Source organism: Ruminiclostridium herbifermentans (genome assembly GCF_005473905.2).
Classification (GTDB): Bacteria; Bacillota; Clostridia; order Acetivibrionales; family DSM-1351; genus Ruminiclostridium; species Ruminiclostridium herbifermentans.
The window spans coordinates 3214968-3272638 of the sequence record NZ_CP061336.1 but is presented as its reverse complement, the minus strand read 5'-3'; the positions used below and the strand labels follow the sequence as shown (position 1 = coordinate 3272638).

The window sequence follows — 57671 nt, the reverse complement described above, 5'->3', positions numbered from 1 at the left end:
CAAGATGATGCTCATATATTTATGACACCTGAGCAAATTAAAGATGAGGTAACAGGTGTAATTAACTTAATTGATGATTTCTATAAGGTGTTTGGATTTAAATATAATGTTGAACTTTCAACTAGACCAGAGAAATCAATTGGTTCAGATGAAATGTGGGAATTATCTACAACTGGACTTAAAGAAGCGTTAGAAGCTAAAGGTATAAACTATAAAATAAATGAAGGTGACGGTGCCTTCTATGGACCTAAGATAGACTTCCACCTTGAAGATTCTATAGGACGTACATGGCAGTGCGGAACTATACAGTTAGATATGAATTTGCCAGAGAGATTTGATTTGACCTATGTTGGTGCTGATGGAGAAAAGCATAGACCAGTAATGATTCATAGAGTTGTATTTGGAAGTATTGAAAGGTTTATTGCTATTTTGACAGAGCACTTTGCAGGTGCCTTCCCAGTATGGCTTTCACCAGTTCAGGTTAAAATATTGCCACTAGTTGACAAGCATCATGACTATGCATATGAGGTCAAAAAGATACTTGAACAGTATGATATTAGAGTTGAAGTTGACACAAGAAATGAAAAAATAGGCTATAAGATTAGAGAGGCTCAGATGGAAAAAACACCTTATATGCTAGTAATTGGTGATAAGGAGATGGAAAACAATGCTGTAGCTGTAAGGTCCAGAAAAGAAGGAGATCTTGGAGCACTATCAGTTCAGGATTTTGTAAATAAAATAGTTGAAGAAATAAAAACTAAGGCAAAATAAGCATTAAAATATGAAGATGCTGCAAGCTGCTAAATGAAAGTTGAGCATGTTAATAATATTAGTAATAATGTGGTGTTACTCAATTAACAAACGGAGTGGATTTTGGATTGATATGTTTGATATATCAGTCAGCCATATTGATAATATTATAATATTAAAAACAAGGCAATCAAGCTGCTGATAGCATCCGCTTGCAATTCAATGTTTAATTAGTTTATAAGGTGGAATCTGAGAGGATTTCACCTTTAGTACTTTTGAGAGGATGTATTATTTTTTAATTATATTGATAATAATTAAAATGAGTTGATTATTCAATTTATTTATACAAATTAGAATGACTAGTATGTTATAATGTGTTTTGTGAAAAACTCAACTAATTATACTTATAGAAAATGTAAAAACTGCTATGAACAGTAGCCTTAAACAGTCCTTGGAGAGGGACTATAAACACTACTACTTTATAATACGAGTGAGGATAATTTAAATGCATCAAAAACTGCTGTCAATAATAGTTCCTGTTTACAATGAGCAGGAAGTTATAGATGAAACATTTAGAAGATTATCTGAAGTATTCAAGGACTATTTTATGAAAGTTGAATACATTTTTATAAATGATGGAAGTAAAGATAACACATACTTCAAACTTGGGCAAATTGCGAAGAATAACCCAGAGGTTCGTATTATAAATTTTGCAAGAAATTTCGGCCATCAAATAGCCATTACCGCTGGTATGGATTATGCAAAGGGTGATGCTGTTGTAATAATTGATGCTGATTTGCAGGATCCTCCTGAGGTTATTCTGCAAATGGTTGAAAAGTGGCAAGAGGGCTATGAGGTAGTATATGGAAAAAGATTACAAAGAGAAGGTGAAACCTTTTTTAAGAAGTTTACTGCAAAAATGTTTTATAGATTTCTTGATCGTATGACGGATGTAAAGCTTCCAGTTGATGTTGGTGATTTTAGGTTAATAGACAGAAAAGTATGTGATGCAATGAAGGGTTTGCCTGAACGTTCAAGATATGTTAGAGGATTGGTGAGTTGGGTTGGTTTTAAGCAGACAAGTGTGGAATATAAACGAGAAAAGAGGTTTGCTGGAGAAACAAAATATCCTCTCAAGAAAATGATAAAACTTGCGGGAGACGGCATTTTTTCTTTTTCATATAAACCATTAAAGCTGGCAACCTTTACTGGCATGATTATTTCAGCCTTTAGCTTTATCTATCTTATAGTGGTTTTAGTACAGAAGTTTATAAAAAATGATGTTGCATCTGGATGGGCATCTTCAATGGCAGTATCTTTGTTTTTTAATGGTGTTATGCTCATTGTTTTAGGTATTATGGGAGAATATGTGGGAAGAATATATGAGGAAGTGAAGGCTAGGCCGCTATATATAATTGGCGAGTTAATAGGCTTTCCTGATAATAATGATGAAGAGAAGGATAATAAGAATAAGAAGGTTAATTGAGACAGATAAAGATGTATATTTATATTGAGGCGAGAAAATGTCACTACTATTATAAATGTTGAGTAGCATTTGGTTTTAAGGTTTTGAAAATATCTCCTGCTTAAGTTATATGTACCTCGCTTTTATAAAGGACAGATATTGCTTTGGTTTTTTATCTGCGGACGCCACTTTGGTTTATATGCGCTGAGAATATTTCATGCCTTGCTTACATACCGCTGATTAAAGAATAATTTATATAAAAGAATAATTTATGAATCAGAAAGCTTCATTTTAATCAGGTGTGAAAAATTTACTGGAGGTGCTGAGTTCATATCATTTCTTTATATTGCTATGTGAAGAGTGATATGGATAGAGGAATGGCGAATTATTTTAGAACTGTTGATAATACAAAATTTGGAGCCATTCTTAACAAGATAATTATTTCAATATTAGCCGTTTTTTCATTATATTTAATTTATCTCAATTTTTATTATTATCTAATAGACGGCAATAAGAGATATACTATTTGTACTTTATTGGCTTTAAGTGTATTTGTATTAATACACTTTTTATCCTGCTATATAAAAATTTCACATAGAGCTTTTGCTATAGTAATTTTTCTTATGGTCATTTTGTCAAAGGGCATATTAATTTTTTTCACAGACACAAAGCCAGTTTCCGATTTTGCAGTTTTTTATCAGTATGCTGCTAAACTATTAAATGGTGAAAAGTCCTTTCAAGATATATTGTATTTTAAGACTTGGGCATATCAAACAGGACCGGTTATATATTATGCAGCTTTAATGAAGCTGTTTGGAACGGGATTATTTCCGTTAAAGATGGCGAACTGCTTCTTTATGGCTGGTACAAATGCGCTTATATACCTTATAGCTCATAAAATATCAAATGATTTTACTGCAAGAGTGGTATCAATTTTATATCTTTTATATCCCGCTCCATATTTTTTGACAACAGTATTAACAAATCAGCACTTCGCAGCGTGTATGTTTCTGCTATCTATTTATATACTGCTTTTGAAAGGACAAAATTGGGGTGTTAAAAGCATTGCTGCAGGAGCAGTAATTGCTTTAGGAAATGCAGTTAGACCTATAGGTATTATTATTTTAGCTGCTTTAATATTGTGTGGGATTATAGAGAAAATTGCAAATGGTAAATGGCTCATGCTGGGGAGTACTATATTGGTACTTATTTCTTGTTTACTGGTAAGCTATGGCTGCTCAGCTTTGGTAAAATATACTGGTATTAATTCAGAAGGATTGGCAAATAACTTTCCTCTTTGGAAATTTGTAGTTGGCCTAAACTATGAGACTAAGGGACAATTTTCCTTTGATGATGAAAACAATATCTTTAACATACAGGATTTTAATGAGAGGGATAATGCAGCAAAACAGGTTATTAAGCAGCGCATGTCTGCAGGAATCAGAAAACTTGCTGTATTGATAAATGAAAAGCAAAAAATAATGTGGGCTGGAACAGATTCCTTAAGTTGGGGATTTTATCAAAAAATAGACGGACAACTTGTGCCTTCAAACCAAGTAAAAAAGATTGAACCTTTTGTACTGAAATATGAAAAAATATATTATATATTTATTTTTTTACTTATGTTTATAGGTCTTTTCAGAATTCTTGTGAATAATAAAATAAATCAAGGCATTTTACTGCTTTCATTGATACTTTTATGCTATTTCGGCATACACTTTTTTATTGAAATACAAGTGAGATACAGGTATTTTGCAGTTATTATAGTATTTATTATGGCGGCTAAGGGAAGTGAAATGCTGCTTTGCAGATGCAGAGGATATAGAAAAAATATTAAATATATTAAAGAGGATAATTGCGAATAATAACAATTTTAATATAAAAATATTTTATAATTCTAGTATTCGACAGTTCGATGGATTTGTTATAATATAAAATTTGTGAAATAATATCAAAGTAACAAAATTATTTTTATAAGCTACTGAACTGATTTGAACTGATAAGAAAACTGTTTATATAAATGTTATTTTTGAACATAAAAGCTTACAATCGTTAATGAACTATTAGGAGGAAGAGCATAATGAAACAATACCTTGATTTATGCAGGCATATTTTAGAAAATGGAGTAAAAAAAGAAGATAGAACTGGTACTGGCACAATTAGTACATTTGGTAATCAGATGAGATTTGACCTGCAAGCTGGGTTTCCTGTGGTTACTACTAAAAAGCTGCATCTTAAATCCATAATTTATGAACTTTTATGGTTTTTAAACGGAGATACAAATGTTAAATACTTAAGAGACAATGGAGTGACTATATGGGACGAATGGGCTGATGAAAATGGCGATTTAGGCCCTATATACGGTCATCAGTGGAGGTCTTGGCCTACTTCTGATGGAAGAACCATTGACCAACTAAAAGATGTTATTAATCAAATAAAAAATAATCCTGATTCAAGAAGATTGATTGTTAGTGCGTGGAATGTTGGAGAGATAGAAAAAATGGCTTTACCTCCTTGTCATTGTTTTTATCAGTTTTATGTTGTAAATGGTACACTATCATGTATGCTTTATCAAAGAAGTGCTGATGTATTTCTTGGAGTTCCTTTTAATATAGCATCTTATGCACTTCTTACAATGATGGTTGCACAAGTGTGTGATTTAAAGCCTGGAGAGTTTGTGCATACTTTAGGTGATACGCATATATATTTAAATCACATTGAGCAGGTAAAACTACAGCTTACGCGTGAACCCAGAAAACTCCCTAAAATGAACATTAATCCTAATGTAAAAGATATATTTAGCTTCAAATATGAGGACTTTACATTAACAGACTACGACCCTCATCCTCATATAAAGGGGGCCGTTTCAGTATGATCTCATTAATATTTGCGATGGGAAAGGATAATTCAATTGGTTACAAAAATAAATTGCCATGGCGCTTACCAGCAGATTTAGCCTACTTCAAAAAGGTTACAATGGGGAAGCCTGTTATTATGGGCAGAAAGACTTTTGAATCTTTAGGAAGACCATTGCCAGGGAGAACAAATGTTGTAATTACCAGAAATAGAAATTTTATGCATGAGGGATGTATAATAGTTGAATCAGTGGAGAAGGCTAAAGAATTAACTAAGGATAAGGAATGCTTTATAATAGGCGGTGCAGAAATATATGATGCTTTTATGCCTATTGCAGATAAAATGTATATAACTGAAATAGATAGTTCCTTTGAAGCAGACACTTTTTTTCCCCAGATTGATTATGCTAAGTGGAAGCTTATATCTAGCGAGCCAGGGGTGAAAAACGAAGATAACCCATATGACTACAAGCACTTGGTTTATGAGAAAAAAACTTAAAAGTTTTTTTAAAAAAGTTTAGCAAAAAAATTGACAAAAATAAAATCATCTGATATCATAGATATGCAAAACAAGAAGAAGTTTTCCACTTCTCACCTAGTGAACATTTGATTTACAAGGTTAATATCAATTCCTTACGTTAAATACGTTCAAGACTTAGATATTATTGTGGATATTTCTTCTATCCACTTTTTTTATTGTATTTTATAATTATCGGGACTTGGAAAGTAACTCTTCCAGCCTATTAAATTTCGGAGGTGTCAGTTATTAGCAAAAATGAATTAATGATCAATGAGGAAATTCGAGATAAAGAGGTCAGACTTATAGATGCTGATGGTACTATGCTTGGTATTGTGGCAATTAAGGAAGCCCAGATGCTTGCAAATAATAAAAATCTTGACTTAGTGAAGATTGCGCCGCAAGCTGTGCCGCCTGTTTGTAAGATAATGGACTATGGTAAATATATGTTCGAACTTGCCAAGAAAGAGAAAGAAGCAAGAAAAAATCAGAAGATCATAAATATTAAAGAAGTTAGATTCTCACCTTCAATTGAAGACCATGACTTTGAATTCAAGGTTAAGAACGCTTATAAATTCTTGCAAAATGGAGACAAGGTTAAGGTATCAATCAAATTTAGAGGAAGAGAAATGCACTACACCTCAATGGGCAATGAGATACTTGATAGGTTTGCAGAAGCAGTAAAGGATGTTGGAATAGTTGAAAAAAAACCAAAACTTGAAGGCAAAAGTATGATAATGATACTTAATCCAAAGCAGTAGACAGGAGGAGAAAATTATGCCAAAGTTAAAAACGCACAGTGCTTCAAAGAAAAGATTTAGAGTTACAGCTAATGGTAAGATAAAGTTTGGACATGCTTGGAGAAGCCACAGACTTGTTTCTAAGTCTACAAAGGCTAAGAAGCATCATAGATTGGGTGCTTACGTTTCAGACGCAAATTTAGCTACAGTAAAGAAACTTATTCCATATAAATAAGAAGGAGGGCATAGGGTTATGGCAAGAGTAAAGGGTGCGATGAGAACTCGTGCAAGACGTAGAAAAGTGCTAAAACTCGCAAAGGGATATTTCGGAGCAAAGAGTAAACTCTTTAGAATGGCTAAACAAGCCGTTATGAAATCCGGAAATTATGCATATAATGATAGAAGATTAAAAAAGAGAGATTTCAGACAGCTTTGGATAGCAAGAATAAATGCTGCTGCAAGAATAAATGGTTTATCATATAGCAAATTTATTGGTGGTTTGAAAAAAGCAGGAATTGAACTTAACAGAAAAGTTCTTGCTGATATGGCGGTAAATGATGCTGATGCATTTGCTCAACTTGCTGAGATGGCAAAGAGTGCTAAATAATTAAAATGATAAATATAGGGAGTCCTTAATAGGACTCCCTTTTTGAATAGTTTAGTTTTTATATAAGTTTAATTAATTAGAATACAAAGGTAATTGTGTTATACGTTTCATATCGTTTGAAATTAATTGAGGTTTAGATAATTATCTAAACTTCAATGGCATTTTATTTTTTAGCATAACCCTCTGCTGGGCAAATATGAATTTTGTCAATACTTCTAAGTCGCGAGAATGGATTTTTATGAAGTGCATACCTACCATATATTTGTTGCCATCTTTACGCAGAGAACGTTTTACTTGAGCAAGAACTCTGATTTTTGAGTTTTTATCCAAATTTACTATAATATATAAAATGGTACCGGCTTCAAGAGGTGCGTCAAGATGCAGAGAAATACCATTACTACTTATATTTGTAGTTGAAGTATCCCAAAAAACTGCATTGTTTATATCAGGGAAATTAGGACTATCAGAATTGATCAATTCTGAATCCACTATAGCGTATTTACAGATGAGTGCTGTTTCTAGCCTATATGCTTCTCTTCTTTGTACCTTCTTGATTTCACTGACTATAGTTATATCAAATGCTTCAACAGGGCCATTTTTTCTATGTCCCTTTACTATAGCACTAAAGAATAAAAAATCCTTATTCTCATCTAAAAAATATACAAACAAATCTAAACCTATGTTAAGGTATTTAAATGTTCCATCACTAATTGGAGCAGCAATACTAACTGTTTTATTATCAATAATGTCAATCAACTGACTGGAGTAAGTGTCTGAGGAATCGCTGCTGGTAGTGTGAGGTATTTTTATTTCTAATTTAGTACCTACTTCTAATTTGTTAGTATCCATTTATATATATCCATTAATATATTTGTGCCTTGAATTATGGATAAAATTCCTATTATAATATTGGCACATGCATGAGTTTTATCATTTTATTTAGTATTTTAACCTGTTTCCACGACAGAATTGAGGCACAAAAATGATATGACGTGGAGCAAACTAGATTCAAGAATTATTGTTGATATACTTAAATATTTTTTGGCTAAAATACTATATAATTTTAAGTTAGTATGTTTTAAAAAAGTCTATTGCTAATAAATTATTACTAATTACATTATATGTCACAAACAAATATTTTTCACTATTTTTTTTATTATAAAATTTTAAATTTAAAGTAATAATTAAATTTGCTTGATATTTTTTTGTGACTCAACTTTCCAAGTTAAGTTGTTTGTATGTATTTTCAGATGCATAAAATTATCAATGAAAGTATGATAGCAAAAACTTGGGCGTTTGCTCTAGCTGTGATAATGGCTTAAACTTATAAATGGAAAGTTTGTTAGTAACAAAGAGGATACGTATTGATGTGAACATACAACCTTGACTGTTTTTGAAAAAACTGTTATTGTATTTCTATGAAGAGAGATTGATTGAATATTTAAGTGAATATTTAATTGAAGTATTTAATTGATTTATTTAAAAGTCAATTACACTTTATTCTATCAGTCTTTGTACGTTTTATCGTAAAATTGGCTTGGAGTTAGCTTTAAGGGATTTGCGTTTTTATTGTTAGGAGATTTATTGATTATGAATTCCAAAATAAAGGATGAACATACAGATAGCCTTTTTGACGCTATCTTACTATTAGAAAATAGAGAAGAATGCTATAAATTTTTTGAGGATATTTCCACAATATCTGAGATTAAAGCACTAGCTCAAAGGCTTGAAGTAGCCAAGATGCTTCGAAATAAGAGAACCTATACTGAAATAAGTGAGCAGACTGGTGCTAGTACAGCAACAATTAGCAGAGTAAATAGATGCTTAGTTTATGGTGCTGATGGGTATAATCTTGTTTTAGACAGACTAGAGGAAAAGGATAAGGATAAGTAGCATACATGATGTTAAGAAAAATATTTTTAAGCATAATAATATTGTCTGCTTTTGCTTCCGAAAGTGGGGTATCTTATTCTGAGGAATTAATTAACTTCTACTTGGTTAATCTTACCTATTTTGATATAAAGCAGGATGACCTAAACGCTGTCTCTGATTATACTATAAATAAGACGGATGCAGTAGAAAAAAAGGGTACTCCAGCAGCTTTTTACAAACTGATTTCTCAGGAATCTATTGATGCAAAGACTCCAAATATAAATAATGGCTCAGTGCCTTTATGGATATTGACAACAGCTATTTGCTTAGTTGTGTTCAGTGTTGTATTTATTTACTTAAATAAAAAAATATTCATTTTTACAAGGCTTGATTTATTGTGTCTTGCAGATTCTTCGCCACCAGCTTTTTGCTGATTTCTTTTTTTTCGATTATCATACAATTTTATATGGAATGTTTTTTGAGAAATAAGCTTGGTATTGCTGATGTGGCTTGCTAAGTAAACTTCTTGTATTTAATATTTTTTATAGCTTAATGATGAATAGAATAATATAAACAGCTTTCAAAATAGCTAGTATGCTGTATTGTGATATACAGTTATAAGTTGCTGGAGTTGTAAAAGTAGCTATAGCAAGCTGGCAGTCTTAATACTTGCTAAGCAACTGCTATTATTTAATGAGAGTTGATGTGTTAATAAAAAATAAACAAATCAATGTATTTGTGAATGGAGAGTATAATTATGGGAATTAAAAGTATAGTTGAAAAAATAATAGGAACATATAGTGACAGAGAATTAAAAAGAATTTATCCAATTGTTGACCAAATAGATGCATTAGAACCTTCAATTCAAAAACTTACTGACGCTGAGTTAAAGGCTAAAACACCTGAATTTAAAGAACGTCTTGCTAATGGCGAAACTCTTGATGATATATTGCCTGAGGCTTTTGCTGTAGTTCGTGAGGCTTCAAGAAGAGTGTTGGGAATGAGACATTTCCGAGTTCAGCTCATTGGTGGTATTGTTCTCCATCAAGGAAGAATATCCGAAATGAAAACTGGTGAAGGTAAAACTCTTGTTGCTACATTACCTGTATACCTTAATGCTCTTGCCGGCAAGGGCGTTCATGTTGTAACTGTAAATGATTATCTTGCTAGACGTGACAGTGAATGGATGGGCAAGGTATATAGCTTTTTAGGCTTAACAGTTGGTCTAATAGTACATGACATGGAAAATGATGCGAGGCGTGCTGCATATAACTGTGATATTACCTATGGAACAAACAACGAGTTGGGCTTTGACTACCTTAGAGACAACATGGTTATTTATAAGCAGGATATGGTTCAAAGAGAATTGCACTATGCTATAGTGGATGAAGTTGACTCAATCCTCATAGATGAAGCTAGAACACCACTTATAATTTCAGGTCAAGGAGATAAATCCACTGATATGTATAAGCGGGCTAATTCCTTTGCACTTACATTAAAGGCAAGGGTTATTAAGCAAATGGATGATAAAGTTGATAACGATGAAATGTTTGATGAGGACTATATTGTTGATGAAAAGGCGCATACAACAGTACTTACTGCAAATGGTGTTAAGAAGGCAGAAAAATATTTTGGTATAGAAAATTTATCAGATCCTGAGAATATGACTATATCCCACCATATTAATCAAGCAATTAGAGCACATGGCTTAATGAAAAATGAAAAGGATTATGTCGTTAAAGATGGAGAAGTAATTATTGTTGATGAATTTACTGGAAGATTGATGTACGGAAGAAGATATAGTGATGGTCTGCATCAAGCCATTGAAGCAAAAGAAGGTGTTAAAGTTGAGAGAGAGAGTAAAACTCTTGCAACAATAACATTCCAAAACTACTTTAGAATGTACACAAAGCTTGCAGGTATGACAGGTACAGCTCAAACAGAGGAAGATGAATTTAACACAATATATAAATTGGATGTAATAGTTATACCTACAAATAAACCGCTGGCAAGAAAAGACCTTCCAGATGTTGTTTATAAAAATGAAAAAGGTAAATTAGATGCAGTTATTGAAGATATTGTAGAGTGCCACAAAAAGGGTCAGCCTGTGCTGATTGGTACTATTTCTATTGAAAAATCGGAATTACTTAGCACAATGCTCAAGAGAAGGGGAATTCCTCATCAGGTATTAAATGCAAAATATCACGAAAAAGAAGCAGAAATCATTGCTCAGGCTGGAAAGCTTGGTGCTGTTACTATTGCTACTAATATGGCAGGTAGAGGAACAGATATTGTTCTTGGTGGTAATGCTGAATTTATGGCTAAGCAGGAAATGAGAAAAATGGGCTATCCTGAAGAATTGATTAGTGCTTCTACCAGCTATAATGACACAGATGATGAACTTATTTTAGAGGCTAGAGAAAGATTTAGAACTCTTAATGAAAAATATAAGGAAATTACCAATGCAGAACGTGAGAAGGTTTATGCAGCAGGTGGACTTCATATTATAGGTACTGAGAGACATGAATCAAGGCGTATTGATAATCAGCTGCGCGGACGTGCTGGACGTCAAGGTGACCCTGGTTCTTCAAGATTCTATATATCCTTGCAGGATGATCTCATGAGGCTGTTTGGTTCAGAAAGATTGACAAAGATTGTTGAGACTTTAGGTCTTGAAGAGGATCAGCCAATAGAACATAATATGCTGACAAATGCTATTGAAGGTGCACAAAAGAAGGTTGAAGGAAGAAACTTTGATATTAGAAAGAGAGTTCTCCAATATGACGATGTAATGAATACTCAAAGAGGAGTTATTTATGAGCAGAGAAAAACTGTTCTTAATGGAGACAATCTTAGAGATTCATTTATTAAAATGTTTGAAAGTATCATAGACAATGTTATTGCTACCTACTGTGCTGAAAGCGAGTATGCTGATATGTGGGACTGGGAAGCAATGATTGCATATCTTGAAAGTGTATTCTTACCTCAAGGTGCTTTAACTTTAAGTAATGAAGAACGTAGCTCCTTTGACAAGATAGACTTGAAAGAAAAGCTTATGGAAATTGTTGAAAAAATATATGAGTTCAAAGAGGCCGATATTGGAGTTGAACTCATGAGAGAATTGGAAAGAGTAGTTCTGTTAAGAGTAGTTGACCAAAAATGGATGGATCACATAGATGCAATGGATCAATTAAAAAATGGAATTGGTCTCAGAGCATACGGGCAGAGAGATCCTGTTGTTGAGTATAAATTTGAAGGCTATCAGATGTTTGAAGAAATGATAAAGAGTATACAAGAGGATGCGATTAAATTACTTGTAAGATCAAGAATTGACAGAGAGCATGCTCCACAGCGTGAAAAGGTTGCAGAACCAGTAAATGCTAGTCATGGAGATGAACCTAAAAAGCCTGTTACAAATAACAATAAAGTTGGAAGAAACGATTTATGCCCTTGCGGAAGCGGCAAAAAGTATAAAAAATGCTGCGGAATAAATGAGTAGCAGAGTTTTTGATTATGAGTTTTACAAGCATCAGTGATACACAGTTTTATGTATTAATAAAGCAACTAAAATCTGTTTGACTTATTATATAAGTTAAGCAGATTTTTTTTATATCAAATACAATACGCATTACTATGACTATATTATTGAAATAAGCTTAAAGAAGTAGAAACTACATTTTGTGTTTTATTTTTTTGCAGGTTTTTGATTATTATTTGCGGAGCAGGTAATATATGCGAAATGGCTTAGGTTTACTGCAATGAAGCAGAGTTTTTTCAACTGAATTATTTATCAAATTTTTATGTTCAAATTGGAGTTTTGTATTAGGATTTTGCATTGTTTAGTTTATTAATTTGAATATATTACTAATTGTTATATCCATATTTGGGAGAAGCTTGATAAAGGTTTAAGTCTTTTTAAGAAAAATACTTTTTTAATAATAAAAAATATTATCCATAAAAATTTAATCTTCCTAAAAAATTTATTTAATTTGAATTATAATTTAGATATAGAGACTATTTTATTGATAAATTGAGTGTATTTAAAACTCGTAAACAAATGACAAACAAGTAAAAATATGTGCATGGCATTTCAAATGTACTGTTTTATATAATATAAGTAGAATACTCTTATAAAATTATATGAGAATATTTGAATTTTGTATTTACTTTGCATTGATATTGTTTGTCAGGTATTAATGCAAAGTTAGCATTCCTAAGCTAAACGTTTAACTCTGTTCACTAGGACACTTAATTTTTGTATGTGAACAGCATTTCTTCATGAAACAAGGGGTTATTGTTTTTGATAAAACAATGAACCCTTGATATAAGCAATTTATAAAAATCAAAAGTGTAACTTAGCTTACACAAAATATTTATTGGGGGGTAATAAAAAATGAAGAAAGCAAAAAAATTGTTAGGACTTTTAACAGCAGTATCACTATGTATTCCGACATTATGTTATGCGGACAATCCAATTGTACAAACTGTTTACACTGCTGATCCAGCACCAATGGTTCTTGGCGATACTTTATATCTTTATACCAGTCATGATGAAGATGTAACTGAGAACAACTTTTATACTATGAAAAACTGGAAATGCTACTCAACAACAGATATGCAAAACTGGACTGATCATGGTACAGTTTTAGGCTATACTGACTTTAGCTGGGCAAAAGGGGATGCTTGGGCTTGGCAGGTTGTTGAAAGAAACGGTAAATTTTATGCTTATGTACCTTTAACACAAAAAAATGGGGCATATGCAATCGGTGTTGCTGTATCAGACAGTCCTACAGGACCATTTGTTGATCCATTAGGAAAGCCTTTAGCTACAAAAAGCGGTTCACAGGATATAGATCCAACATGTTTCATCGATGATGATGGTCAAGCTTACTTGTATTGGGGAAATGGTAATCTTTACATGGTAAAATTAAATCCAGACATGATTTCTTATTCAGGCACTGTACAAACATTAACAAAACCAGATGGATATATAGAGGGACCATGGGTTTACAAACTAAATAATTTGTATTACTTGGTATATGCAGGTTGGAATAATGGTGGCGAAAACCTTCAATATGCAACAAGCAATAGCCCAACAGGACCATGGACAGCTAGAGGAGCTATTATGGGTGCTAGAAACAGCTTTACAAACCATCCTGGAGTAGCTAGATTTAAAGGAAATGATTACTTGTTCTATCACACAGGTGACCTTCCAGGTGGAGGAAGCTATAAACGTTCCGTATGTGTAGAACAATTCAAATATACTTCAGATGGAAGAATACCAAATATCCCAATGACTAAAAGTGGACCAGCTCAGATTAAGTATCTGAATCCATTCGTTAAAACTGAAGCAGAAACATTTGCTTGGGGACAAGGCGTTGAAACAGAAGTATGTGGTGAAGGCGGAATGGCTGTATCCTTTATTGAGAATGGTGATTACTTAAAGATAAATGGCGTAGATTTTGGTACTGGTGCAACATCTTTTGAAGCTAGAGCTTCTTCAGCAACTAGTGGCGGAAATATTGAAATTCGTTTAGACAGCCCAACAGGAACACTGGTTGGAACTTGTGCTGTTAAAGGAACAGGTGCTTGGCAGACTTATACAGATGTATCTTGTAGTGTAAGCGGTGCTACAGGAGTACATGATTTATATCTTAAATTTACTGGTGGAGACGGTTATTTATTCAACTTAAACTACTGGAAATTTAATGGAACTCCAACACAACCAACAGTAAAATACGGTGATATTGATGGAAGCGACAGCATAGATGCAATAGACTTTGCAAAAATAAAACAGTATTTACTTGGAACTGCAAATTTAACAGATGAGCAACTAAAAGCAGCAGATGTTGATGGAAGTGGAACTGTAGATGCAATAGACTTTGCACTATTAAAGCAGTATTTGCTTCGCATGATTGATAAATTCCCTGCAGAGGTATAATCCTTTGTAAATAAAAGGAGGAATAATAATGTTCGAAATGACTGCTATAAAGAGGTGCTTTGTAATAACGCTTTCTTTTATAGTAATGCTGTGCGGTATTTTAACATCTGCTGCATTTACGGAAGATGTTTCAGCAGCAGTAGCAATACAGGCAACCTATTACGTATCACCGTCAGGAAGCGATAGCAATCCTGGAACTATTGATGCTCCTTTCCAGACAATTGCAAAGGCTCGTGATGTAGTTCGTACAATAAACAAAAATATGACTGGTGATATATATGTTTATTTAAGAGGTGGAGATTATCGTCTTAATAGCACCATTAATTTTGGAGTAGAGGATTCTGGAACAAATGGCTTCAGAATATATTACAAAGCATATGATGGTGAAACACCTGTCCTTAATGGTTCAACAAAGGTTACAGGATGGACTAAGTACAACGACAACATATATAAGGCTACTTTGAACCGTTCAACCAAATTGAGATATCTCTTTGTAAATGACAAGAGAGCTCAGATGACTAAGAAAACAGTAAAAGGTCAAGGTGGATACGGAACCTATTCTATTACAAAAGGACAGGCTAGTTGGGCTTGGACAAGCGGCAGCAATAGTGACGGAGTTAAATATAATTTGTCAGATGTACCAGAAATAAAAAGCAATAAGGATGACCTCGAAATAGTAAATGGTACTACATGGAACGAGAACATTGTATGTACTAGGGATGTTATTACAGTAGGGTCTAATAGAGTACTTCTATTACAGCAGCCTTATGGTTCAATAGCACAATTGCCTGGTTGGGGTGCGGCTTTTACTACAACAAGTATGCATACAATTTATAATGCATTTGAGTTTTTAAATTCTCCAGGGCAATTCTATTTTGACAAGACTACAAAGACACTTTATTACTATCCACGCCCAGGCGAAGATATGGCAACTGCAGAAGTTGAGGCTCCTTTTGTTGAAAAGCTTATAGACATTTCAGGAAAATCAAATTCAAGCAGAGTTAAAAATATAACTTTTGAAGGAATAACATTTGCACATACTGATTGGAACCTTGTTAAGGTTGGAGAATCCTATGGAAGAACTACTTGTCAGAGTGCAGATGCATTTATAGCTTATTACAACGGCAACTGGCATGATACTAAGTACACTCTACTTGATACATATCCAGCAATAATAAGCATAGTAAGTGCTGATTCAATAAACCTTACAAGAAATATTATTAAACACAGTGGTTCTGATGGTGTTACTATGGTTAATGATGTAATTAACTCAAATTTAGTAGGTAACTACATCTATGACATTACTGCAAGTGGTATCACTGTAGGACATCCACAGCATGTATATTTAGGTGACGGTGGACAAAATCAGAAATATGCTCCAGGCATAGAAGGAATTTGTACAAATAACGTAATTAATAATAATATGTTATGGGATTGTAGTACAGCTCCTGGTTTTGGAGGATGTGCCGGTATAACAGCATTCTTTGTAAACAAGCTGAAGATTACGCAAAACACAGTTCATACTACAGGTTACAATGGAATAACTTTAGGTTGGGGATGGTGTAATTTCAAAGACTCAACTACATGTAAAGACAATGTAATAAATAATAACCGTATATATAATGCATTAAACAGACTTCATGACAGTGGAGCAATATACACTATAGGACAAATGCCTTATACCACTATAAATGAAAACTATGTAAAGGGAATTCCTAATAACTCAACTGGACCTACTTATGGTTTACATAATGATGAAGGTAGCGCATATATAACTGAAAATGATAATGTTTTAGACATTGACCCTGGTGTAACTTACACAATTAACTGTGAGGATTTCGGTGAGAAGCATGACTTAACAATACTAAGAACATATGCTACTGTAAGCAAAATGGGCAAAAATCCTCCTAACAGCAGAATTGATCCTATAATTGTTGTTCCAGACAATGTTTGGCCTATGGCTGCGTACAATGTATGTGTGAATTCTGGAGTTCAGGATGAATACAGAGACATTGTGCCTGAAAACGTAATTTCAGTAGCTGATTATGTGTTCCCTGCAAGCTGTCAGGCATCAGCAGGAGATGTTATCAAAATTAGAAGTAGCGGCAACACTTCAAACACTGTATGGTTTGCTCCAGCTGGTACAACTAGCTTTAAACAGGGAGTAAGCATGACTAAAGCGGCAGGAATAGCAACTTCTATTACGGTTCCTACTAAACCAGGAAACTATAAGTTGTTTGTTTTAGATGCACAGGGTAAGAAGATTAGTGAGTCTGAATTCATAGTAAGAGTAAAAGGCGCACAGATTGAAGCTGAAGATTTCTCCTCTCAGTCAGGTATAGAAGTTGAAAACTGCTCAGAAGGCGGAAAGAATGTTGGATATATTGAGAATGGAGACTATGTAGTTTACAAAAACATCAATTTCAACAATGGAGTTACAGATTTCCAAGCTAGGGTAGCTAGCAATGGTGCAGGAGGTAATATAGAAATCAGACTTGACAGTATTAATGGTCCATTAATAGGAACCTGTAAAGTTGGTTCGACTGGCGGTTGGCAGACTTGGGCTGATGCAGAATGTAAAGTAACTGGTGCTACTGGAGTACACGATGTATATCTGAAATTTACTGGTGGAAGTGGATATTTATTTAATGTAAACTGGTTCCAGTTCATTAATTCAGTACCTGAGCCTGAACCTACTACTATTGTTGGAGACCTAAATGGGGATTCTGAGGTAGATGCAACAGATTATGCATTATTGAAAATGTATCTTCTTGGTACAGTTACAGACTTCCCAGCAGAAAATGACCTTGAGGCAGCAGATTTGAATGGTGATAAAGTAATTGATGCACTTGACTTTGCTGTATTTAAGCAATATCTGTTAGGTATAGTTACTACATTACCATATATAAAATAATACTATTTTACTAAATATATAAAATCAGCTGTGCATTTGTTGGTTATGATGGTTACAATATCATCCTTACCCAAATGCACAAGCTGTTTTATCAGGAAAATATGTAATGATAATCTGCTGACGTAGGTGCAATGAAAATAAAATAGGAGGAATGTAGATTATGAAAAAATTAATTTCCGTGTTTTTGGCCGGGGTTATGTCAGTAATGATGTTTCAGGGTGCAATAGCTGCGACACCATTAATTAATTATTTTCAGCCCATGCCTATTATAGAACCTTTGTCCTCTAATTGCTGGGGGGCTCAGGATGTAGGACCTCGTGACTTGGGTAATGGTTTAGAAGACAGAACTATGTCAAGGTACTGTTACTGGGATGGAGGAATAATAAAGGGAGAAGATGGCAGATATCACATGTTTGCAAGCCGCTGGGATCAAAGTGCTGGTCACAACGGATGGTTCGGTTCAGTTGCTGTACATGCAACAAGTGATAACTTATACGGACCTTATACAGACAAGGGAGTTATCTGGCCAAATGATTTAGGCGGAAGAGGTCACAATGTTGTTCCATTCCAGTTGAAGGATGGACGATATGCTGTTCTCGTTAGTGAGACTAGACGACCAGCAGTTATTTATGTATCAAATTCCTTAGATGGACCTTGGTCAAAGCTGGGAGATGTAACAATAGCTCAAAATCAATATTCAAACCTTTATTCAGCATCCAATGTTTATATTATGCTCCGCCCAGACGGACGTTATGGACTAATTGGAAGAGATGCAGTAATAGGTATTTCAGATAATGTACTTGGACCTTATGTTATTCAGGGAACAAATATTTATGCAAGCACTCCAGGTTGTCCAACAGTTAACATGGAGGACCCTGTTATGTGGTATAGTGGTGGAAAGTATCATGTTATAGCCAATAAATGGGATACTCGTAAGGCGTACCACCTCACTTCCAAGGATGGTATCAGTAATTGGAAGCTCGAATCTGGACTTGCTTATGATCCAACAACAAACTTTTTAAGATACACAGATGGCACTGTAAATCATTGGAATAAGATAGAACGTCCTAATGTTTACATGGAGAACGGACATGTTGTTGCAATGACATTTGCAGTAATAGATGTTGCAAAAGACAAAGATGTTGGAAATGATAGACATGGAAGTAAGGTTATAGTTGTTCCTTTTGATGGTGAGAAGTTAGATGCTGGAAATGGACCAATATCACCATATACAAAGGTTGAGGCCGAGGCATATGATGACCAGTATGGAACCCAAACAGAAGCCTGCTCAGATGTTGGCGGTGGAGATGATGTTGGATATATTGAAAATGGAGATTATCTAGTTTATCAAAATGTAGATTTCGGTGATGGTGCAACAAGTTTCCAAGCAAGAGTAGCTAGTAATAATGCTAATGGAGGAAATATCGAAATCAGGCTGGATAAAATTGACGGACCTAAGATAGGAACGTGTACTGTAAAGAGTACTGGCGGCTGGCAGACTTGGACCGATGTAAAATGCGATATAGAAAAGGTTACTGGAAAACATGACCTGTATCTGAAATTTACTGGTGGCAGCAGTTATTTGCTCAATATTAACTGGTTTGTATTTGGCAAAGCCCCAGCACCTGCAACTATTGTAGCAGATCTTAATGGAGATAAAGAGGTAGATGCAACCGACTACGCATTATTGAAAATGTATCTTCTAGGTTCTATTACAGATTTCCCAGCAGAAAATGACCTTGAGGCTGCTGATTTAAATGGCGACAAAGTAATAGATGCCCTTGATTTTGCAGTATTCAAGCAGTATTTACTTGGTATTGTCAATGAACTGCCATATAAACCTTAATGAAAATGGATGCCTTAAAATATAAGAATACATAAATATAAAGAATGCCATTAACGAACTTTATGGAGATTTATTGAATGTAAACTTATTGAGTTAGTTAATATAATGTCAAGGTAATAACATGAGTTTTACATATATAACCCAAATTTTCTACATTGAAAGTGTTGAGGTATTCATATTTATAAACGGAAAGAGATTATAGTATTAAAATCAATAGAATCTGGCTAACAGCAATGAAAAATTCTGAACTGTTAGTCAGTTTTTTGTTAACTCATTTTATCAATGCAAAGTCTGATATTATTGATTTAGAATTATATAGGACTTCTGCCAGCACAAAAATGTGACAAATAATTGATGGGGTTGTTGAAAAGCAAGAAATAATATAATCAACAGTAAACTGTTTAAATAGTACTCCCGTACAATATATATATCTATTGCTTGATCACGAAATTGACGCTGAAATAGTAACGGTGGAGAAATAAGTATTTTCGCCGACCGTATTACACAAAGGTACCCTGTCTCGAGATAATACTCACATCTACATCCTATAGCTGTGTCGGCTACAATACTTGTTCTTCACCTACTATTTCGAGCATCAATTTCTAACCGAGCATCGCAATTAGATATATATTACACTCGCGTACTATTTCTTGCAACAAGACATAAGTATATAGAAAATGTTGCTTTGCAACAACCCCTTTGAATTTATTCATCACAATTTTTGCGATATTATAAAGATATTGCAGTAGTATTCATTGTCACAATTTTAAATTTACTATTGCAAATTCAGTGACACAGCTAATAATTTGTGTTATAATTTCGTTTGTTAAGACTCTAGATAGTATAATTATTCTAGAAAATACAAATATACTAATTAAAAATGAATTTAATGCTGCCAAAGTCCCATATTAGTACTTTTGGCAGGTTTAAAATAATTTAATAATAATTTAATACAGGAGGATATGTGATATCATTTATCGCATAGTATAGCAAGATGAAGAAGATAATGATGGAAGATATGGTTGCATATTGCAATCAGTATGGATTTATTTTTCAAGGCAGTGAAATATACGGAGGTTTGGCTAACACTTGGGATTACGGACCATTAGGCACTAGACTCAAAAACAACATTAAAGATGCTTGGAGATACTTTTTTATTCAAAGCAGAGATAATAGCTTTGAATTAGATTCAGATATATTGATGAATCCAACGGTTTGGAAAGCAAGTGGCCATTTAGACAGTTTTTCTGATCCACTTCTTGACTGTAAGGAATGTAAAACAAGGCATCGTGCAGACAATCTTATTGCGGATTTTGACGAAAATGCAAAACCTGATGGAATGACTACTGAAGAAATGGTTCAATATATCAGAGCAAATAACGTTCCATGTCCAAAGTGCGGTAAGTCAAACTTTACTGACATAAGACAGTTTAATCTTATGTTTGCAACTGAAAGAGGAGTAACACAGGGTTCCACTAGTACAATATACTTGAGACCTGAAAATGCACAGGGTGAGTATGTTAACTTCCTAAATGTTCAGAGAACAATGAGAGCTAAACTTCCTTTTGGAATTGGACAGATTGGTAAGGCATTTAGAAATGAAATAACACCTGGAAACTTTACTTTCAGAACAATTGAGTTTGAGCAGATGGAATATCAAACATTCTGTAAGAAGGGTACGGATGAAGAACTTTACGATTTCTTTAAAAATTATGGTATTAAATTCTTCAATCTGTTAGGACTTCCAAGTGAACGTTTAAGATTCCATGACCATGAAAAGCTTGCTCATTATGCAAAAGCTGCATGTGATATTGAATATCTATTCCCATTTGGATGGGGAGAAATTAATGGTACTCATAATAGAACTGACTTTGATTTATCAAGGCATATTGAGTACTCAGGTAAGAGATTGGATTATATTGATTTAGTAACAAACGAAAGATATGTACCATATATTATTGAGTCAACATATGGAGTTGATAGAATAGTATTGGCTGTTCTTTTTGAAGCTTTACAAGAAGAAGAACTTGAAGGTGGCGATACTAGACTTGTATTAAAGATTTCTCCAGCATTGGCACCAATTAAATTAAATGTACTTCCAGTAATGAAGAAAAAGCATAGTGAAAAGGCTTTAGAAATATACAATTATGTTAAAAAGCATTTTATGGCTACTTATGATGATGCTGGTAATATAGGAAGAAGGTATAGAAGAGGAGATGCAATTGGTACTCCGTTTGCAATCAGTATTGATGATGATACTTTAAATGACGGAATTGTAACTCTTAGAGAACGTGATTCAATGCAGCAAATTAGAATTAAACTAGAAGAATTAGTAGACTATATAAATGAAAAGACTAAATTGCCTATAGATAATATATAGTATTTTCGTTTTTTCATCTGTCACATGGTTGCTATCATCTGTGGCTTTAGGTAATAAAAAGAATATAAATATTAAATTATTAATATGCCTCCTTTTGATGGTTATTCTTAAATAACTGTTTTAAGGGGGCGTTTAATTTATAAAAGCCCTGATATTTTATTTGTATAATCTCTTATTATGATTATAAAATTCATACTTTGTAGTTAAATATACTATTTAAAGATTAATAAACCTATTTTAAATTATTAAATTAACTTTAAATTGATAGACATTTTTAAATATTTACTTTTAAAAGTTTTTTTATTTGAAACTTATTTATAAAAATTACGTCTATTATTATAACGCCAGATTCAACTGAATTTTTAGAAAATGGTTTTTAGATTTTAGTAAAAATTAATTACTTCGTTATAACCAAATTTGAAAGGAGATTATTTATATGAAAAAAATTACAGGACTTGTATTAGTGGCAGCTATATCACTTTCAGTTGGTACTAGTGTGTTGGCTGATACAGAACAAAACAACATTAATGGTTTATTAAGTCAAGTTTCGCAATATGATGATGCAAATGGTGCGTTAGAGTTTAGATTTGGCTCTGTTAATGGAAAGGTAACAGAAATAAGTGAAAAAAGAAGCGGAAGTGATTTTTACTATATTACAATAGAAGGTGACGATGGAAACATTGCAAACCTTGTAATTTCAAAGAGTACATATATTGTTGATAATGTTGAAATAACTAAGGGAACAGTTATTACAGGGTACTATAATCTTAATGCACCAATGATAATGATTTATCCACCACAATACACTACTGAAGTAGTTGTTGTTGAAAACACTGAACAGATTACTAAAGTTGACATCTTTAATAAAGAACTTGTAAGCTCAGACGGATTTCTTAAATTAAATATTAGTGAAGATACAGAAATCATTTCACAAAAGGGTAAAAAGTATAATGGAACAATATTTGATAAAAAGCTTGTTGTTACTTACAAAAACTCAACAAGAAGTATTCCAGCACAAACTACCCCAACAAAAATAGTAGTGCTAGATAATCAAGTAGGCGATGTGTCTACATTTGATATAATTGTTAATGATCAAAAGATAAATTGCTTGCCTGCATATACTAATGATAATGGGATAGTGATGGTTCCTGTCAGTAAAATAGTTCAGGCTCTAGGCTACAGTATAAAATGGGATGGTAAAACGAAGAGTGCAACAATTGGTAAAGGGATTGTATGCACAATAGGAGATCCTAATTACATTTATTATAAAATGGCACCTATTAGGTTGGAAACTGCTCCTGAACTTATAAATGGAACTACATATGTTCCTATAAATTTCTTTAGTGATGTATTACATATTAATGCTGATATATTTGGTGGACAAATTGTTATAGAAGATGAAAATGTTACTAAGTAACCTTATGTATTAGTTCTATAATGAACTATAAAAACAAAATTGCAAAAAATATATTTTAATACAAGGAACTAAGTATAATGAAACGAAGCTTTTTCATTTGCTTAGTTCTTTTGTTGTAAATAAAACCACAGGCTAAGTGGGAAATTACTAATAATTTACAATGTTATAAAATTTTAAATAGTTGTTTACTGTTTGAAATTACTGTTTCAAATTGAAAAATTAATGCTCTATTTAGGTATTATTAGGACACTTTTGATGTTTTGACTAAAGAAGGTTCTGTGCAGTAAAAATTATTCACTTTGTCATAAATTTTATTGCACTTTCCAGCCATATTAGCAGACTTTATATTTGAGCATTTAGAATACATTTCTTTATTTACACAGGCACATATATGACATGGAATGCATCCGCTAGATTGACCAGTAAAAATTCCTTCTAAGGACTCTAGCTTAATAATACTACTGTTTAAGTCTGGTGAGATAAAATTCTTAAAATAATTTTTACTATCTAAAACATCAAAATTTAAGCACGGCTCTTTGAATAGCCACGGAATATCATCTTCCTCTTCAATATAAGTTCTGCTATTTATATAGGAGGTATCAGGTATAATGCATGGAATCAGAGAACCACAAGCCTCATACTCACCATGAGAGCAAATATATTTATTTAAAAACTTATCAAAACTAAGATGCTTACAAAAGGCGCAAGACCTAAAGGAGTTAACTTTATGCCTGAAGTAAAGCTTAGAGCCAAATATCTGCATGAAATATATCCTATAAATTAAATCCACAGAGAGTAAGTTAGAATTTGACAGCCATCTAAAAAATATATTCATTTTGTTATTTAAATATTCCAAAAATTATCACCTCCAAAATCAATTTTAACACTAAATTCTTAAAATTGGGTTTATTTCCCTGAAATTGAAGGGGAAATTTATGAAGTATTTTAAAGAAGTTTTCAACAGCATTTAATATTGCAATTTATAGTAATTTTAAAGAATCAATTTATTAATAAAACTGTTTTTATAAATATGTTATAATTAAATAGTTGAACATAAGTTAATTATTTTTGGAATTGTTGACTGAAAGTTTAATATTTTGACTTTTAAAAGGGCAAAGTGCAATAAATTAAAAGGATTTAGATTATTATAATAATAGCTTATTTCTGTTAGGCAGAAGACGACACCACAAGGTATTTTGTATTTTGCAAAATTCTATACAAATGTAATGTAAGCTATTTGGATTTATATATAAGGAGAACCAAAATGGGAGAATTTGTACACTTGCATGTACATACACAATACAGCCTGCTTGATGGGGCAAATAGAATAACGGATTTAATAAAAAGAGTAAAAGAACTGGGAATGGACAGCTGTGCTATAACAGACCACGGTGTAATGTACGGAGTAGTTGACTTTTATAAAGAAGCCAAGAAAAATGGAATTAAGCCAATATTGGGCTGTGAAGTATATACAGCAAAAAGAAGTATGTATGATAAGCAAGCGGGAATAGACTCCGATTATGGTCATTTGGTTTTGCTTGCTCAAAATAATATTGGATATAAGAATTTGATGAAAATAGTTACGCTAGGCTGCACAGAGGGCTACTATTATAAGCCGCGTGTGGATTATGAAACGCTTGAAAAGTATTCAGAAGGTATTATTGCTCTGAGCGCATGTTTGTCAGGTGATGTTCCTGCTGCACTGCTAAATAATGATTACGACAGGGCAGTGAAGCTAGCAAACAAATTAAATAGCATATTTGGACAGGACAATTTCTATTTGGAATTACAGCACAATGGATTAGCTGACCAGAATATGGTGAACCAGCAGCTTATAAAATTATCCAATGAACTTGGTATCCCTTTGGTTGCCACAAATGATGCTCACTATTTATTAAAGGAATCTGCAGCGGCACATGAGATATTACTGTGTGTTCAGACAGGTAAGACGATAAATGATGAAAGCAGGATGCGTTTTAATACAGATGAGCTTTATATTAAGTCACCTGAGGAAATGTACACGCATTTTAAAAATGTTAAATCAGCACTAGAGAATACTGTAAAAATTGCAGATAGATGTAATGTAGAATTGGAGTTTGGAAAGCTTCATTTGCCAAGCTTTGATGTAGAGGAAGGATATACACCTTATGAATACCTGAAGGAAAAGTGCTATCAGGGTTTGGCAGAGCGTTATGGTGAGAATTGTGATGAATCCATTCGTCAAAGATTGGAATATGAGTTGTCTGTCATTTCTCAAATGGGTTATGTGGATTATTTTTTAATAGTTTGGGACTTTATCAAGTATGCAAGGGACAATGGAATTATGGTTGGCCCTGGAAGAGGTTCAGCAGCAGGCAGTATAGTTTCATATTGCTTGAAAATTACAAGCATTGACCCTCTTAAATACAATTTGCTATTTGAGAGATTTTTAAACCCTGAAAGAATCAGTATGCCTGATATTGATATTGACTTTTGCTATGAGAGAAGGCAAGAGGTTATTGACTATGTGGTTAAAAAATATGGTAAGGATAATGTTGCTCAAATAATAACCTTTGGTACCATGGCTGCCAAAAATGCAATCAGAGATGTGGGTAGAGCTCTTGATATTTCATATGGAAATGTGGATGTTGTTGCAAAAATGATTCCTTTTCAAATAGGCATAACTATTGATAAGGCATTGGAAATTAATCCAGAGCTTAAGCAAAAATATAATGAGGATGAAGAGACAAGACTTTTATTAGATTCAGCAAGAAGTCTTGAAGGCTTACAGCGCCATGCTTCCACCCATGCAGCTGGTGTAGTTATTTCAAAAAAACCTATTGTTGAATATGTACCTCTGCAAATGAATGAAAACAATGTAACTACACAGTTTACAATGGGGCTGCTAGAGGAACTAGGGCTTCTTAAAATGGACTTTCTTGGACTAAGAACATTAACTGTAATAAGAGATGCTTTAGAACTTGTAGAGCAGGGACATAATAAAAAAATTGATATTTCTGAAATTGATTATGATGATAAAGCTGTATATAAAATGATCGGTGAGGGTAAAACAGTAGGTATATTCCAGCTTGAAAGTGCTGGAATGACACAGTTTATGAAGGAATTGCAGCCTAACTCACTAGAAGATATAATTGCAGGTATTTCATTGTACAGACCCGGTCCTATGGATCAAATACCTAGATATATTAAAAATAAAAACAACCCTAAAGATGTACAATACGCTCATCCTCTATTGGAGAATATTTTGAATGTAACATATGGCTGTATGGTATATCAAGAGCAGGTAATGCAGATAGTAAGGGAACTGGCAGGCTATTCAATGGGCAGGTCAGACCTTGTAAGACGAGCTATGTCAAAGAAAAAAGTCTCAGTTATGGAGGAAGAACGTAAAAACTTTATCTATGGTATTATAGACGAGGATGGAAATGAAATTGTAAAGGGTGCAATAAGAAATGGAGTAGATGAAGCTACTGCAAATAAAATATTTGATGAAATGATGGATTTTGCAAGCTATGCTTTCAACAAATCACATGCAGCAGCTTATGCTGTAGTTGCATATCAGACTGCATGGCTCAAGCATTATTATCCAACAGAATTTTTAGCAGCTTCATTAAATAGCTTTTTAGGTTCAAGTGATAAGGTATCACAGTACGTTAATGAATGTAAGCTGCTTAATATTCAGGTATTACCTCCTGATGTAAATGAAAGCAGCGTGAAGTTTACCGTTGTAAACGGAAAAATACGTTTTGGACTTGCTGCTATAAAAAATGTTGGAGAAAATGCAATACTATCTATGATTAGGGAGCGAGCACAAAATGGAGTTTTCACATCCTTTCTTGATTTTTGCCAAAGAATTGACAGCCATGAAATCAATAAAAGATGTATAGAAAGCTTAATTAAAAGTGGAGCTTTCGACTCATTAAATATTTACAGGTCAAAGCATATGGCTGTATATGAACGTTTTCTTGATGGTATAGCACAAGCAAAAAAGAAAAATATGGATGGTCAGTTATCTATTTTTGATTTGATGCAGGAGCCCCAAGAAGCATTGCAAGAGGAGTATCCTGATATTAAGGAATACCCTACAAATGTTTTGCTGGGAATGGAAAAAGAAATGTTGGGCCTGTATGTTTCGGGGCATCCATTAAGTGAATATCAAAGTATACTTGATAAAAATGTAAACTTATATAGTAAGGATTTATTTATAAATGTAAATGATGAAGACTCTAATGAAATGCAGCTTGAAATGAAAAAGCTTGAGGACTCAATGAGAGTTACAGTTGGAGGAATAGTTAATTCAAGAAAAACAAAAACTACTAAGAACAACAACTTAATGGCATTTATTGGCCTTGAGGATTTATTTGGAACAATGGAACTTATTGTATTTCCGACTATTTACACAAAATATTCAGATTTGCTGCAAATTGAGAGTGTTGTTGTTGTAAAAGGAAGATTAAGTTTGAGAGAAGATGAGCAACCTAAAGTTATATGTGAAGAGGTATATCCGATAAATAGCCTCAAAAATAAAAACAATGATAAAAACAATTATGAAAACAATTACGAAAAGGGAGTGTATATGACCTTTGAAAAAAAACTATCAAAGGAGGAAAGTAGTTCTTTCCGAGCCTTGCTCAAATATTTCAGTGGAACAACTCCTACTTTTATTAATATGAAAAATGAAAAAAATTTTAAAAAACTTGACAGGCAATATTGGATTGATGTTAATAATGTTATAATAGAAGAGTTGGAAGAACGATTGGGAAAAGAAAACATTTTTATAAAATAACAAAACATGAAATGTTTAAAAACGCACATTAAGCAAGTTTATATATGAACAAGCAATGTATGAGAAAGAAATTATTTGTAGTTTATAGACTGAGAAGTAGCCTGAAATATATAAAAATAACATATTACAGTGCTTAATATTGATTTTTGGTGGAAAATAATATAATATAAATGTCGAGGTGGTTATATGGACAGCCTAGAAGATAAAATTTCTGGTGAGTATGTTGCCGTTAAGGCAGAGGAAAACGGAGTTACGATTATTGGTTTGACACGTGGAAGGGATACAAAGTTTCATCATACCGAAAAGCTTGACAAAGGTGAATTGCTGCTTGCGCAATTTACAGAGAATACGTCTGCAATTAAAATTAGAGGAAAGGCTAGTGTTTATTGCAGATATGGTACTATTCAATGCGGTGAATAACAATTTGAAAGGTAGTGTAGATTACAATGTGGACAGTGGTATATATGGCCCAGAGCAAAGAAGTGGCAAATCAGCTGCAGAATCTTTTGTCCAATGAAGGTATTCTTGTAAAATTAAGGCCAATTAGTAAAAATCATGAGAACAATGATAATTACTTTGAAGTTCTTGTTCCTGAGGCAGAGGTTGAGGAAGCACATAGCGTTATTATAGAAACGGGTTATTAATAAAATTATTTATGATGGCTTCGTGCATATGATGCTCGGAGCTATTATTGTGTTGTAAATAAATTACTGTCATTATTGAACGTGGAGGTTAGTAAGAAGGAATTTAGATGTTGTTTAAAACTAGCTGCGTACCTCCACGATAAATAATACAATTTATTAAATAACAGAAGTAGAATGTGGAGGTTAGCAAGAAGGAATTTAGATGTTGTTTAAAACTAGCTGCGTACCTCCACGAGAAATAATATAATTTATTAATAACTGAAGTAGAATGTGGAGGTTAGCAAGTAGGAATTTAGATGTTGTTTAAAACTAGCTGCGTACCTCCACGAGAAATAATATAATTTATTAATAACTGAAGTAGAATGTGGAGGTTAGCAAGAAGGAATTTAGATGTTGTTTAAAACTAGCTGCGTACCACCACGATAAATAATATAATTTATTAAATAACAGAAGTAGAATGTGGAGGTTAGCAAGAAGGGATTTAATGTTGTTTAAAACTAGCTGCGTACCTCCACGATAAATAATATAATTTATTAATAACAGAAGTAGAATGTGGAGGTTAGCAAGAAGGGATTTAAATGTTGATTAAAACTAGCTGCGTACCTCCACGAGAGATAGTATAATTTATTAATAACTGAAGTAGAATGTGGAGGTTAGGATAAACAAATGCATTACGTTGATACACCTTTAACCGTCAGATATGCTGAAACAGATAGAATGGGTATAGTACATCATTCAAATTATGCAGTTTGGTTTGAGGCAGGCAGGACTGAATTTATAAATAAGTTTGGAATTTCCTATTCTGAGATTGAGTCAAAAGGGATACTTTTGCCATTGATTGAACTTAATTGCAAGTTTATAAGTTCATCCACATATGAGGACAAAGTTATTGTAAGAACTCGCATTAAAAGTTATTCAAAAACCAGATTATGCTTTTACTATGAGGTTTTCAAAGAACAAGATATGACTAAACCTATTACAACTGGTGAAACTGTTCATGTATGGACAAATAGTGAACTGAAACCAATAAATTTACAGAAACACTTTCCAGAACTTTATCATATAATAAGTATAAATGCTATTGAAGAAACTTAATTGCTAAAAAAGTCTTAGAGAGAATCAAGTATTTTGAAACTATATATTATTGTTGTATTTTGCAGTCTTTAGTAATTTCATAATAGTATTAAGGCAATAAAATATTGCACTACATATTAAAATTATGATAGACTATGCTTACTAAAGACAATGAATTGACCAAGTCAATTCATTGTCTCAGTCAATCACAATTGAGAGTCTTATGTTTGATAGAATTAGAATTAGTCGTATTGTGTTTGTTATAAGCTTGAGCAAATTTAAAGCAAAATGTTTCACTAATAAAAAGTAATGTGGTTATCAGATTTGGTATATTGATATAAACTAGTAAATCAGGTGGTGTTTCAGTGGTAATTAACATTCCAAATATATTAACAACGTTAAGACTAATAATTGTGCCATTTTTAGGTTATTCTATGCACAAAGAAAGATATATACTTGCTATAGTTCTTTTTGCTTTTGGGGGGATTACTGACGTTGTAGATGGCTATATTGCAAGAAAATTCAATATGATAACAAAGTGGGGCAAGTTTTTTGACCCATTAGCAGATAAGCTTATGCAAATAACTGCATTGACTTTCTTAGTAATAAAGGATTTTATTCCTGTTGTAGTACTAATTATAGTAGTTTTAAAAGAACTATTAATGTTAATTGGGGGCATACTGCTATATACTAAAGGGAAAACTGTTATTGGTGCAAATTGGTATGGTAAACTAGCTACTGTAATATTCTATTTTGCAATAATTGCAACAATAGTGCTTAGAATTGAGTGTTTAAGCAATAGCTATACAACAATAGCTATTAATATTGCACTTAGTTTGGCAGTTGTATGTACGCTTTTTGCATTGGTAAGATATATAATTATTTATTTCAAGTTTTCAAAAAATTACGAAAAGGATGTTAAAAATAACTAATCTAAGCAATTATTTTGCATGGGTTACCATCAATACAAACACATTTTACAGCCTGATTAAGTAAAAATTCTATCTGAAAAGCAGAATCATGTTAATGAAAGCTTAATTTGTAGGTACACTTAAGGGTGTGCCTTTTAATATAATATGAGGTTATGCATTATACCTTGGAATGACTTTAATCGAAAAAATAGCATGTCTTTTCTATAGTTTAAATTATGTTCATAAATGAGCACAACAAGTAAGTATTTAGTGTTTATTTTTATGGACATATTTATAAATGTAAGTTTTAGTTTATAAATAGTTAATAAATTAGTAATATTATTATTGGTATAGCGGTAGCTTAAAATGTTCTATGCTTACATAATCGGTAGGTATAGCTTTAGTTTTCAGATAGTGAGAATATATCACATATTGCTAACATGCCGCTGATTAAAAGGAATTTATAAAAATGGGATAATTTGTATTGAATTTAGGCGTTATAAAGAGGCAAGAAATGTTCCCTGCTCCTGATGAGTATCGTTTGGTCTTTAGACAGTAATAATATCTCCTGCCTCATTGAAATACCGCTGAATCCTATAAAATTTTTCTTTAATGCTAGAAATATGCTAAATCGAAAATTATTATATTGATTCTAGGTATAAATCTAATTTGGAGGGCATAAATGTTTGGATATATAATGCCAGAAAAACCAGAATTGAAAATAAAAGAATTTGATATGTATCGTGCTTATTACTGCGGAGTTTGTAAGTCTATTGGTAGAAGGCATGGCCAAATAAAAAGAATGACCCTCACATACGATGCCGCTTTTTTAGCTTTATTGCTATGTTCAATTTTAAATGTTGAAACAAAGGTAAAAAAAGAACGATGTATGGTACATCCTACTAAAAAATCCTTTGTAATTTATAATGAAATTATTGATTATTCATCCGACATTAATATAATATTAGCGTATAATAATATAATTGATAAGTGGAAGGATGATAAATCTAAAATAGCATTAGTTGGTTTGGTAGGATTAAAAAGAGCTTATAAGAAGCTGCATTCAAAATATTCAACTAAATGTGATATAATAAACAGAAGATTAGAGGAACTGTCTATACTGGAAAAAAACAACTGTGATTCCATGGATGCAGCAGCAGAACCTTTTGCAAAGCTGATGGAAGAGGTGTTGGACTATGAAAAGCTTGATGATAACACTAGACAGATTCTTAGGTGGATGGGCTACAATCTGGGAAAATGGATTTATTTAATTGATGCATTTGACGACTTGGAGGATGATATAAAAAATTCTAGCTATAATCCGTTGCTAAGTCATTTTAAATACAATGGAAATGATGTTTGTGAGTTTAAAGATAATATAAAGGAGCAAGTTGAGTTTACGCTATTATATTGTTTAGGTGAAGCATCAAAAGCATTTCAATTACTAGCGGCTAAGGAAAATAAAGAAATACTTGAAAATATATTATATATAGGCATGTTAAGTAAGACTGATAAAATTTTATGCCAGAGGAGTTGTGTAAAAGGTGAAAAATCCATATGAGGTACTAGGAATTAAGGAAGGGGCTTCTGAAGAAGAGATTAAAAGGGCATATAGAGAATTGGTAAAAAAGTATCATCCTGATCAATATCAAGACAATCCTCTTTCAAAACTAGCTGAAGAAAAACTTAGAGAAGTAAATGAAGCATATGAATATTTAACAGGAAAAGGTAATGGTGCTAAGGCTACCAGTGGGTGGAATGGAAGAAATGCAAGCTACAGTCCAAATCAAAGCACCAGTTCATATGGCAGCGGTGGCAGTGATAGCTTTGCGCAAGTAAGAATGTATATTAACAATGGTAACATATTACAGGCAGAGTCATTGCTTGAAACCATCTCAATCAAAAATGCTGAATGGTTTTACTTGAGAGGGCTGATATTTATGAAAAAGGGCTGGTATAATGAAGCTTCCATGAATATTAAGCAAGCAGTAAACATGGACCCTACAAATTTTGAGTACAGAAATACACTAAATAGAATGAATTCAAGCAATAATATGTATCGTGGAAATGCAAGCTATAGAGGCTATAATTCTAGCCCTAGTTTTTGTGATATGTGTACTTTCTTGTGGTGTTCAGATACAATGTGTGAATGTTGCGGTGGAGATTTAATTTCCTGCTGCTAGAATAAATTTTAATCATGGTTATTTTTTGAGCCGCAGACTTATCATTATTTTATGCCCATAATTGTTGGCGCGGAGGTTGGTATAATTAACATGAACAACAATAATAGAGTCAAAGGAATTGCACTGGGAGGGATTCTTGCTGCATTTGCTGTAATATGTGTTTTCTTTGCATCAATACTTCCTACGAGTGTGCTTACTCTGTATGCTGTCAGCTCGTTGTTTATTTCAGTTATTATTATTGAGTTTGGTACAAAAGCAGGCTGGACATTTTATTTGGTGTCTAGTATATTATCGGCAGTTTTGATTCCAAGACTGGAAGTAGTGCCGTTTGTTGTGTTTTTTGGAATATATGGATTAATAAAGTTTTATACTGAAAAAATACAAAGCAGAATTTTAGAGTATATATTAAAGTTTGCATATTTTAATATATGTTTACTTTTGGGACTATTTTTCTTAAAAGAAATAATACTTGTGGGAGTAACTATTTCTGCTCCTATTTATATTGTTGTTGGGTTATTAGAGTTGGTTTTCTTAATATATGACTATGTATATACACTGTTTATCAGATTCTACGCATCAAAACTAAAACCCAAATTAAAAATTTAGAGTGATAATAACATTTGTATAGAAAGTTGTATATGGAAATAATTTGAAATGGAGCGCTGTATATATTACAATAATTGTAATTGCAGTGCTTTTTTGATTTCTTTTATTTGGTTAATTTACAACGGAGGTTACTATGAGCCCAGCTTTTTCATATTCCATTGCTGTTTTTGTTATAATTTTTATAGCTGGCTGTTCTGTAAATCTATTAAGGCAACATTACATATTTCAGTTAATTGGAATTGCCTTTTTCTTTACATATATGGTAATTAACTCTGCGATAATTGTGGAGAATACCGCCAGTGTATCTTTTCAACAGTTATTCTACAGTTCACTTCCAAGTCTTTTTGGCATGTCTGCGTGTCTTATCTGTTTAGCGCTAGGAGTTTGGATATTTCCTTCAATCAGAAACAAATTTAAGGATTAAGTTGAAAGTAGAAATGATTTTTTGTTACAACTTTTTATCAATTTGGTATAAATAGTGGTAAAAAACACTATTTTCAATTAATTTTTGGATGCAAATAAACGTTAGTCTAAAATATCCATTCTTTTTTGAAAATATAAATTCCATCATTTTTTATTAACTATTTCCATAACTATTACTAAAATAGAGACTACAGTCAATGGTGTGCCTAAAACTATTACTAATAAGTCGTTGACAGAGGATTCGGATTTGAGAGTATTAATGGCTAAAAAAGATAAAATAAATGTAATTATTTTCTCAGTAAAACTAATTTCAACTTATAAATTTGTTTGGGTAAATGGGGGTGCGGACTAAATCCTTAATCTAGATTTTAACTAAGAGGTTGTCTATGTATTTTCAAGAAGATTGGCTAACTGTAAAAGTATTTTTTGCCTAATTTGCACATAAATTTCATGATAAAATGTATCTGAATTCAATTTATATGATATAATATAAATATTTGTAATACTACTTTGTATTTAAAATAAGACAAATATTCTAACTCATAGTCGTAACGGTGCGCTGTATAAGCATTGACTCATAATCGAAAATAAGTAAATTGCCTCTGCAAGCAGAGGTTAAGGCAGAAAAAATACTGCGTACCTCCCACGATAGTTTCAACTTAGTTTATGCCGAAATGAGTCATAGAAGGTTAGTATTTGAACAACATTTGCGGACTTGTCGCCATATTTGTTGCTATTTGAATTGTTATACCACATTTTAAGTACAAATTAGTATATTACGTTTGAATTTTTACTATTCGAAGCCTGCTAAGAATGAATCAAAAATTTTATATTGTATCAAGGCATTAAAAAGTATTGCCAATGTATAATGAAAGGGATGGTCAACAATATGAATGAAAAGGTAAAGGATATTGCGGTCAGGATTAAAGGATTAAGGCTATTAGCTGGAGAATCTGAAAAAACAGTGGCAGACGCAATTGGAATAAATGTAGATGAATACTTAAAATATGAGAATGCTGAAGACGATATTCCAGTCAGTATATTATATGAAATAGCTGAATACTACAAGGTAGATATGACAGAAATACTAACTGGTACATCACCTAAATTGCATGATATTAGCTTTGTTAAAAAGGGTGAAGGCTTAAAGGTTGAAAGATTTGATCAGTACAAGTTTGAAAGTCTTGCATATAAGTATTCCAATAGAAAAATAGAACCTTTGCTTGTTGAACTTGATCCTGAAAATTCTCCTGAACTTGTTTCACATAAGGGGCAGGAGTTCAACTATTGCCTTGAGGGCAAGATGCAGGTAATAATAGGCAAGGAAAGCTTTATTATGGAGCCTGGTGACTCTTTGTATTTTAATTCAACACTACCACATAAGCAGTTGGCGCTAGACGGAAAGCCTGCAAAATTTGTAACAATAATTTTGCTTTAAAAAAGTCAGTTACTCTCGACAAAAGTATAAAGTAAATTAGCAAATAAATGCAAAAAGGTGTTTGAATTGCTTAAAAGTATATTTTGACTAAAAAGGGCTGTTGCAAAACAAGAAAAATATATATCAACAGTTAGCTGCTTAAATGGTACTCCCGTGCAATATATCCATTGCTCGATCACGAAATTGACTCTGAAATAATTACAGTGAAGAGCAGGCACTTCCGCCGACCGTATTACCAAGGTATCATGCCTCGGGTCAATACTCACAGATACATCCTGTATCTGTATCGGCTACAATATTTGTTCTTCACCAATTATTTCTGGCAACAGTTTCTAACCGAGCTTCGCAAGTAGATATATTACTACTTAGTACTATTAATTGTAATAAGACATCGGTATATAGAAAATTCTGTTTTAACAGCATCAGGAAAAAATATCCTACTGATATAGATATCCTTTTAAAGGCTTGAGTTGTAGTTGTAATTGTTTTGAATATTATTAAAAAGTAAGATAAAAGTAGATATTAATTTAATGCTGTAAGAAATTTAAATTATATAAAATTAAATTTAATTAGCGGCCAACTACGCCAAATGGGTCAGACATAGAAAAGAAACGGTCGGTAAAGTATTGGAGGATGTACATAATGGGCTTAGAGCAAAGATATTTAGAAAGAACAGAATTTAATTCTTATGAGGATTTTAGTAAAAATTTTAAGCTGAAGGTTCCTGAAAATTTTAATTTCGCTTATGACATTATAGATGAATATGCAAGAATTGAGCCAGAAAGACTTGCTCTCGTTTGGTGCGATGATAACGGAAATGAGAGGAAATTTACGTTTAGTGAACTAAAGTATTGGTCTGACAAGACAGCAAATTATCTCAAATCAAAAGGCATTAAAAAAGGCGACAAAATAATATTTATATTGAGAAGAAGGTTTGAGTTTTACTTCTTTGCTTTTGCTGCTTGTAAAATAGGTGCAATATTTATTCCATGTACTAACCAATTGATGAAAAAGGATATAGTATACAGAAATAATGCTGCAGGAGTTAAGGCTATTATTGCATATAACGATAATGGTGTTCCTGAACATGTAGATAGTTCAAGACAAGAGTCTCCAACAGTTGACACCTATATTATGGTTGGAGGCAGTAAAGAGGGCTGGCTAGACTATGACAGCGAAATAGAGAATGTATCTGATGTTTGGACAAGACCTGAAGGTGACCAAAACACAACAAATGAAGATTTAATGATGATTTATTTCACATCTGGAACTACTAGTATGCCTAAAATGGCTATGCATGATTTTACATATCCTTTGGGGCACATTGTTACAGCGAAGTATTGGCATAGAGTAGTAGAGAAGGGGCTGCATATTTCAGTTGCTGAATCAGGTTGGGCAAAGTTTGGATGGGGCAAATTGTTTGGACAGTGGATATGTGGTGCTGTTCAGTTCCTTTATGATATGGAAAAATTTGACCCATGTAATTTGCTAGACAAGCTGGCAAAATATAAAGTAAGTACTTTTTGTGCGCCACCTACTATTTATAGATTTTTACTTCAGCATGATATTGCAAAATATGATTTATCATCCTTAACACATTGCTCTACAGCAGGTGAACCACTGAATCCGGAAATATTTAACAGATTTAAGAATATAACTGGTCATGAAATTTTAAATGGCTTCGGTCAAACTGAAACTACTGTTATTGTAGCTAATTTTGAATGGCTGAAGGTAGACCCAGGAGCAATGGGTATGCCAAACCCAGCATATAATATTGATGTTGTTGATGAGAATAACAACCCTTGTCCAGTAGGAGAGGAAGGGGAGTTAATAATAAGAGATGTTGACACTAATAAGACGCCAGGATTATTCTGCGGCTATTATAAAGACCCTGAAGCAACAGCTAAGGTATGGTATGATAATGCTTATCACACAGGAGATGTTGTTTATAGAGATGAACATGGCTTCCTTTGGTTTGTTGGCAGAAATGATGATGTTATCAAGGCATCAGGTTATAGAATAAGTCCTTTTGAGGTTGAAAGTGCCTTGATAGAGCATCCGGCTGTATTAGAATGTGCTGTTACTGGAGCACCTGACAGTGTAAGAGGAACAGTTGTTAAGGCTACTGTAACTCTTGCTAAAGGCTATGAACCATCTGAAGAGTTAAAAAAGGACATACAGAATTATGTTAAAAAGGTTACGGCACCATACAAATATCCTAGAATTATTGAATTTGTTGATGAATTGCCAAAAACCATTAGTGGAAAAATAAAGAGGGCGCATATTCGTCATGAAGATAAACAAAAATTTGAAACAAAATAGGGACAGTAAATGATAAGCCCCTGATAAAAAGGTAAGTTATTTAAATGTTCCTTAGAAAGGAATTACTTTCCAATGAACGAAAAAACACTTAGAGTACTTGAATACGGAAAAATAATTGATAAATTAAAAGGTTTAACTGCATCTGAATTGGGGAGGGAGTTGGTTGAGGAACTCTCTCCTCAAACTGATTTTAATACTGTGGAAAAGCTGCTAAGCGAAACAAATGATGGTGTTAGCTGCATAATGAGGCGAGGTTCACCACCTCTTGGCGGGATAACTGATATAAGGCCAAGTTTGAAAAGATTGGATATAGGCGGTGTTTTAAATCCCGGCGAATTATTGCGATTGGGCGGGGTTCTGCGTGCTGCCCGTAAACTAAAGTCTTATGCAAATGACAGGGTAGATGAGGATAATGTAAATTGTGTTAATGAATTAATTTCCTGCCTAGAATCAAATGCAAGGCTTGAACAGAAAATTGATATGTGCATTATCAGTGAAGAGGAAATAGCAGATAATGCCAGTCCTGCCCTTAATACAATTAGACGCCAGATAAAGGATCATCAGGCATCAATCAAAGATAAGCTTAATGATTTGATTCGCTCAACAAAGTATCAGAAATATATACAGGAGTCCATTGTTACAATAAGAGGAGACAGATATGTAATACCTGTTAAGCAGGAGCATAGAAATGACATTCCCGGACTAGTGCATGATTCATCCTCAAGTGGTGCTACACTTTACATTGAGCCAATGGCTGTTGTTGAAGCTAATAATAGTATTAAGCAGCTGAAAATAAAGGAGCAGGCTGAAATTGAAAGAATATTGGCTGAACTTTCTCAGGATGCTTCGCTTATATTGCCTCAATTAAATGCAAATATGAGTATAATGGCAAAGCTGGACTTTATTTTTGCAAAGGCAAGACTGGCAATTGATTATAAATGTATGTGTCCTAAAATTAATCAAAGCGGGAGAATCATTATAAAAAAGGGCAGACATCCTTTATTAGATGAGAAAAAAGTAGTTCCCATAGATTTCTGGATTGGCGATACATTTAACTCGCTCATTGTAACAGGACCAAATACTGGAGGTAAAACGGTATCTCTTAAAACTGTTGGTTTGTTCACATTAATGGCACAAAGCGGTTTACATGTACCTGCTAACGAAGGAACAGAAATAAGTGTATTTAATAAGATTTATGCGGATATTGGTGATGAACAGAGTATAGAGCAGAGTCTAAGTACATTTTCATCTCATATGAAAAATATAGTTGAAATACTAAAGAATGTAGACAGCAAGTCTTTGGTTATGTTTGATGAACTAGGTGCAGGAACAGACCCAACGGAAGGCGCTGCACTTGCGATGGCAATACTTGAATGCCTTCACCAAATGGGAGCGACAACCCTTGCTACTACCCATTATAGTGAATTAAAGGTATATGCAATATCTACAGCTGGTGTTGAAAATGCCTCCTGCGAATTTGATGTGGAGACATTAAAGCCCACATATCGTTTGTTGATTGGTGTGCCTGGAAAGAGTAATGCTTTTGCAATATCAAAACGATTGGGACTTACAGATGATATTATTGAAAGGTCAAAAGAATTTCTTTCTCAAGAGGATATAAGGTTTGAGGATATATTATTAAGTATTGAGAAAAACAGAAGTGAAGCTGAGAGAGAAAAAATGCGTGCAGAGAGTTATAGACTTGAAGCTGAGCGATTAAAGAAAGACTTAGAGGAACAAAAGAGCAGACTGGCGGCTCAGAAAGAAAAGGAACTTCGAAAGGCAAGAGAAGAGGCTCGTCAAATTTTGATGGATGCCAAGAGAGAGGCTGAAGAATTAGTTGCCGAAATGAAACGACTTGCAAAAGAGCAGGAAGAGGCAGAGGTTAGAAGACAAACTGAAGAACTCCGCCAAAAATTAAATAAAAGCATAAACAAATTAGATGATTCGCTTGTTGAGTCAATTATGCCAAGACAAGGCTTAGTCAAGCCTCCTAAGAATTTAAAGCCAGGAGATACTGTGCTTATTGTAAATCTCAATCAGAAGGGTACTGTATTAACAACACCTGATAAGAGTGGAGAGGCGCAAGTTCAAGCAGGGATAATGAAAATAAATGTGCATATATCAAATCTAAAATTAATTGATGAACAGAAACAACAGACTCAGAAAACTGGCATAGGTAAAATTGGTGTTGCTAAAGCACAGAGTTTGTCCTCTGAAATTGATTTAAGAGGGATGCTGCTAGACGAAGCAATTGATGTGGTTGATAAATATCTTGATGATGCTAGTATTGCGGGGATGGGAATTGTTACACTTATACACGGAAAAGGAACTGGAGCTTTGAGGGCTGGATTGCATCAATATTTGAAGCATAATGCCCACACAAAGAGTTTTAGACTGGGTAAGCTTGGTGAAGGAGAATCAGGTGTAACAGTGGTTGAACTTAAATAAAGTTTGCCAAAAGATAAATAGAAACCTCTAATTTATGACAATATGCTGAATATAACGCTAATGGTTGACAATTCTGCTTCATTAAATTACAATAATTAGTGGCTTGTTTACCGATGTCAATTATGGTTTAAGCTTAAAACGGTGATATTTTCGCAATAATAACTTGACTAAAGTCATAACAGTCAAAGCATACGCGGTGGTATTTTTGTGATAGTAATTTGACGAAAGTCAATTACAGTTTAAAGTATATGCGGTGGTATTTTTGCTATAGTAATTGACTTTATTATTAGACATCATTATGTTTATTAGGTAAATACGTTTTTATTATAGATTTTAAATTTGTGAAGTTAATGAAGGAGAATTTTTGTGGATATTAGACAAGACGTAAGAAATATAGCTATAATTGCCCATGTTGACCATGGCAAAACTACACTTGTTGATGCAATGCTTAGACAAAGTGGTATTTTTAGATCTAACGAGGCAGTTGTTGAAAGAGTAATGGATTCAAATGATCTAGAAAAAGAAAGAGGTATTACTATTTTATCAAAAAATACCTCAGTACAATATAAAGAAACTAAAATTAATATTGTAGACACACCTGGCCATGCTGACTTTGGCGGTGAAGTGGAACGTGTTTTAAAAATGGTTGATGGCGTTCTTTTACTAGTTGATGCATTTGAAGGAGCTATGCCTCAGACAAGATTTGTTTTGAAAAAAGCGCTTCAGCTTAATTTAAAGCCTATTGTAGTTGTAAATAAAATAGACAGGCAAGAAGCTAGACCAGACGAAGTAGTGGACGAAATACTTGAATTGTTTATAGAATTAGGGGCAGATGATGACCAATTAGAATTCCCAGTTGTATATGCTTCTTCCAGAGAAGGCTTTGCTGTATGTGATTTGTATGGGGAAAGAGTAGATTTGAAGCCTCTATTTGATGTAATACTTGAAAAAGTTCCTGCACCAAAGGGTGAAATGAATGGAACATTGCAATTATTGGTTTCAAATGTTGACTATGATGATTATGTTGGAAGAATTGCAATAGGAAGAGTTGACAGAGGAAAGATAAAGCTTGGTCAACAGGCTATTATTTGTAAAACAGAAGGACATCAAGTTAATGCAAAGATAACAAAGCTGTATACATTTGAAGGACTAAAGCGTAAAGAAGCAAGTGAAGCAATGCTTGGAGATATTGTTGCTGTATCAGGAGTTACAGATGTAACAATTGGAGACACGATATGTGATGTTGGTGCTCCTGACCCACTGCCATTTGTTGCTATTGATGAACCAACACTATCTATGACCTTTAGCGTAAATAATAGTCCATTTGCTGGCAGAGAAGGCCAGTTTGTAACCTCAAGACATTTGAGGGACAGATTATTCAAGGAATTAGAGACAAATGTAAGTCTCAAGGTTGAAGAAACTGATTCACCAGATGCATTTGTAGTTTCAGGCAGAGGAGAACTTCATCTTTCCATATTAATAGAAACAATGAGAAGACAAGGATATGAATTCCAGGTTTCAAAGGCAAGAGTTATATATAAGGAAGTTGACGGTCAGCTTTTAGAACCAATTGAATACTTGATGATTGATGTACCTGAAGAATATATGGGCGTTGTAATGGAGAAGCTTGGACAGAGAAAGTCTGAGATGGTAAATATGTCTTCTGCAAATCAAGGATATATAAGAATTGAATTTAAGATACCTGCTAGGGGCTTAATTGGATATAGATCAGAACTTTTGACTGATACTAAAGGAAATGGAATAATGAATCACGTTTTCCACAGCTATGAACCATACAAAGGAGATATTCCTATGAGACAAAGAGGTTCACTTGTAGCTTGGGAAGATGGAGAGGCTATTACTTATGGTCTATATAACGCTCAAGAAAGAGGAACACTTTTCATAACACCTGGTACAAAGGTATATGAGGGAATGATAGTCGGCGAGAATGCAAAAAGTGATGATTTGGTTATTAATGTGTGTAAAAAGAAGCACATTACAAATACAAGAGCATCAGGAAGTGACGATGCACTTAGGTTAACACCACCTCTGAACTTAAGTCTTGAGCAGGCTTTAGAGTTTATTGCAGATGATGAGTTAGTTGAGATAACACCTAAAAATATTCGTTTAAGGAAGAGAATATTAAATTCTGAACTTAGAGCAAAGAGCAGAAGTAAAATGTAATGTTGAAATATATTAGCTTACAGATGCTGTAGTTGATGGGTGTTTATTGAGTAATGGTGCATGAGTTAAATGTACCAAAAAGATACAAACTATATGAATAGCTATGCTATAAGAGGTTTTGAGCATGATATTATACATGGCTAATAGAATCGGCTATGTGAATAGTTAGTTGGTTTTGACAGTATAGTTTTGTATATAGAGTTTATTTTAGAAGTAAATAAATTGTATGGAAATATGGACAAATTAGGAAAACAATATTATAGTAGATATTATTGATGTACTTTGAAGATTGGAGTAATGCCAATGAATAAAAAATTAAAGGTTGCACTGGTAGGTATTTTATTAGTTGTTATAGGTGCATTTTTATCAATACCGAAAATAGTAAGTTTTGGTGGTACTTTGTTAAGTGGTTATAATGCTTCTTATGGCGTATTTAATGCTATATTAACAGTAGTTGGAATTACATTAGTTATTTCTGGTATATTCTTAATATCTGCTGGGTTAAAGAAGCTTACTTTTGTACTAGCTTCAATAATTGTATTTGTGGTTATATTTTCAGTGGGAACTATTTTTTCTTTTCTAAGTATAGAAGCTGTCAGTGATGATGTGGAAACTGCTGAAATTCAGATTGATGCTACTGATCCTAATGCAATACCAGTGGAAATACCTATGGGGTCAGATACAAAGGCTATCGCAAACATTTTAAAGGATGGGGGATTAATAACCAATCCTCAAGTTTTTAAGATTGTATCAAAGCTTAATGGGTTTGATGGGAAATATCAAGCTGGTACACATATTTTGAAAAAAGACTTAGAACTTAATGATATAATGAAGGTACTTATTTCAAAGCCTGAAAGTGTTAAGATTACTATTCCAGAAGGCTTAACCTATAAGCAGATTGTTAAGAAATTTGAAGATAAGGGTATAGCAATCGAAGACAAATTTGATTATGCTATGAAATATGAAAAATATGATTTCGATTTCATAAAACAGATTACAAATACCAATAACAGAGAATTTATTTTAGAGGGATATTTATTCCCTGACACATATGAGTTTGCAATGAATCCTGGTGAGAAGGTAATTATAAATGTAATGCTTAGAAATTTTGACAGTAAGCTGACAAAGGAGCATTATAAAAGAGCTCAAGAACTAGGAATGTCAATGGATCAAATTATTACTCTTGCATCAATTATTGAAAGAGAGGCAAACTCAAGTGCAGACAGAAGATTGGTTTCTGCTGTCTTCCATAAGAGATTAAAGAGTAAAGAAGAATATCTCCGAAAATTACAATCATGTGCTACGCTTCAGTACATTTTCCTTAACAGGGAGGGCAAGGTACATGATCAAATAACCTATGAAGATACAACTGTCGATGATGCTTACAATACTTACCTTCATCCTGGACTTCCACCTGGACCAATATGTTCTCCTGGTATGGATTCTATAAATGCGGCATTGTACCCTGATGAAGATACTGATTATATGTTCTTTATAGCAACAGGGGATGGAACTACAAAATTTACCAAGTCATATAATGAACATTTAAAGGCTATGAAACAGTATGGTTTAACAAAATAATTTTGTTTTGTATATTATATTTTATTAAATGGATTGGGGTGGCTGTGTGCCACCCTAATTTTATAAAGCAATGAGAATTATGTAGTTTTTATTATTGGTTCAATAAAATATAGAAGTAGTTGATAAGCTGATTTTGAAAATTATTTTTAGCAACGGGTAAATTAGAAGTATGAGAATCTCAGCAAGTTTAAGAATAACCAATGTATTTAGAAATATGTATCTAGGAGGTGCCAAGTCCATGTTATTTGTTAACTGTGGAAAAACATGGACGTGACTATTGATTAATTATGATTATATAATTGAATATATTAGAGATACAATAAAGGCTAACACTGGACTACTTGCAGAACTTGAGCAATATGCGGCTCTTAATCATGTGCCCATTATTCAACCTGAGGTTGCCGCTTTAATGAAGGTGCTAGGACAAATAAAGCAGCCGTCTAGAATACTTGAAGTTGGAACTGCTATAGGATACTCAGCTATATTATTTTCTGGATTCTTGAAGCAGGATGGTGTTATTGATACAATTGAAAGAAATGAAGAAATGATTGAACTGGCAAGGAAAAATATAAAATTAGCTGGTAAGCAAAACACTATAAATGTAATTGCAGGGGATGCTTTGGATGTCTTGGTGTGTTTGGACAAGCGCTATGATATGATTTTTATTGATGCTGCCAAGGGGCAATATAATGAGTTTTTTGAACAATGCAAAAGGATGCTTGTTCCTGGAGGATTATTGGTATCGGACAATGTTTTGTATAAGGGTATGATTGCAAGCGAAGAACTTGTGGTTAGAAGAAAGAAAACAATTGTTACAAGGATGAGGGACTATCTGAAAATTCTTTGCGAGGATGATGACTTTGAAACCAGTATTATTCCTATTGGAGATGGAGTTGCACTTAGCTATAAGAAAGGTTAATAGCTGCTGGCTGATACACTAAGCCAACAGTCATAACTATTTTTGAACTAACTTTCGAATGAAAAGTCGAGCCATACTTAAGTTTACCAATGGCTTATTGACGAAAAACTAACTTATTTCATAAAACTATCGGAGCATTATCAATGATTAGCTGTTAGAATAACTCAAAGGGGTATATGATTAATATGAAGAAGATTGAACTTTTGGCACCTGCCGGTAATTTGGAAAAATTGAAAATGGCTGTTTTGTATGGTGCAGATGCAGTATATATTGGAGGACAGAAATTTGGACTTAGAGCTCAAGCAGATAACTTTTCTGTTGAGGACATGCAGCAAGGAATTATATTTGCACATGATAGAGGTTGCAAGGTTTACGTTACTGTAAATATAATACCGCATAATGAGGATTTAGAGGGATTGCCAGAATATATAATGCAGCTGAATGAACTAGGTGTTGATGCGTTGATTGTATCTGATCCGGGTGTGTTTTCTATTGTTCGAAAAGTTACACCAAACATGGAAATTCATATAAGTACTCAAGCAAATAATACAAATTACCAAAGTGCGAATTTCTGGTATGAACTTGGTGCTAAGAGAATAGTTGTTGCTAGAGAACTTTCGCTTTCAGAGATTAAGGAAATTAATACAAAAACTCCTGATGATTTGGACATAGAAGCATTTATTCATGGAGCAATGTGTATATCTTATTCTGGAAGATGCTTGCTCAGCAGCTATATGACAGGAAGAGATTCAAACAGAGGCGATTGTGCACAGTCCTGCAGATGGAAATATCATATTATGGAGGAAAAACGTCCGGGCGAATTTTATCCTGTATATGAAGATGATAAGGGAACGTATATATTTAATTCAAAGGACTTATGCATGATTGAGCATATACCTGAGCTGGTTGAGGCTGGAATATACAGCTTTAAAATTGAGGGCAGAATGAAAAGTTCCTTCTATGTAGCGACGGTTGTAAGTGCATACAGAAAGGCAATAGATGCATATTTAGCTGACCCTGAGAATTATAAATTCAATCCCGAATGGCTTATTGAACTGTCTAAAGCAAGCCATAGAGAGTATACAAAGGGCTTTTATTTTAATAAGACCTCAGGTGAAGACCAGATTTACCATACCAGTTCATATGTAAGGGACTATGATTTTATTGGTATGGTTTTGGAATATGACAAGGAAACGAAGATAGCAAAGATTGAGCAAAGAAACAGAATGATTGTGGGTGATGAAATTGAAGTTATGAGTCCAAATAAGGATTTTTTTGTTCAAACAATTGAGTCCATGAAAAATGAAGAGGGAGAGGACATAAGAACAGCACCTCATGCTCAGATGATTGTTTATATGCCCATGGCAGAGGAAGTTGAGCCATTTGCTATATTGAGGAGGCAGTAGAGGAATAATGGAGATAATAAAGCTAACTACAGAAATGATAAACAAAGATTTGTTTGCTCACTTCATGCGTCATCAAAAAGTTTCAAAATGCTGGAGGAAAATTGATGGCAAGTGGTGTATTATAGACATTTCACTTTCAGAAGATTGGGGCGAAGCTGAGTATAACATATTGGTAGCTTGCTTAAAGAACACGGTAACAAAAGGCGGTGTGGTTTTTGGAGTATTTGTAAATGACATGCTGAAAGGATTTTCATCTGTAGAGCCGTTTTTATTTGGACAAAATAAAGAATACCTTGACTTATCTAGCATACATGTATCTGAAGATATGCGCGGAAAGGGTATTGGAAAAGAATTATTCCGATTGTCTAAGGATTGGGCAAAGCAGAATGGCGCAAAAAAGTTATATATTTCAGCACATTCTTCGGTTGAAACTCAGGATTTTTATAGAGCTATGGGCTGTGTTGAAGCACTTGAATATAATAAAGAGCATGTGGAAAATGAACCTTGCGATTGCCAATTGGAATGTGTTTTGTGAGAATAATTGGCGTTTTGAATGTTTTTATATAGGAATAAATTATACGGTTTAAATAGACATATTGAAAGGTGGAAAAACCTGCTCTGGTTGTACTATTAATGATTAGAATCAATTTTAAATTAGGCACTTTGAAAGGTGGTAAAATCTGATCTGATTGCGTTATTAATGATTATAATCTAGTTAAAATCATACACTTTAAAGGACTTTTAAGTTTATAGGAAAATACAGAATCTATAAGACTTAAGCTGAAAGGTAGCAATTTTATATTAAGAGTACTTTTATGGACAACCCCATACACATCAACTATAGCGATATGTACCCCCCTTTACGGGACAGAATCTAGCAAAGTGGTACATATTATAGTTTGATACGGATTGGGGGTTTTGTTTTTTAATGATGGTTTTATATTTCACATAGTTTTTCCAAGCGGATAAAAATATATATAACATGAATGGCTTGGTATTAGTGAGTTTAAGGGGATTTTAAATGTACTTGTCTAAAAGTAACATTCGGTTGGAAAAAATTACGCAAATCATTGATTGTACAAGGTATATACGTTAAAATGTATATTATGAAATAGACTTATTTCGGGCCTGTAACTGAAACATGAGATGTATTTAAACTTGTGTAAGCCAGAGCCTTGTCTATATGAGTTTCCCGTCTGTAACTGAAACATGATTTTATTTTTCGATGTGAAATATAAATATAATCTATGCTGGATGATTTTGATAAGTTCTAAATAAATACATTGTATGTTTAAAATGTATTGCTAATGTACATACAAAATGCGTATACTATTTATATAAAGATTTAAGCATGATTTCGAATGGAGTGATATTATGGCAGCAAAATCAGCAAATTTATACGCAAGAATTGAACCAGACGTTAAAGAGCAGGCAGAGCGCATTCTTTCTGAACTTGGTATTCCAGCATCTAACGCAATAAATATGTTTTACAAACAAATCATACTTCACAGAGGTATTCCTTTTGAAGTAAAAATTCCATCTGAAAGACCTGTGAATATGTATGATTTATCCGAAGAACAGATGAATGAAGAACTGGAGAAAGGATATACGGATATGAAAGCGGGCAGAACTAAATCAGCAAGTAAGGCATTTGCAGACATCCGCAAGGATTTCAATTTATGATATTTTAAATTAAAGTTTCAGAACAGGCGGATACAGACTTAAGAAGTATTTATGAGTACATTGCTTTTGAACTAAAATCCATTAAGAATGCTAGTGGACAGCTTGATAGACTAGAAAAAGGTATTATGAGCCTTGAACAAATGCCAGAACGATTTCGTTTATATGAAAATGAACCATGGCACAGTCGAGGCTTACATATTATGCCTGTAGATAACTACTGTGTTTTATATATTTTGGATAAGGAAAATTCACTTGTGACCATTATTCGTGTTATGTATGGTGGTAGAGATATTGATTCGGAATTACAGACACACAAATTTGTAAGATGTATTTAAACTTTCGGTGCTAAATACCGACAAAACGTCTTTTTCTACTGTAACTGAAACATGAGATGTATTTAAACTAGCAATAGTCTTCTACATTTGATAAATGTGCAGTCTGTAACTGAAACATAAGATGTATATATACGTATAGTTTTTTACTTGTGTTCCTGCCAAAGCTAAGAAATACGGCATTCTGACAAATCAACAAAAGCAAACATTAATTCCTAAAATACATCAATATATACAATAAATAGCCAAAATACAATATAAGTTGTAATGTCAATATATTGACAAGGTAATTAATGTAATGTATTCTAAAAAATATAGGTACTTGATAAAATAAATTATATCAAGCAATTCTATTACGCATTATGAACAATTAAAATAAAATAGCTTCAAAGTTATGCCCAGTCCATGTTATTACCAAAGCCAATTCTGGTTCAATGTTTTCGCTTTTAGATGAATTCTGCTTTTAATCAGACTTTGAACGCATTTTGGGGTTTTATATTATGGTTTTAACTTCAGGAGGCTTTAGCCACAAATCCAAAGGAGAACGGCTTTAGGTATGTTGTAATTGACTTTTAATACTTTTTATTAAACATGGGCATGGAATATGGCTAAATATATATTATAAATTTTTAAAGGGGGGTGCCAAGTCCATGTCATTGATTTATTGTTAATTTGTTTAACATGGACATGGATGTATTTATGCGTGTTTCAGCTATAGAAATAGGTACAAATTCGACTAAATTTATTATTGCTCAACTAAATGAAAATGGAGCAGTTGAAGTTATTACTAGAACTAGCACAGTTAATCGACTAAGTAGTGGGATGTATCCTGAAAATAACTTAAAGCCTGAAGCAATAGAAAAGGGTATTGAGATTATTGGAAACTTAATAAAAGAAAGTAATGCTCAAGGAGCAAAGATGGTATCAATTTTCTCAACTAGTGTTTTAAGAGATGCAGGTAATAAGGAAGCTTTTATTGGGAAAGTAAAAGAGTTATTTGGTATTGATATTAATGTTATCAGCGGTGAAGAGGAAGCTCAATTAGCATATATGGCTTGTAGAGAGGTTGTTGAAAACAAATCTCAAAAATTCAGTGTCATTGATATAGGTGGGGGCAGTACAGAAATAATAATTGGAAATGGTACTGTTATTGAGCAGAAAATCAGTTTAGATGTTGGAGCAGTTAGATTAACAGAAATGTTTGTCAGCCATGATCCTATAGAAGACAGCGAGGTTGAGCAAATGACTGCATACATAGAGAAACAGATAAACGAAAGAGAATCATTAGATTTAAGCGGGCTACAGTTAGTTGGAACTGGAGGAACAATAAAAACTCTGGGGACACTTTTTTATCAAAAAGAACATTCAAAAGAAAAATCTATAAATGGCAAAGTTATCAAGAAACATGAAATAGAATTGCTATTTTCCATGCTAAAACTTTTAAATATAGAAAGCAAAAAGAAACTTATCGGACTCAATCCTAAAAGAGCAGATGTAATCACATCCGGAATTAAAATACTTCTTTCAGTTATGGACAAATTTAATATAGAAGAAATAAAAATCAGTTCTCAAGGTGTATTGGAAGGATTTATTGCACAGTATCTTCAGAACCCAAAGTAATATATAGGTAAAATCCTCAGTAGAATGTAAATTAGGATGTTTAGAGGTAAGCATAATATGTGAACTTCAACTGAAATTGCCTTTATAAAAATATTTATTAACTCAAATTTTATTTGAAAATTGAGTTAATAAATATTCAGAATTTATATAAAATAAGGGGGATTAATAAAATGAATGATAATGATTTACAAGCTTTGGCTCAAAAATATGGTACACCGTTATATACATATGATGGCGATAAAATTATTTCGCAATTTGAAAAACTCAAAAGCTGCCTGCCTGAGGAGATAGAAATATTTTATTCCATGAAGACAAATCCTTTACTTGGAATATGTCAGCTATTTAAAAAACTAAATAGTTCTATAGAAGTAGCTTCTAGTGGTGAACTTTATACTGCGCTGTCAGCAGGTTTTTCGCCTCAGCAGATTATTTTTACCAGCCCGGGTAAAACCTATGAAGAACTTGAATATGCCATTGAAGAACAGATATATAGTATAAATATTGAATCAATAGACGAAGCAATTATTATTAACAGCATAGCAGCTGAAAAAAATAAAAAAGTAGATATTTCTATAAGAATCAATCCTGATTTTGATGCTACTTGTTCTAGTATAAAAATGTCAGGTGTTCCAACTCAATTTGGAATAGATCAGGCTTTGATGGGAAAAGCATTTGACACATTTTCACAGCTGCCTAATATCAATGTAATTGGAATTCACATTTATACAGGAACTCAAGCATTATATGCAGAGAAGATTATATTCGCTATGGAGCAAATTATTTCATTAGCTCTTGAGTTATCAGAAACATATGGATTCTCGTTAAAATTTTTAGATATGGGAGGCGGCTTTGGAATTCCTTATTTTAAAGGAGAAACAGAACTAAACTTAGAAGTTCTAAAAGAAGGGGTTGCCCAAGTATGGGATAAGTATAAAGATAGATTAGTACATACAAGAGTTGCAGTTGAAAGTGGAAGATTCTTAATGGCTGAGTCGGGTATGTATTTGACTAAAGTAATATATACAAAGGAATGTAAGGGAAATAAATACATTATATGTGACGGAGGTTCAAATCATCACGCTTCGTCTGCTTTTCTAGGACGACATATACGCAATAATTTCCCTATGCATGTATTAAATAAATCTGAAGCAGAGGAAGAGGTAAATGTAGTAGGTCCCCTTTGTACACCTACAGATGTGATTGGACAGAAAGTGAAGCTTCCCCAGATTGATGTTGGAGATATTCTTGCAATTGATAAGTCAGGTGCTTACGGTTTAACACAAAGTCCATTAGCCTTTCTCAGCCATCCTTCACCGGCAGAGGTTATTCAATTTGGTAAAGAATCGTTTGTATTAAGAGAAAGAGGAAGAAAAGAAGATTATATAAAAGGGCAAAATGAACTTAATAGAAAATAGATTAAACAATATCTAGTTGAAAGTTGGTGCTATGTTGAAAAAAACAGATTTAAATGATTTGTCATTTTTTTTAAACAAGGACAACAGCGAAGATAAATTAGCTATGGCATTAAGCTGCTATGAAGCTGCTATTTATAATATTGTAAAAAATAGCAATCAATTAGATAAAAGCATTATTATTCCACTGTTTATAAGAGATATCAATCCTATACTGACTTACGAAGAAGAAACAGGAGTCTTTTTCATTACAAATGAAAACAGCAATTATGCTCCTGTATGGCACAAGTATATTAAGTTAATAACCTATGTAAAAGAGCGGGATAAACATGCAATAGAATTTTTGGAAAGCCTTTTAGATAAGGGGCATATGGTTATGCTACAGACCGTTTTTCAAAAAATAAAATATTATGCTGAATATGATCCAGATTTTGATTTGAATTCATATTTTAATGGAGCAGCACCACATGTTAATATCCTTCTTTATCATGAAGCTGATAAATTCTATTATGCAGAAAAAATACCAAACCGTATCAATTTAAATAATTTTGTTCCTTACCAGTTTAATAATCAAATTGGTGTAATTGAGAAAAAAGATATGGAAGAGGCATGTAATTTTTACTTGAGATGTCATATTCTTGATATGGATAAACAATATATTAATGAAAATTTAAAGCACGAAGACATAGTTAGCTATATTCATGCTATTAGCGAAAATTTTGTAGGCAAAACACTTTCAGACAAAGGTATTACAAAGTATTATGGAATATCTGCATTTGAAAAAATCATAGATATTTGTAATGCTGGTGTTGATATAAAAAAGTATAAACATACTGCTAATTGGGCGCTTCATGATAAATTAACCTTTGATATGTGGATGATACATGGTTCAAGACAAATTTTATTAGAGTATATTATTCGGGAAATACAAGATGTAGGAAAAAAAGAAAATCTTATGAGATTAAGTGATACTCTTGAAGAGTTAATTTTTCAATGGAGACACTTAGAATCAGTGCTGGCTAAATATACAAAATCCACAAGGACAACTCAGCTTAATGAAAAAATAGCAAATAAATTTAGAAAGCTACTAGCATTAGAAAAAGAGTTAAATGAAATGCTTATTAATTTCACTTAAATAATACCAATACTCAAGCATAGTTTCTAATTTAGTGCAATTATTTTGGTAACTTATATTGATAGGTCTCCCACGCTAAAGATATTCATGTGGGAAAGTTGAGTAATTTTATTAAATTAAAAGTAGGTGAGGTTAATGCATAAAAGCGATTTAGAACTTCTTACTTTTTTTAAGAAATCAAATGGAAGTGTTGACCATACAGCAATGTCTTTATTTTGCTTTGAAAGTGCAGTTTTACAATATTATTAAAAACAATGAAAATATCAAAAGTGAACATATTAAGCTAGTATAATGTGACCCAATTTTTGGAAACAATATTATTGTGAATACCAATGCATTACTGTACGCAATTTAGTGATAGCTAATAGTACTTTTAATGCTTAAGGCAGGTAAATAATTAGTTTTCAAAAAAGGGGTTTTTTTATGCATAGAAGAATAAGAATATTACTTTTTATATTTTTAGCAGTGTTTTCATGCCTAATTACTAGACTATTTTATATTCAAATAGTTGGAGGTAATTCCATGGCAAAGGAAGCTTCTGCACAGAGATCAAGTAATGTTAATATAGAAAGTGCAAGAGGAGATTTTATAGACAGAAATGGTATAAGGCTTACCAACAGAACGCCTGGAATTACTCTTGTTTTAAAACCTGCACTTTTGCGGGATCAAATGTCTTCAGTTGAGCAAATATGCAGGTTTGTAGGATTAGATGTTGAAAAAACAAAGGAAAAAATTCAAAGATATAATACACCCATTTTAGTTGAAATTGATAAAGAAACAAAGTCTATTCTTGCCAATATGAATATTGAAGGAATTTCATTTTTAAATTCACTAAATAGATACAATACAGATACCAAAGCTAAGCATTTATTAGGCTATTTAAATAAGGTAGATAAAATAGGGATTAATGGTTTAGAAAAGCTTTATGAAAAGACATTGAATTATGGACATGAGGATTCGCTTGCCGTAATTACTGATAGTAATAATGAACTGCTCAATGGCCTAGGTTACAGGATTATTAAAGGCGACGATAAAACTAAAAAGCTAGATATAAGACTTACAATTGATTATCATATACAGGCAACTATAGAAGAAGCATTGGATAAAAGAGGCCTAACAGGTGCGATTGTTGTTGAAAACGTTAATAATGGTGATATTGTAGCTATGTGCAGTAAGCCTGATTTTGATCCTAATGATATTGAAAAGTATTTATCAAATAATAAGAGACCATTGTTTAACAGAGCTGTGGCCCAGTACAATTTAGGCTCGGTATTTAAATTAATTGATTTGGCTGCAATGTTTGAAAAAAATCCGAATTTTGATATGATTTATAATTGTCCCGGATATATTCAAGTGGGTGACAAGGAGTTTAAATGTTCATCATATGAGAAGGGGGGACATGGAACTATTGAAATAAACAGTGCATTAGCACTTTCCTGCAATTCTTATTTTATAAATATGGCACTGGACTTAGGAGCAGACCCGATTTTGTCAATGTGTAATACATTAGGACTAGGTAATAATACTGGATTATCTTTACAGGGGATTGATGAGGCAAAAGGATTTGTTTCCCCATTATCAGATATAAAAAATCCTGGAGATATTGCAAATGTTTCTATTGGGCAGGGTCAGATATTAGCTACACCAGTTCAGATTGCTGATTTAGTTGCCACTATAGCTAATGGTGGAATAAAGAATAATATTAATGTTGTTGATTGTGTGGTAAACAAAGAAGGAAATAAAGTTAGAGATTTGAAAGAAATAAGCCAAAAGCGAGTACTATCAGAGGTAACTGCCAAAAGATTAAAACGTCTTATGGAGGGAGTAGTAAGCATAGGGACTGGAAAACAGGCAAATCTTGATGGTTACGGTGGGGCAGGTGGAAAGACTGGAAGTGCTGAAACTGGACAATACATTGATGGAGAAAAAATAATACAAGCATGGTTTGCGGGTTATTTTCCTGCAAATGCACCAAAATATTCAGTAGCAATTTTTATTGAAGACGGTAAAAGTGGAGGAACTGCTGCTGCACCTATTTTCGCTGAGATTGGTGCTGAAATAATGAGTAAAGGATTATGAGGCTGCTACTTTTTATAAAATATGATTGTTATATTAGGGACTAGGATTACTTAATAAATAGGTAGTCCTTTTATATTAATTATAGAAAGAAGGTGGCAAAGATGGAACTAAACATTATTATTACATGTGTGGCAGCTATTTGTGGAATTATATTTGGCTATCTTACGATGCAGGCTAGAATTAAAAGTGAGTCAAAGCAAAGTGGGATTGAAGCAGGACAACTTAAGGTAGATATTGACTATATAAAGCGTAGCAGCGATACTACATTGCTTGAACTAAAATGCCTGAATCGTACAGTAAATAACCATGCTAATAGGTTGGCACGTGTGGAAGAGAGTACAAAACAAGCTCATTTAAGGATTAATGAAATAAGAGAAGAGCTAGGTAAGGATAGTTAATATATACATAAAAGGTGTAAAGTATATATAACTGATTAGATGTTCAGCAATATATAAATTAATGTTGATACATCGCTTTGTATGTTGTTATAGCAAAACTAGGTAATAATAATGAGATTAGAAAATATCCCACAGTAATAAGGTGGGTACAGCTTTGGTTTCAGACGTGAAATAGAACTTCTACCTCATTGAAACGCCAATGAAGAAGTGAAATTTTCTACGACCTTTTCTATGATTTTTATATTAATTGAAAAATTTCACTTTGAATCTTGGCATTATAACGAGGCAAGTAAATTTCCCTCCTGCAATAAGTGGTGGGTACAGCTTTAGTTTCAGACGGTGAAAAAAATAAATCCTTCCTCATTGAAACGCCGCTGAAGCAATTAAATATTCTGCGATTTTTTCTTTAATCGAAAATTTAATTTTGAATCCAGATGTTATAAAAAGACCCCCAAGTATAATTTCTTGGGGGTCGAACATTAGCTAAATTTTCCACAACATTAAATGTAATACTTTTCACATAAAAAAATAAAAGATATAGTTAATCACTGTTTATGCTGCGCAATACATTAACAGTGACCACTAGTGTTGGACGCATTTGCCCTAACACTGCATATGATTTAATTTAAAATGTGATTCCAAATTTTATATTATAATTAGTATTAGATTTGTTAAAGAATAAAATTATATTTGGTTACAAATGATACTAATTAGTTCAGCTTTTAGTGATTGAATAGCATCTTCTCTAGGCAACATTATGTACTTTGACAGGTATTCAATATCATATGCAAATAGATTAAGAATTTCGTCCATAGAATTTTTATCGCCTTGTTTTGCCAATTTTACTGTATTTCTAAATTCTGTATTGTCTCGCGCAATAGATCTAACCCCTTTTTTTTCCATTTATTCACCCCCTGTTGAGTAATATTTAATTGTTTTGCTACTTCTTTTTCAGTCATGCCATAGATAATGGTTTTTTCCAAAATATATCTACATTTTTCCCAAGGTATAGTGTTTAACAGACTTTCTACAAAAATTTTTGATATAATTTCTGCTTCAAAACCAATTTCAGATGCCTGTTCTTCAAATAGCATTTGATGTTCCCGTATTTGCTTTATACGACTCTTATATTGTATTCTCCATGCTGCTCTCCTTAATAGCTTTCTGCAATTTTCCACTGTGATGTCATCATTTGTTTCCATAATAAACCTCCATAGTTGACGAATTTTGGATATTATATTTTAGTTGTGGATAATTACTTTTTTGCATTTAGTAAAATAATCTATATTCTTGTTATTTTCGCTACAGCTGGAAGTAATTCACATGAGTTATTGCGACGTTTTTCATTAGTTGAGGGTAAATTAAAGTGTTTTTACTAATATAGTAAAATATTACATCAAATTAACAACTATCCTTTAAAAAAATTACATAAATGAAATATATAAATACTTTTTATATAATGTAGTAATTAAGATATATATTAAATGATTGTTATATAAAGTTGTAATTAAGAAATATTTTAAGTATTTTTTGTATAAAGTTGAAATTAAGAAAAATATTAAAAAATTTTTTATAATAAGTTGTAATCAAGAAATATAAGTTACCTTAATAATATGAGGGAGGTGTACATAGAAAGGGGTGATTATTTTCAGAGGGAAATTAAAGCTTATGTAAAAAAGCAAGGAGGAGGTCAATCAAAAAAGGCTGATGTTTGGCTTAAGTTTAAGCTTTTTATTAAGCCAATCTGTGTTTATAGCTGGCTAAGGCTATTGAAAAGCTAGCAATAAATTTTCAGAAATGTTAAGCCTTAATTGAAGTAAGTAAACTTTATGGAGGGTAAAAATGATGAAACATGTAAAGACACTATTTCAAAAAGTAAATAGTTGTTTTGGGAAGCAGAAGATATTTTTGTACTTCTGTATGTTGTTTATACTGTCTGCATTTTTTACAGTAACAATAAACCAAAATGATGTATATGCTGCAGCAGAGCCTGCTGGAACAATATACGCTGCATCTCCAATACGCCAACAAATTAGGTTGGGGCAGGCAACATCAGTAGTCCCGGGAGGACGTGGATTTATGCTTCCACAGGCAGTTGTGGTTAAGGATAAATCAGGTAATCCTATACAAGGGCTACAAATAACATTTGAGGTTTTTGACAATAGTACAATTTCTGCTTCAATGAGAGGATCTAATAGCAAAATTGTAAAAATTATGACTGATGCAAATGGTATGGCTTTAGCTACTAATACCCATGCAAGCTATTTAGGAGAAGGATACCAAGTATATTCAAGGGTAACAAAAGCTGTAGAAACAATAACGGTTACTGCCAGTGCTCCAGGTTTTAATACCATAACCTTTGAAGTAGAGGTAGGAACAGTTGGCGGAAATATTTATGACAATACAAATCCGTTTATTTTCGTAAGTGCAAAAAATGATGATGGCACTACTTATATAGCAGGAACTTGGGCAAGGGATCCAGTTACTGTTACGTACAGTGCAACAGATAGTTTGTCGGAAATAATATATTTAACACCTGAACAGATTTTCAGTAAAGATGGTGCAAATCAATTTGCAGTAGGTGAGGCTATTGATGCTGTAAATCTGTCTCAAAGTATAAGTTTTGGACCAATTAATATAGATAGAACTGCACCTATTACATATGTATCAGATACAGAACCTGAATTTGGTGATTGGAACAATGATGCAGTTGAAGTTGAATTTTATGCAACTGATAATGTATCTGGTGTAGCTGCTATATATTATAAAATTAATGATGA

Annotated in this window: 45 protein-coding genes (2 of these 45 cut by a window edge); 41 read left to right on the top strand and 4 right to left on the bottom strand. The window is 33.0% G+C overall.

Features of this window, described 5'->3' with window-relative positions:
• The 8 genes from thrS to rplT form a co-directional block, all read left to right on the top strand.
• Window positions 1–771, top strand: partial view of a threonine--tRNA ligase gene (thrS, locus tag EHE19_RS13275; protein WP_137698334.1) — the 3' portion only. The gene continues 1137 nt to the left of window position 1, outside the view; the window shows 771 of its 1908 coding nt (coding positions 1138–1908); the start codon falls outside the window, past its left edge; the stop codon is at window positions 769–771.
• Between the two features lie 484 nt (window positions 772–1255).
• On the top strand, window positions 1256–2236 hold the full coding sequence (locus tag EHE19_RS13270) for a glycosyltransferase family 2 protein (protein WP_137698333.1): 981 nt from the start codon (window positions 1256–1258) through the stop codon (window positions 2234–2236).
• A 344-nt stretch (window positions 2237–2580) separates the two neighbouring features.
• Complete coding sequence (locus EHE19_RS13265; RefSeq protein ID WP_244648241.1) at window positions 2581–4080, top strand: hypothetical protein; 1500 nt, start codon at window positions 2581–2583, stop codon at window positions 4078–4080.
• 215 nt (window positions 4081–4295) lie between these two features.
• Window positions 4296–5090 carry a thymidylate synthase gene (locus tag EHE19_RS13260; protein WP_137698332.1) on the top strand — a complete coding sequence of 265 codons (795 nt, stop codon included), beginning with the start codon at window positions 4296–4298 and terminating at the stop codon, window positions 5088–5090.
• On the top strand, window positions 5087–5569 hold the full coding sequence (locus tag EHE19_RS13255) for a dihydrofolate reductase (RefSeq protein WP_137698331.1): 483 nt from the start codon (window positions 5087–5089) through the stop codon (window positions 5567–5569). Before EHE19_RS13260 ends, EHE19_RS13255 begins: the two co-directional genes overlap by 4 nt.
• A 284-nt stretch (window positions 5570–5853) precedes the next feature.
• Entirely contained in the window at window positions 5854–6348 is a 495-nt protein-coding gene (gene infC / locus EHE19_RS13250; protein WP_244648240.1) for a translation initiation factor IF-3, read from the top strand.
• A gap of 16 nt (window positions 6349–6364) precedes the next feature.
• Window positions 6365–6562 carry a 50S ribosomal protein L35 gene (rpmI, locus tag EHE19_RS13245; RefSeq protein WP_137698329.1) on the top strand — a complete coding sequence of 66 codons (198 nt, stop codon included), beginning with the start codon at window positions 6365–6367 and terminating at the stop codon, window positions 6560–6562.
• A gap of 18 nt (window positions 6563–6580) precedes the next feature.
• A complete protein-coding gene (rplT, locus tag EHE19_RS13240; RefSeq protein WP_137698328.1) occupies window positions 6581–6934 on the top strand; it encodes a 50S ribosomal protein L20 in 354 nt (117 codons plus the stop codon).
• A 141-nt stretch (window positions 6935–7075) separates the two neighbouring features.
• Here rplT and EHE19_RS13235 read toward each other — a convergent pair whose 3' ends face one another.
• The gene (locus EHE19_RS13235; protein WP_137698327.1) at window positions 7076–7783 is read right to left on the bottom strand and encodes a flagellar brake protein; all 708 of its coding nucleotides are present in this window, start codon (window positions 7781–7783) and stop codon (window positions 7076–7078) included.
• A gap of 741 nt (window positions 7784–8524) precedes the next feature.
• Between EHE19_RS13235 and EHE19_RS13230 the strand changes: the two genes are divergently transcribed.
• The 8 genes from EHE19_RS13230 to EHE19_RS13195 all read left to right on the top strand — a co-directional run bounded on the left by EHE19_RS13230 (window position 8525) and on the right by EHE19_RS13195 (window position 23304).
• Window positions 8525–8827, top strand: a complete 303-nt coding sequence (locus EHE19_RS13230) for a YerC/YecD family TrpR-related protein (RefSeq protein WP_137698326.1) — start codon at window positions 8525–8527, stop codon at window positions 8825–8827.
• 5 nt (window positions 8828–8832) lie between these two features.
• Window positions 8833–9240, top strand: a complete 408-nt coding sequence (locus EHE19_RS13225; RefSeq protein ID WP_137698325.1) for a hypothetical protein — start codon at window positions 8833–8835, stop codon at window positions 9238–9240.
• A gap of 323 nt (window positions 9241–9563) precedes the next feature.
• Window positions 9564–12305, top strand: a complete 2742-nt coding sequence (gene secA / locus EHE19_RS13220) for a preprotein translocase subunit SecA (RefSeq protein WP_137698324.1) — start codon at window positions 9564–9566, stop codon at window positions 12303–12305.
• Between the two features lie 894 nt (window positions 12306–13199).
• The gene (locus tag EHE19_RS13215; RefSeq protein ID WP_137698323.1) at window positions 13200–14747 is read left to right on the top strand and encodes a family 43 glycosylhydrolase; all 1548 of its coding nucleotides are present in this window, start codon (window positions 13200–13202) and stop codon (window positions 14745–14747) included.
• 28 nt (window positions 14748–14775) lie between these two features.
• A complete protein-coding gene (locus EHE19_RS13210; RefSeq protein ID WP_137698322.1) occupies window positions 14776–17661 on the top strand; it encodes a carbohydrate-binding protein in 2886 nt (961 codons plus the stop codon).
• A gap of 160 nt (window positions 17662–17821) precedes the next feature.
• Complete coding sequence (locus tag EHE19_RS13205; RefSeq protein WP_137698321.1) at window positions 17822–19507, top strand: carbohydrate-binding protein; 1686 nt, start codon at window positions 17822–17824, stop codon at window positions 19505–19507.
• A gap of 994 nt (window positions 19508–20501) precedes the next feature.
• The gene (locus tag EHE19_RS13200) at window positions 20502–21887 is read left to right on the top strand and encodes a glycine--tRNA ligase (RefSeq protein ID WP_137698320.1); all 1386 of its coding nucleotides are present in this window, start codon (window positions 20502–20504) and stop codon (window positions 21885–21887) included.
• A gap of 436 nt (window positions 21888–22323) precedes the next feature.
• Window positions 22324–23304: a copper amine oxidase N-terminal domain-containing protein gene (locus EHE19_RS13195; protein ID WP_137698319.1), complete on the top strand. Its 981-nt coding sequence runs from the start codon at window positions 22324–22326 to the stop codon at window positions 23302–23304.
• A 241-nt stretch (window positions 23305–23545) separates the two neighbouring features.
• On the opposite strand, the gene EHE19_RS13190 is transcribed toward EHE19_RS13195, so the two are convergent.
• Window positions 23546–24160, bottom strand: a complete 615-nt coding sequence (locus tag EHE19_RS13190) for a hypothetical protein (RefSeq protein WP_137698318.1) — start codon at window positions 24158–24160, stop codon at window positions 23546–23548.
• A gap of 408 nt (window positions 24161–24568) precedes the next feature.
• On the opposite strand from EHE19_RS13190, the gene EHE19_RS13185 reads away from it, so the two are divergent.
• The 24 genes from EHE19_RS13185 to EHE19_RS13075 all read left to right on the top strand — a co-directional run bounded on the left by EHE19_RS13185 (window position 24569) and on the right by EHE19_RS13075 (window position 54891).
• Entirely contained in the window at window positions 24569–28090 is a 3522-nt protein-coding gene (locus EHE19_RS13185) for a DNA polymerase III subunit alpha (protein ID WP_137698317.1), read from the top strand.
• Between the two features lie 186 nt (window positions 28091–28276).
• Window positions 28277–28510 carry a trp RNA-binding attenuation protein MtrB gene (mtrB, locus tag EHE19_RS13180; protein ID WP_137698316.1) on the top strand — a complete coding sequence of 78 codons (234 nt, stop codon included), beginning with the start codon at window positions 28277–28279 and terminating at the stop codon, window positions 28508–28510.
• Window positions 28511–28530: 20 nt separating this feature from the next.
• Window positions 28531–28734: an LAGLIDADG family homing endonuclease gene (locus tag EHE19_RS13175; RefSeq protein ID WP_479692085.1), complete on the top strand. Its 204-nt coding sequence runs from the start codon at window positions 28531–28533 to the stop codon at window positions 28732–28734.
• Between the two features lie 666 nt (window positions 28735–29400).
• Window positions 29401–29829, top strand: a complete 429-nt coding sequence (locus tag EHE19_RS13170) for an acyl-CoA thioesterase (RefSeq protein ID WP_137698315.1) — start codon at window positions 29401–29403, stop codon at window positions 29827–29829.
• Between the two features lie 344 nt (window positions 29830–30173).
• Window positions 30174–30740 (top strand): CDP-diacylglycerol--glycerol-3-phosphate 3-phosphatidyltransferase, encoded by a 567-nt coding sequence (gene pgsA / locus EHE19_RS13165; RefSeq protein WP_137698314.1) that lies wholly within the window; start codon window positions 30174–30176, stop codon window positions 30738–30740.
• 661 nt (window positions 30741–31401) lie between these two features.
• Window positions 31402–32280, top strand: a complete 879-nt coding sequence (locus tag EHE19_RS13160) for a DUF5685 family protein (RefSeq protein ID WP_137698313.1) — start codon at window positions 31402–31404, stop codon at window positions 32278–32280.
• Window positions 32264–32902: a J domain-containing protein gene (locus EHE19_RS13155; protein ID WP_137698312.1), complete on the top strand. Its 639-nt coding sequence runs from the start codon at window positions 32264–32266 to the stop codon at window positions 32900–32902. The genes EHE19_RS13160 and EHE19_RS13155 overlap by 17 nt, the downstream gene beginning before the upstream one ends.
• Before the next feature lie 90 nt (window positions 32903–32992).
• Window positions 32993–33508: a hypothetical protein gene (locus EHE19_RS13150; RefSeq protein ID WP_137698311.1), complete on the top strand. Its 516-nt coding sequence runs from the start codon at window positions 32993–32995 to the stop codon at window positions 33506–33508.
• Window positions 33509–33641: 133 nt separating this feature from the next.
• Window positions 33642–33932, top strand: coding sequence for a hypothetical protein (locus tag EHE19_RS19595; RefSeq protein WP_137698310.1), 291 nt, complete (start codon window positions 33642–33644; stop codon window positions 33930–33932).
• 888 nt (window positions 33933–34820) lie between these two features.
• Window positions 34821–35369: a helix-turn-helix domain-containing protein gene (locus EHE19_RS13145; protein ID WP_137698309.1), complete on the top strand. Its 549-nt coding sequence runs from the start codon at window positions 34821–34823 to the stop codon at window positions 35367–35369.
• A 642-nt stretch (window positions 35370–36011) separates the two neighbouring features.
• Window positions 36012–37691 (top strand): AMP-binding protein, encoded by a 1680-nt coding sequence (locus EHE19_RS13140; RefSeq protein ID WP_137698308.1) that lies wholly within the window; start codon window positions 36012–36014, stop codon window positions 37689–37691.
• A 72-nt stretch (window positions 37692–37763) separates the two neighbouring features.
• Window positions 37764–40142 (top strand): endonuclease MutS2, encoded by a 2379-nt coding sequence (locus EHE19_RS13135; protein WP_137698307.1) that lies wholly within the window; start codon window positions 37764–37766, stop codon window positions 40140–40142.
• A gap of 366 nt (window positions 40143–40508) precedes the next feature.
• Window positions 40509–42326 (top strand): translational GTPase TypA, encoded by a 1818-nt coding sequence (typA, locus tag EHE19_RS13130; protein WP_137698306.1) that lies wholly within the window; start codon window positions 40509–40511, stop codon window positions 42324–42326.
• Between the two features lie 303 nt (window positions 42327–42629).
• A complete protein-coding gene (gene mltG / locus EHE19_RS13125; RefSeq protein WP_137698305.1) occupies window positions 42630–43907 on the top strand; it encodes an endolytic transglycosylase MltG in 1278 nt (425 codons plus the stop codon).
• A 277-nt stretch (window positions 43908–44184) separates the two neighbouring features.
• Window positions 44185–44826, top strand: coding sequence for an O-methyltransferase (locus EHE19_RS13120; RefSeq protein ID WP_137698304.1), 642 nt, complete (start codon window positions 44185–44187; stop codon window positions 44824–44826).
• A 185-nt stretch (window positions 44827–45011) separates the two neighbouring features.
• Window positions 45012–46232: a peptidase U32 family protein gene (locus EHE19_RS13115; protein ID WP_137698303.1), complete on the top strand. Its 1221-nt coding sequence runs from the start codon at window positions 45012–45014 to the stop codon at window positions 46230–46232.
• A 7-nt stretch (window positions 46233–46239) separates the two neighbouring features.
• Window positions 46240–46767 carry a GNAT family N-acetyltransferase gene (locus tag EHE19_RS13110; RefSeq protein WP_137698302.1) on the top strand — a complete coding sequence of 176 codons (528 nt, stop codon included), beginning with the start codon at window positions 46240–46242 and terminating at the stop codon, window positions 46765–46767.
• Window positions 46768–47606: 839 nt separating this feature from the next.
• The gene (locus tag EHE19_RS13105) at window positions 47607–47915 is read left to right on the top strand and encodes a type II toxin-antitoxin system RelB/DinJ family antitoxin (protein ID WP_137698301.1); all 309 of its coding nucleotides are present in this window, start codon (window positions 47607–47609) and stop codon (window positions 47913–47915) included.
• 8 nt (window positions 47916–47923) lie between these two features.
• A complete protein-coding gene (locus EHE19_RS13100) occupies window positions 47924–48250 on the top strand; it encodes a type II toxin-antitoxin system RelE/ParE family toxin (protein ID WP_244648396.1) in 327 nt (108 codons plus the stop codon).
• A 696-nt stretch (window positions 48251–48946) separates the two neighbouring features.
• Window positions 48947–49867, top strand: a complete 921-nt coding sequence (locus EHE19_RS13095) for a Ppx/GppA phosphatase family protein (protein WP_171003609.1) — start codon at window positions 48947–48949, stop codon at window positions 49865–49867.
• Between the two features lie 170 nt (window positions 49868–50037).
• A complete protein-coding gene (lysA, locus tag EHE19_RS13090; RefSeq protein ID WP_137698299.1) occupies window positions 50038–51282 on the top strand; it encodes a diaminopimelate decarboxylase in 1245 nt (414 codons plus the stop codon).
• A gap of 31 nt (window positions 51283–51313) precedes the next feature.
• Window positions 51314–52414 (top strand): hypothetical protein, encoded by a 1101-nt coding sequence (locus tag EHE19_RS13085; protein WP_137698298.1) that lies wholly within the window; start codon window positions 51314–51316, stop codon window positions 52412–52414.
• 522 nt (window positions 52415–52936) lie between these two features.
• Window positions 52937–54493, top strand: coding sequence for a peptidoglycan D,D-transpeptidase FtsI family protein (locus EHE19_RS13080; RefSeq protein ID WP_244648239.1), 1557 nt, complete (start codon window positions 52937–52939; stop codon window positions 54491–54493).
• A gap of 101 nt (window positions 54494–54594) precedes the next feature.
• Window positions 54595–54891 (top strand): hypothetical protein, encoded by a 297-nt coding sequence (locus EHE19_RS13075; RefSeq protein ID WP_137698296.1) that lies wholly within the window; start codon window positions 54595–54597, stop codon window positions 54889–54891.
• Between the two features lie 684 nt (window positions 54892–55575).
• On the opposite strand, the gene EHE19_RS13070 is transcribed toward EHE19_RS13075, so the two are convergent.
• Entirely contained in the window at window positions 55576–55794 is a 219-nt protein-coding gene (locus EHE19_RS13070) for a helix-turn-helix domain-containing protein (protein ID WP_137698295.1), read from the bottom strand.
• Complete coding sequence (locus EHE19_RS13065; protein ID WP_137698294.1) at window positions 55734–56093, bottom strand: sigma-70 family RNA polymerase sigma factor; 360 nt, start codon at window positions 56091–56093, stop codon at window positions 55734–55736. The genes EHE19_RS13070 and EHE19_RS13065 overlap by 61 nt, the downstream gene beginning before the upstream one ends.
• A gap of 640 nt (window positions 56094–56733) precedes the next feature.
• On the opposite strand from EHE19_RS13065, the gene EHE19_RS13060 reads away from it, so the two are divergent.
• A protein-coding gene (locus tag EHE19_RS13060) for an HYR domain-containing protein (RefSeq protein ID WP_137698293.1) crosses the window boundary here: on the top strand, window positions 56734–57671 show its 5' end (the start). 8104 nt of this gene lie beyond the right edge of the window; only the first 938 of its 9042 coding nucleotides appear in the window; it begins with the start codon at window positions 56734–56736; the stop codon falls past the right edge of the window.

Excerpts from the sequence above, each read along its gene's own strand:
- EHE19_RS13270 (WP_137698333.1), top strand. The coding sequence starts at position 1,256 with ATGCATCAAAAACTGCTGTCAATAATAGTTCCTGTTTACAATGAGCAG.
- EHE19_RS13265 (WP_244648241.1), top strand. The coding sequence starts at position 2,581 with ATGGATAGAGGAATGGCGAATTATTTTAGAACTGTTGATAATACAAAA.
- EHE19_RS13260 (WP_137698332.1), top strand. The coding sequence starts at position 4,296 with ATGAAACAATACCTTGATTTATGCAGGCATATTTTAGAAAATGGAGTA.
- EHE19_RS13255 (WP_137698331.1), top strand. The coding sequence starts at position 5,087 with ATGATCTCATTAATATTTGCGATGGGAAAGGATAATTCAATTGGTTAC.
- infC (WP_244648240.1), top strand. The coding sequence starts at position 5,854 with ATGATCAATGAGGAAATTCGAGATAAAGAGGTCAGACTTATAGATGCT.
- rpmI (WP_137698329.1), top strand. The coding sequence starts at position 6,365 with ATGCCAAAGTTAAAAACGCACAGTGCTTCAAAGAAAAGATTTAGAGTT.
- rplT (WP_137698328.1), top strand. The coding sequence starts at position 6,581 with ATGGCAAGAGTAAAGGGTGCGATGAGAACTCGTGCAAGACGTAGAAAA.
- EHE19_RS13235 (WP_137698327.1), bottom strand. The coding sequence starts at position 7,783 with ATGGATACTAACAAATTAGAAGTAGGTACTAAATTAGAAATAAAAATA.
- EHE19_RS13230 (WP_137698326.1), top strand. The coding sequence starts at position 8,525 with ATGAATTCCAAAATAAAGGATGAACATACAGATAGCCTTTTTGACGCT.
- EHE19_RS13225 (WP_137698325.1), top strand. The coding sequence starts at position 8,833 with ATGATGTTAAGAAAAATATTTTTAAGCATAATAATATTGTCTGCTTTT.
- secA (WP_137698324.1), top strand. The coding sequence starts at position 9,564 with ATGGGAATTAAAAGTATAGTTGAAAAAATAATAGGAACATATAGTGAC.
- EHE19_RS13215 (WP_137698323.1), top strand. The coding sequence starts at position 13,200 with ATGAAGAAAGCAAAAAAATTGTTAGGACTTTTAACAGCAGTATCACTA.
- EHE19_RS13210 (WP_137698322.1), top strand. The coding sequence starts at position 14,776 with ATGTTCGAAATGACTGCTATAAAGAGGTGCTTTGTAATAACGCTTTCT.
- EHE19_RS13205 (WP_137698321.1), top strand. The coding sequence starts at position 17,822 with ATGAAAAAATTAATTTCCGTGTTTTTGGCCGGGGTTATGTCAGTAATG.
- EHE19_RS13200 (WP_137698320.1), top strand. The coding sequence starts at position 20,502 with ATGAAGAAGATAATGATGGAAGATATGGTTGCATATTGCAATCAGTAT.
- EHE19_RS13195 (WP_137698319.1), top strand. The coding sequence starts at position 22,324 with ATGAAAAAAATTACAGGACTTGTATTAGTGGCAGCTATATCACTTTCA.
- EHE19_RS13185 (WP_137698317.1), top strand. The coding sequence starts at position 24,569 with ATGGGAGAATTTGTACACTTGCATGTACATACACAATACAGCCTGCTT.
- mtrB (WP_137698316.1), top strand. The coding sequence starts at position 28,277 with ATGGACAGCCTAGAAGATAAAATTTCTGGTGAGTATGTTGCCGTTAAG.
- EHE19_RS13170 (WP_137698315.1), top strand. The coding sequence starts at position 29,401 with ATGCATTACGTTGATACACCTTTAACCGTCAGATATGCTGAAACAGAT.
- EHE19_RS13160 (WP_137698313.1), top strand. The coding sequence starts at position 31,402 with ATGTTTGGATATATAATGCCAGAAAAACCAGAATTGAAAATAAAAGAA.
- EHE19_RS13150 (WP_137698311.1), top strand. The coding sequence starts at position 32,993 with ATGAACAACAATAATAGAGTCAAAGGAATTGCACTGGGAGGGATTCTT.
- EHE19_RS19595 (WP_137698310.1), top strand. The coding sequence starts at position 33,642 with ATGAGCCCAGCTTTTTCATATTCCATTGCTGTTTTTGTTATAATTTTT.
- EHE19_RS13145 (WP_137698309.1), top strand. The coding sequence starts at position 34,821 with ATGAATGAAAAGGTAAAGGATATTGCGGTCAGGATTAAAGGATTAAGG.
- EHE19_RS13140 (WP_137698308.1), top strand. The coding sequence starts at position 36,012 with ATGGGCTTAGAGCAAAGATATTTAGAAAGAACAGAATTTAATTCTTAT.
- EHE19_RS13135 (WP_137698307.1), top strand. The coding sequence starts at position 37,764 with ATGAACGAAAAAACACTTAGAGTACTTGAATACGGAAAAATAATTGAT.
- mltG (WP_137698305.1), top strand. The coding sequence starts at position 42,630 with ATGAATAAAAAATTAAAGGTTGCACTGGTAGGTATTTTATTAGTTGTT.
- EHE19_RS13115 (WP_137698303.1), top strand. The coding sequence starts at position 45,012 with ATGAAGAAGATTGAACTTTTGGCACCTGCCGGTAATTTGGAAAAATTG.
- EHE19_RS13110 (WP_137698302.1), top strand. The coding sequence starts at position 46,240 with ATGGAGATAATAAAGCTAACTACAGAAATGATAAACAAAGATTTGTTT.
- EHE19_RS13105 (WP_137698301.1), top strand. The coding sequence starts at position 47,607 with ATGGCAGCAAAATCAGCAAATTTATACGCAAGAATTGAACCAGACGTT.
- EHE19_RS13095 (WP_171003609.1), top strand. The coding sequence starts at position 48,947 with ATGCGTGTTTCAGCTATAGAAATAGGTACAAATTCGACTAAATTTATT.
- lysA (WP_137698299.1), top strand. The coding sequence starts at position 50,038 with ATGAATGATAATGATTTACAAGCTTTGGCTCAAAAATATGGTACACCG.
- EHE19_RS13085 (WP_137698298.1), top strand. The coding sequence starts at position 51,314 with ATGTTGAAAAAAACAGATTTAAATGATTTGTCATTTTTTTTAAACAAG.
- EHE19_RS13080 (WP_244648239.1), top strand. The coding sequence starts at position 52,937 with ATGGCAAAGGAAGCTTCTGCACAGAGATCAAGTAATGTTAATATAGAA.
- EHE19_RS13075 (WP_137698296.1), top strand. The coding sequence starts at position 54,595 with ATGGAACTAAACATTATTATTACATGTGTGGCAGCTATTTGTGGAATT.
- EHE19_RS13070 (WP_137698295.1), bottom strand. The coding sequence starts at position 55,794 with ATGGAAAAAAAAGGGGTTAGATCTATTGCGCGAGACAATACAGAATTT.
- EHE19_RS13065 (WP_137698294.1), bottom strand. The coding sequence starts at position 56,093 with ATGGAAACAAATGATGACATCACAGTGGAAAATTGCAGAAAGCTATTA.